This window comes from Planococcus sp. ISL-110 (assembly GCF_018613575.1).
Classification (GTDB): Bacteria; Bacillota; Bacilli; order Bacillales_A; family Planococcaceae; genus Planococcus.
This window is the reverse complement of record NZ_JAGGPX010000015.1, coordinates 172173-229595: the sequence shown is the minus strand read 5'-3', so window position 1 is coordinate 229595 and position 57423 is coordinate 172173. Positions and strand designations below refer to the sequence as shown.

Annotated in this window: 60 protein-coding genes, 5 pseudogenes and 1 riboswitch (1 of these 66 cut by a window edge); of the genes and pseudogenes, 23 read left to right on the top strand and 42 right to left on the bottom strand. The window is 41.3% G+C overall.

The window, feature by feature from the left end; translation table 11 throughout:
• A protein-coding gene (locus J7I83_RS11235) for an EAL domain-containing protein (RefSeq protein ID WP_353048260.1) crosses the window boundary here: on the top strand, positions 1 to 1370 show its end. It extends 1786 nt beyond the left edge of the window; the window shows 1370 of its 3156 coding nt (coding positions 1787–3156); the start codon falls outside the window, past its left edge; the stop codon is at positions 1368 to 1370.
• A 115-nt stretch (positions 1371 to 1485) separates the two neighbouring features.
• Here the strand turns inward: J7I83_RS11235 and J7I83_RS11230 are convergent, their stop codons facing one another.
• The gene (locus J7I83_RS11230) at positions 1486 to 1782 is read right to left on the bottom strand and encodes a DUF6366 family protein (protein WP_215100778.1); all 297 of its coding nucleotides are present in this window, start codon (positions 1780 to 1782) and stop codon (positions 1486 to 1488) included.
• Positions 1783 to 2276: 494 nt separating this feature from the next.
• Here J7I83_RS11230 and amaP point away from each other — a divergent pair, with 494 nt between their 5' ends.
• From amaP to J7I83_RS11215, 3 genes are read left to right on the top strand one after another with little or no spacing between them, the layout of a single operon-like run.
• Positions 2277 to 2828 (top strand): alkaline shock response membrane anchor protein AmaP, encoded by a 552-nt coding sequence (gene amaP / locus J7I83_RS11225; protein ID WP_215100796.1) that lies wholly within the window; start codon positions 2277 to 2279, stop codon positions 2826 to 2828.
• 11 nt (positions 2829 to 2839) lie between these two features.
• Complete coding sequence (locus J7I83_RS11220; RefSeq protein ID WP_215100777.1) at positions 2840 to 3049, top strand: DUF2273 domain-containing protein; 210 nt, start codon at positions 2840 to 2842, stop codon at positions 3047 to 3049.
• 25 nt (positions 3050 to 3074) lie between these two features.
• Positions 3075 to 3524, top strand: a complete 450-nt coding sequence (locus J7I83_RS11215) for an Asp23/Gls24 family envelope stress response protein (RefSeq protein WP_215100776.1) — start codon at positions 3075 to 3077, stop codon at positions 3522 to 3524.
• Positions 3525 to 3720: 196 nt separating this feature from the next.
• Here the strand turns inward: J7I83_RS11215 and J7I83_RS11210 are convergent, their stop codons facing one another.
• From J7I83_RS11210 to J7I83_RS11185, 6 genes are read right to left on the bottom strand one after another with little or no spacing between them, the layout of a single operon-like run.
• A complete protein-coding gene (locus J7I83_RS11210; protein ID WP_215100775.1) occupies positions 3721 to 4236 on the bottom strand; it encodes a peroxiredoxin family protein in 516 nt (171 codons plus the stop codon).
• On the bottom strand, positions 4233 to 4919 hold the full coding sequence (locus J7I83_RS11205; protein ID WP_215100774.1) for an ABC transporter ATP-binding protein: 687 nt from the start codon (positions 4917 to 4919) through the stop codon (positions 4233 to 4235). The genes J7I83_RS11210 and J7I83_RS11205 overlap by 4 nt, the downstream gene beginning before the upstream one ends.
• Positions 4916 to 5728 carry an ABC transporter permease gene (locus J7I83_RS11200; protein WP_215100773.1) on the bottom strand — a complete coding sequence of 271 codons (813 nt, stop codon included), beginning with the start codon at positions 5726 to 5728 and terminating at the stop codon, positions 4916 to 4918. The genes J7I83_RS11205 and J7I83_RS11200 overlap by 4 nt, the downstream gene beginning before the upstream one ends.
• A complete protein-coding gene (locus J7I83_RS11195) occupies positions 5725 to 6183 on the bottom strand; it encodes a nitrous oxide reductase accessory protein NosL (RefSeq protein ID WP_215100772.1) in 459 nt (152 codons plus the stop codon). Before J7I83_RS11195 ends, J7I83_RS11200 begins: the two co-directional genes overlap by 4 nt.
• Positions 6180 to 7478, bottom strand: a complete 1299-nt coding sequence (locus J7I83_RS11190) for a right-handed parallel beta-helix repeat-containing protein (protein ID WP_215100771.1) — start codon at positions 7476 to 7478, stop codon at positions 6180 to 6182. Before J7I83_RS11190 ends, J7I83_RS11195 begins: the two co-directional genes overlap by 4 nt.
• Positions 7479 to 7508: 30 nt before the next feature.
• A complete protein-coding gene (locus tag J7I83_RS11185) occupies positions 7509 to 8177 on the bottom strand; it encodes a nitrous oxide reductase accessory protein NosL (protein ID WP_215100770.1) in 669 nt (222 codons plus the stop codon).
• Positions 8178 to 8371: 194 nt separating this feature from the next.
• Between J7I83_RS11185 and J7I83_RS11180 the strand changes: the two genes are divergently transcribed.
• The 5 genes and pseudogenes from J7I83_RS11180 (at position 8372) to J7I83_RS11165 (ending at position 10146) form a co-directional block, all read left to right on the top strand.
• Entirely contained in the window at positions 8372 to 8725 is a 354-nt protein-coding gene (locus tag J7I83_RS11180; RefSeq protein ID WP_215100769.1) for a transposase, read from the top strand.
• A 75-nt stretch (positions 8726 to 8800) separates the two neighbouring features.
• The gene (locus J7I83_RS11175) at positions 8801 to 8986 is read left to right on the top strand and encodes a DDE-type integrase/transposase/recombinase (protein WP_215100768.1); all 186 of its coding nucleotides are present in this window, start codon (positions 8801 to 8803) and stop codon (positions 8984 to 8986) included.
• Positions 8987 to 9006: 20 nt separating this feature from the next.
• Positions 9007 to 9135 (top strand): hypothetical protein, encoded by a 129-nt coding sequence (locus J7I83_RS18000; RefSeq protein WP_285228694.1) that lies wholly within the window; start codon positions 9007 to 9009, stop codon positions 9133 to 9135.
• Positions 9136 to 9143: 8 nt separating this feature from the next.
• A pseudogene (locus tag J7I83_RS18105) lies at positions 9144 to 9331 on the top strand (integrase core domain-containing protein); the annotation flags it as partial.
• 323 nt (positions 9332 to 9654) lie between these two features.
• Positions 9655 to 10146, top strand: coding sequence for a YetF domain-containing protein (locus tag J7I83_RS11165; RefSeq protein WP_215100767.1), 492 nt, complete (start codon positions 9655 to 9657; stop codon positions 10144 to 10146).
• Between the two features lie 182 nt (positions 10147 to 10328).
• Here J7I83_RS11165 and J7I83_RS11160 read toward each other — a convergent pair whose 3' ends face one another.
• Positions 10329 to 10571: a YetF domain-containing protein gene (locus J7I83_RS11160; protein ID WP_215100766.1), complete on the bottom strand. Its 243-nt coding sequence runs from the start codon at positions 10569 to 10571 to the stop codon at positions 10329 to 10331.
• Between J7I83_RS11160 and J7I83_RS11155 the strand changes: the two genes are divergently transcribed.
• Positions 10549 to 11544, top strand: a complete 996-nt coding sequence (locus J7I83_RS11155; RefSeq protein ID WP_215100765.1) for an ion channel — start codon at positions 10549 to 10551, stop codon at positions 11542 to 11544. The genes J7I83_RS11160 and J7I83_RS11155 overlap by 23 nt on opposite strands.
• Positions 11545 to 11575: 31 nt before the next feature.
• Positions 11576 to 11857, top strand: coding sequence for a hypothetical protein (locus tag J7I83_RS11150; RefSeq protein ID WP_215100764.1), 282 nt, complete (start codon positions 11576 to 11578; stop codon positions 11855 to 11857).
• Between the two features lie 336 nt (positions 11858 to 12193).
• On the opposite strand, the gene J7I83_RS11145 is transcribed toward J7I83_RS11150, so the two are convergent.
• The 4 genes from J7I83_RS11145 to J7I83_RS11130 all read right to left on the bottom strand — a co-directional run bounded on the left by J7I83_RS11145 (position 12194) and on the right by J7I83_RS11130 (position 13809).
• A complete protein-coding gene (locus J7I83_RS11145; RefSeq protein ID WP_215100763.1) occupies positions 12194 to 12610 on the bottom strand; it encodes a GNAT family N-acetyltransferase in 417 nt (138 codons plus the stop codon).
• 70 nt (positions 12611 to 12680) lie between these two features.
• Positions 12681 to 12833: a hypothetical protein gene (locus J7I83_RS11140; RefSeq protein ID WP_215100762.1), complete on the bottom strand. Its 153-nt coding sequence runs from the start codon at positions 12831 to 12833 to the stop codon at positions 12681 to 12683.
• Positions 12834 to 13097: 264 nt separating this feature from the next.
• A complete protein-coding gene (locus J7I83_RS11135) occupies positions 13098 to 13412 on the bottom strand; it encodes a type II toxin-antitoxin system RelE/ParE family toxin (RefSeq protein WP_215100761.1) in 315 nt (104 codons plus the stop codon).
• Entirely contained in the window at positions 13405 to 13809 is a 405-nt protein-coding gene (locus J7I83_RS11130) for an AbrB/MazE/SpoVT family DNA-binding domain-containing protein (RefSeq protein WP_215100760.1), read from the bottom strand. Before J7I83_RS11130 ends, J7I83_RS11135 begins: the two co-directional genes overlap by 8 nt.
• Before the next feature lie 274 nt (positions 13810 to 14083).
• Here J7I83_RS11130 and J7I83_RS11125 point away from each other — a divergent pair.
• Positions 14084 to 15088, top strand: a pseudogene (locus tag J7I83_RS11125) (IS3 family transposase).
• Positions 15089 to 15104: 16 nt separating this feature from the next.
• A riboswitch (cobalamin riboswitch) is annotated at positions 15105 to 15281 on the bottom strand.
• 153 nt (positions 15282 to 15434) lie between these two features.
• Here the strand turns inward: J7I83_RS11125 and J7I83_RS11120 are convergent.
• From J7I83_RS11120 to J7I83_RS11110, 3 genes are all read right to left on the bottom strand, one after another.
• A complete protein-coding gene (locus J7I83_RS11120) occupies positions 15435 to 16355 on the bottom strand; it encodes a glycine betaine ABC transporter substrate-binding protein (RefSeq protein ID WP_215100759.1) in 921 nt (306 codons plus the stop codon).
• 248 nt (positions 16356 to 16603) lie between these two features.
• The gene (locus J7I83_RS11115; RefSeq protein ID WP_285228688.1) at positions 16604 to 17464 is read right to left on the bottom strand and encodes an ABC transporter permease; all 861 of its coding nucleotides are present in this window, start codon (positions 17462 to 17464) and stop codon (positions 16604 to 16606) included.
• Positions 17457 to 18656, bottom strand: coding sequence for a quaternary amine ABC transporter ATP-binding protein (locus J7I83_RS11110; RefSeq protein WP_215100758.1), 1200 nt, complete (start codon positions 18654 to 18656; stop codon positions 17457 to 17459). Before J7I83_RS11110 ends, J7I83_RS11115 begins: the two co-directional genes overlap by 8 nt.
• 1734 nt (positions 18657 to 20390) lie before the next feature.
• Here J7I83_RS11110 and J7I83_RS11105 point away from each other — a divergent pair.
• A complete protein-coding gene (locus J7I83_RS11105) occupies positions 20391 to 21305 on the top strand; it encodes a sensor domain-containing diguanylate cyclase (protein ID WP_251047594.1) in 915 nt (304 codons plus the stop codon).
• Positions 21306 to 21613: 308 nt separating this feature from the next.
• Here J7I83_RS11105 and J7I83_RS11100 read toward each other — a convergent pair whose 3' ends face one another.
• Both J7I83_RS11100 and sdhB read right to left on the bottom strand, forming a co-directional pair.
• Positions 21614 to 21847, bottom strand: a complete 234-nt coding sequence (locus J7I83_RS11100; protein WP_215100757.1) for a hexameric tyrosine-coordinated heme protein — start codon at positions 21845 to 21847, stop codon at positions 21614 to 21616.
• A gap of 136 nt (positions 21848 to 21983) precedes the next feature.
• Complete coding sequence (sdhB, locus tag J7I83_RS11095) at positions 21984 to 22754, bottom strand: succinate dehydrogenase iron-sulfur subunit (protein ID WP_215100756.1); 771 nt, start codon at positions 22752 to 22754, stop codon at positions 21984 to 21986.
• 466 nt (positions 22755 to 23220) lie between these two features.
• On the opposite strand from sdhB, the gene J7I83_RS11090 reads away from it, so the two are divergent.
• On the top strand, positions 23221 to 24174 hold the full coding sequence (locus tag J7I83_RS11090) for an arsenic resistance protein (RefSeq protein WP_215100755.1): 954 nt from the start codon (positions 23221 to 23223) through the stop codon (positions 24172 to 24174).
• A gap of 232 nt (positions 24175 to 24406) precedes the next feature.
• Here the strand turns inward: J7I83_RS11090 and J7I83_RS11085 are convergent, their stop codons facing one another.
• The 5 genes from J7I83_RS11085 to J7I83_RS11065 all read right to left on the bottom strand — a co-directional run bounded on the left by J7I83_RS11085 (position 24407) and on the right by J7I83_RS11065 (position 28857).
• Complete coding sequence (locus J7I83_RS11085; RefSeq protein ID WP_215100754.1) at positions 24407 to 25357, bottom strand: ribose-phosphate diphosphokinase; 951 nt, start codon at positions 25355 to 25357, stop codon at positions 24407 to 24409.
• A 489-nt stretch (positions 25358 to 25846) separates the two neighbouring features.
• The gene (locus J7I83_RS11080; protein ID WP_353048263.1) at positions 25847 to 26755 is read right to left on the bottom strand and encodes a metallophosphoesterase; all 909 of its coding nucleotides are present in this window, start codon (positions 26753 to 26755) and stop codon (positions 25847 to 25849) included.
• Positions 26756 to 26804: 49 nt separating this feature from the next.
• The gene (locus J7I83_RS11075) at positions 26805 to 27545 is read right to left on the bottom strand and encodes a phosphatase PAP2 family protein (RefSeq protein ID WP_215100752.1); all 741 of its coding nucleotides are present in this window, start codon (positions 27543 to 27545) and stop codon (positions 26805 to 26807) included.
• A 254-nt stretch (positions 27546 to 27799) separates the two neighbouring features.
• A complete protein-coding gene (locus tag J7I83_RS11070; protein WP_215100751.1) occupies positions 27800 to 28345 on the bottom strand; it encodes a general stress protein in 546 nt (181 codons plus the stop codon).
• 272 nt (positions 28346 to 28617) lie between these two features.
• Positions 28618 to 28857, bottom strand: coding sequence for a DNA primase (locus J7I83_RS11065; protein ID WP_215100750.1), 240 nt, complete (start codon positions 28855 to 28857; stop codon positions 28618 to 28620).
• 409 nt (positions 28858 to 29266) lie between these two features.
• Here J7I83_RS11065 and J7I83_RS11060 point away from each other — a divergent pair, with 409 nt between their 5' ends.
• The 3 genes from J7I83_RS11060 (at position 29267) to J7I83_RS11050 (ending at position 31417) form a co-directional block, all read left to right on the top strand.
• The gene (locus tag J7I83_RS11060) at positions 29267 to 29770 is read left to right on the top strand and encodes a YusW family protein (RefSeq protein WP_251047592.1); all 504 of its coding nucleotides are present in this window, start codon (positions 29267 to 29269) and stop codon (positions 29768 to 29770) included.
• Between the two features lie 157 nt (positions 29771 to 29927).
• Positions 29928 to 30380: a hypothetical protein gene (locus J7I83_RS11055; protein ID WP_215100749.1), complete on the top strand. Its 453-nt coding sequence runs from the start codon at positions 29928 to 29930 to the stop codon at positions 30378 to 30380.
• 581 nt (positions 30381 to 30961) lie between these two features.
• Positions 30962 to 31417, top strand: a complete 456-nt coding sequence (locus J7I83_RS11050; protein ID WP_215100748.1) for a hypothetical protein — start codon at positions 30962 to 30964, stop codon at positions 31415 to 31417.
• A 276-nt stretch (positions 31418 to 31693) separates the two neighbouring features.
• On the opposite strand, the gene J7I83_RS11045 is transcribed toward J7I83_RS11050, so the two are convergent.
• The 5 genes and pseudogenes from J7I83_RS11045 to J7I83_RS11025 all read right to left on the bottom strand — a co-directional run bounded on the left by J7I83_RS11045 (position 31694) and on the right by J7I83_RS11025 (position 34835).
• A complete protein-coding gene (locus tag J7I83_RS11045; RefSeq protein WP_215100747.1) occupies positions 31694 to 31903 on the bottom strand; it encodes a nucleoside triphosphate pyrophosphohydrolase family protein in 210 nt (69 codons plus the stop codon).
• A 40-nt stretch (positions 31904 to 31943) separates the two neighbouring features.
• Complete coding sequence (locus tag J7I83_RS11040) at positions 31944 to 32210, bottom strand: hypothetical protein (RefSeq protein WP_215100746.1); 267 nt, start codon at positions 32208 to 32210, stop codon at positions 31944 to 31946.
• 215 nt (positions 32211 to 32425) lie between these two features.
• The gene (locus J7I83_RS11035; protein WP_215100745.1) at positions 32426 to 32788 is read right to left on the bottom strand and encodes a YolD-like family protein; all 363 of its coding nucleotides are present in this window, start codon (positions 32786 to 32788) and stop codon (positions 32426 to 32428) included.
• A gap of 146 nt (positions 32789 to 32934) precedes the next feature.
• Positions 32935 to 33432, bottom strand: a pseudogene (locus J7I83_RS11030) (IS3 family transposase); the annotation flags it as partial.
• Positions 33433 to 33788: 356 nt separating this feature from the next.
• Positions 33789 to 34835 carry a DUF3427 domain-containing protein gene (locus tag J7I83_RS11025; RefSeq protein WP_215100744.1) on the bottom strand — a complete coding sequence of 349 codons (1047 nt, stop codon included), beginning with the start codon at positions 34833 to 34835 and terminating at the stop codon, positions 33789 to 33791.
• A 130-nt stretch (positions 34836 to 34965) separates the two neighbouring features.
• On the opposite strand from J7I83_RS11025, the gene J7I83_RS11020 reads away from it, so the two are divergent.
• The 5 genes from J7I83_RS11020 (at position 34966) to J7I83_RS11000 (ending at position 39591) form a co-directional block, all read left to right on the top strand.
• Positions 34966 to 35559, top strand: coding sequence for a hypothetical protein (locus J7I83_RS11020; protein ID WP_215100743.1), 594 nt, complete (start codon positions 34966 to 34968; stop codon positions 35557 to 35559).
• A gap of 187 nt (positions 35560 to 35746) precedes the next feature.
• On the top strand, positions 35747 to 36178 hold the full coding sequence (locus J7I83_RS11015; RefSeq protein WP_215100742.1) for a very short patch repair endonuclease: 432 nt from the start codon (positions 35747 to 35749) through the stop codon (positions 36176 to 36178).
• Between the two features lie 106 nt (positions 36179 to 36284).
• The gene (dcm, locus tag J7I83_RS11010; protein ID WP_215100741.1) at positions 36285 to 37547 is read left to right on the top strand and encodes a DNA (cytosine-5-)-methyltransferase; all 1263 of its coding nucleotides are present in this window, start codon (positions 36285 to 36287) and stop codon (positions 37545 to 37547) included.
• Positions 37548 to 37748: 201 nt separating this feature from the next.
• Complete coding sequence (locus J7I83_RS11005) at positions 37749 to 38711, top strand: DNA/RNA non-specific endonuclease (protein ID WP_215100740.1); 963 nt, start codon at positions 37749 to 37751, stop codon at positions 38709 to 38711.
• A gap of 211 nt (positions 38712 to 38922) precedes the next feature.
• Positions 38923 to 39591: a BglII/BstYI family type II restriction endonuclease gene (locus tag J7I83_RS11000; RefSeq protein WP_215100739.1), complete on the top strand. Its 669-nt coding sequence runs from the start codon at positions 38923 to 38925 to the stop codon at positions 39589 to 39591.
• Positions 39592 to 39627: 36 nt separating this feature from the next.
• On the opposite strand, the gene J7I83_RS10995 is transcribed toward J7I83_RS11000, so the two are convergent.
• From J7I83_RS10995 to J7I83_RS10950, 10 genes and pseudogenes are all read right to left on the bottom strand, one after another.
• A complete protein-coding gene (locus J7I83_RS10995; RefSeq protein WP_215100738.1) occupies positions 39628 to 42177 on the bottom strand; it encodes an SNF2-related protein in 2550 nt (849 codons plus the stop codon).
• The gene (locus J7I83_RS10990; RefSeq protein WP_215100737.1) at positions 42170 to 43375 is read right to left on the bottom strand and encodes a hypothetical protein; all 1206 of its coding nucleotides are present in this window, start codon (positions 43373 to 43375) and stop codon (positions 42170 to 42172) included. The genes J7I83_RS10995 and J7I83_RS10990 overlap by 8 nt, the downstream gene beginning before the upstream one ends.
• A 38-nt stretch (positions 43376 to 43413) precedes the next feature.
• Complete coding sequence (locus J7I83_RS10985) at positions 43414 to 44952, bottom strand: MutH/Sau3AI family endonuclease (RefSeq protein WP_215100736.1); 1539 nt, start codon at positions 44950 to 44952, stop codon at positions 43414 to 43416.
• Positions 44953 to 45174: 222 nt separating this feature from the next.
• Positions 45175 to 46134, bottom strand: coding sequence for an IS30 family transposase (locus tag J7I83_RS10980; protein WP_215100735.1), 960 nt, complete (start codon positions 46132 to 46134; stop codon positions 45175 to 45177).
• Positions 46135 to 46909: 775 nt separating this feature from the next.
• Positions 46910 to 47175 (bottom strand): annotated as a pseudogene (locus tag J7I83_RS10975) (fatty acid desaturase); the annotation flags it as partial.
• Between the two features lie 10 nt (positions 47176 to 47185).
• Positions 47186 to 47314, bottom strand: a pseudogene (locus J7I83_RS10970) (inner membrane protein YiaA); the annotation flags it as partial.
• Positions 47315 to 47751: 437 nt separating this feature from the next.
• A complete protein-coding gene (gene iscB / locus J7I83_RS10965) occupies positions 47752 to 49029 on the bottom strand; it encodes an RNA-guided endonuclease IscB (RefSeq protein ID WP_215100734.1) in 1278 nt (425 codons plus the stop codon).
• Between the two features lie 293 nt (positions 49030 to 49322).
• Entirely contained in the window at positions 49323 to 49679 is a 357-nt protein-coding gene (locus tag J7I83_RS10960) for a hypothetical protein (protein ID WP_215100733.1), read from the bottom strand.
• Positions 49680 to 49708: 29 nt separating this feature from the next.
• Positions 49709 to 50422 carry an IS4 family transposase gene (locus J7I83_RS10955; protein WP_215100732.1) on the bottom strand — a complete coding sequence of 238 codons (714 nt, stop codon included), beginning with the start codon at positions 50420 to 50422 and terminating at the stop codon, positions 49709 to 49711.
• The gene (locus tag J7I83_RS10950; protein ID WP_215100731.1) at positions 50403 to 50768 is read right to left on the bottom strand and encodes a hypothetical protein; all 366 of its coding nucleotides are present in this window, start codon (positions 50766 to 50768) and stop codon (positions 50403 to 50405) included. Before J7I83_RS10950 ends, J7I83_RS10955 begins: the two co-directional genes overlap by 20 nt.
• A gap of 491 nt (positions 50769 to 51259) precedes the next feature.
• Between J7I83_RS10950 and J7I83_RS10945 the strand changes: the two genes are divergently transcribed.
• The gene (locus J7I83_RS10945) at positions 51260 to 52144 is read left to right on the top strand and encodes a YitT family protein (protein ID WP_215100730.1); all 885 of its coding nucleotides are present in this window, start codon (positions 51260 to 51262) and stop codon (positions 52142 to 52144) included.
• 176 nt (positions 52145 to 52320) lie between these two features.
• Here the strand turns inward: J7I83_RS10945 and J7I83_RS10940 are convergent, their stop codons facing one another.
• From J7I83_RS10940 to J7I83_RS10920, 5 genes are all read right to left on the bottom strand, one after another.
• The gene (locus tag J7I83_RS10940; RefSeq protein WP_215100729.1) at positions 52321 to 53229 is read right to left on the bottom strand and encodes a glycine betaine ABC transporter substrate-binding protein; all 909 of its coding nucleotides are present in this window, start codon (positions 53227 to 53229) and stop codon (positions 52321 to 52323) included.
• A 27-nt stretch (positions 53230 to 53256) separates the two neighbouring features.
• On the bottom strand, positions 53257 to 53994 hold the full coding sequence (locus J7I83_RS10935) for an ABC transporter permease (RefSeq protein WP_215100728.1): 738 nt from the start codon (positions 53992 to 53994) through the stop codon (positions 53257 to 53259).
• Between the two features lie 4 nt (positions 53995 to 53998).
• Positions 53999 to 54991, bottom strand: coding sequence for an ABC transporter ATP-binding protein (locus J7I83_RS10930; protein ID WP_215100727.1), 993 nt, complete (start codon positions 54989 to 54991; stop codon positions 53999 to 54001).
• Positions 54992 to 55009: 18 nt separating this feature from the next.
• Complete coding sequence (locus tag J7I83_RS10925) at positions 55010 to 55663, bottom strand: ABC transporter permease (RefSeq protein WP_215100726.1); 654 nt, start codon at positions 55661 to 55663, stop codon at positions 55010 to 55012.
• A 604-nt stretch (positions 55664 to 56267) separates the two neighbouring features.
• A complete protein-coding gene (locus tag J7I83_RS10920; RefSeq protein ID WP_215100725.1) occupies positions 56268 to 57338 on the bottom strand; it encodes an aldo/keto reductase in 1071 nt (356 codons plus the stop codon).
• Positions 57339 to 57423: the final 85 nt, after the last annotated feature.

Below are 57423 nucleotides of genomic sequence, written 5' to 3'. Positions count from 1 at the left end.
GAAAAAAAGGCGAAGTCAATGGGATATTTGCTATTGTCCGGGATGTCACCGAGAAAAAGCAAACGCAAAAGAAGATAAACGAGTTAGCCTTTACAGATCAGCTGACAGGTCTTCCCAATCGTCATTGGTTTTATCAGAATCTCCGGGAAGTTGTACGAAGAGCCAAGGAACAGCGACAGACGATTGCCATTCTTCTGGTTGACTTCGATAATTTCAAAGACATCAATGATATGCTCGGACATCAAGGAGGAGACCTCTTCCTCAAACAAGTCTCGACTCGAGTCCAGGATTCTCTCATGAAGCATGCAGCCATTTCCCGAATTGGCGGTGATGAATTTATCATCGTGGTTGTGGATGTAACGGAAGAAGATGTACGCCAGCTCGCTGAGCAAATTCTAGAAGATATGAAGCAACCGGTCTTTCTGTTGGGGCAGGAAATCGTTATCACGCTTAGTATCGGCATCAGTATACAACCGATTTGCATCAGTGATGAAGAGACGCTCATTCGACAAGCTGATTTGGCTATGTATTCTGCTAAGGCAAAAGGAAAAAATAACTATCAATTCTTCACAGAAGATTTAAATGAGCAAGTGACCAGAAAGCTGCAGTTAGAGAAAGCTTTGCATAACGCTCTAAAACAAGATGAATTTCAACTTTATTACCAACCCCAAGTAGATCTGCGAACAGGAAACCTTGTCGGATTTGAAGCACTCATTCGTTGGAATTCCCCGACCGGCCTAGTCTCTCCTGAAGAATTTATTCCCCTGGCGGAAGAGACAGGACTGATTTTGCCGATCGGCGAGTGGGTAATCAAAGAAGCTTGCCGCCAAATGAAGGAATGGGAAAAAGAAGGACGTTCAAAAGTAAAGGTATCGGTGAATGTTTCAGCCAGACAATTTCAAGATGGAGCTTTCGGCTGGAAAGTGAAACAAATCTTAGAAAAAGAGAACGTAGATCCTCGGTACTTGGAAATAGAAATTACCGAAAGCGTGATGATGGATATAGAAGAATCCTCGCTTCTCATACAAGAACTGAAGAAACTGGGTGTGAAAATAGCAATTGATGATTTTGGAGCTGGCTACTCCTCCTTGAATGTGATTAAGAACGTCGAGATTGATACGCTGAAAATCGATAAATCTCTCATTGATGAAGTCCTCAGTAATCGGCGAAATCTGTTTATTTTGACAGCTATCATTGATGTCGGAAAAAACCTCAATGCCCAAGTTGTTGTAGAGGGCATTGAACTGGAAGAGCAAGTAAATGCGTTAAAAGAATTTGATGTGGTTGGACAAGGGTACTTTTACAGCCGTCCCCTTCCAGCAAAGCAGCTGGAGCAAATATGGCACAAGCAAAGGAAGCTATCTAGATAAGTTAAACTAATGAATATTCATAATCGATATTCCGCAAAACAGCTGCGCTTGGCGCGGCGAGCGCAGCTGTTTTGCTCCAGATCGGGAGATATCTTAGCGATGGCGCGGCTAGGGGCTAGGCGAAGCAAGGAGACAGACGTCCTTTGCCTGGCTTCTTGCGGGAGCCCTGCCCAGAGCGGCCGAAGCGATGGGTAAAAGTGGGTTTCTTTAGTTCAACATATATATATCCAATTAAAATAATCACCAACAACAAAATAATGCCGCCGACTTCTTTCAAACTCATGCCACTCGTATTCGGCATGCCGCTCCCGGTTTGATTGATCGAGTCATTCACATTGCCCGCTGGATTCCGTTTCTTCTCTTCTATCGATAAGCGATTACGTTGTTCGTCTGGATTGTTATTCTTGGACATGTCCAGATGCCCCTTTTCTGAAATGTTTGTGTGGTAACTAACATTTTACAGGATGCATCTTTCTTTTACTTTGGCTGGAAGAAATTAGCTAATCAACACGAGTGATAATTGAAATCAAGTTACATTCACAAGCAATAGAAAAGTTCAAACACTTTACTCAATTCTTTTTCTTTCAAATGTGAGGTGATTCCTTTTTACCTTTCTGGAAAGAAATCTAAATTGCCTCTTTTTTGTCTAAAAAAGAGGATTTTTGTCATTGACTGTCTAATGTTATATCAAACGGGCTTTTTTGTTGCATAGTAGGCAGAAAGTTATCAGGCAGCCTTATTGTCTTCGCTGTAACTCTCCGTCCAAATTACTGGTGGGGGTGATTGTGCTTATTGATGTCTCCTAATTCGAGTATTGACGGCTCCAAGTTGCAAATTGCTTCAAGTAATAAAAAAAGCGAAACATGAAAAGGGTACACAGCCTGATTTTGAGAGGGGGCAAACACCATTAACCCGTTTAATCGCTTTTTACTAATTGTCTTCGGAGTAATAGGGTTACTAAGTATATTAGTATTGGCATCGGTCATTTTTGAGATCCCGTACAGCTCACCGTGGATTCAGTCTTTTGATGGCACAGAATGGTTCTTTTATACGTTACTTTCCGCGAGTATATTTATTGGGTTCATCTTTCTAATTTTACTTCTATCGGGCCTTTTTTCTCACACGCCAGAAAAACAGATTATCATTCGAACGGGCGAGGGCGATATTGAAATATCCAGAAAAGCAATAGAGTCTGTTGCGCTTCGCTCAGTTAAAGAACTGAGTGGTGTACGAGACCTTCTTGTCCGAGCAACCATCAATCGGAAACAGAACGCTGTGTCGATTATAGTAAATTGTCAGGTATTCAATCAAACCAAACTACCATCTCTAGGCAAACAAATGCAAGAACGCGTAAAAGAAGCCGTAGGAAGTCTGTTAGAGATTCCTGTTGAAAACGTTGAAATTATCATTGGGGAAACCAAGGAGCTCCATAAAAAACAAACGCAGCGTGTCGTGTAAGGGGGAGGCTGATGAAAACATCCGATTATTTGATGCCCTACCGTGGTCGCTTGGCTGGACTGTTAATTGGGGTTATTATTGCGAGTTTATTTCTGACAATCGACGTGGGCCCAACTCTTTTTATCTTGGCATGTGCCGCTATCGGGTACATGATCGGAAAATGGAAAGATGGAAAACTGGATACAACATCGTGGTTTCAGTTTTTGAAAAACAAACGATAAACTAAAACGACAGGAGAAGATAAAAATGAAAGAAACGTTAATAACAAACAACGACGAAGTAAGCGGCCACAAAAACAAACTAACATTTGAAGAACAGGTTATTAAAAAAATTGCAGGTATTTCTGCGAGTGATATTAACGGGATCTTATCAATGAGTGGTGGGTTTATGAGTGGCATTGCGGACCGGTTTCGTGCTTCTGGAGATATCACAAAGGGAATTGACGTCGAGATTGGCGAAAAACAAGTAGCACTTGACCTTAAAGTCATTGTGGAATATGGAAAAAGCATTCCGGCTATCTTCGAAGAAACGATTGCCCAAGTCAAAAAATCCATGTTTAACATGACAGGTCTTGAAGTAGTGGAATTAAATATGCATGTGGAAGATGTAATGACAAGAGCAGAATTTGAAGAAACATCTAAATTCCACGAAAAAAATGCCCCTGAAACCGGAGAAGTGGGTAGAACACTCGAATAACACCTATAATCAGTAAGAAAAAACAAGCGTGTGCCCAGAAAAAAGTTAAGACCATATAATTGTGTAAATAGAAAAAGGGCTAAAGAAATTTCTTTAGCCCTTTTTGTTTTGTAAATTTTCAATTCAAGTCGAAAAATTTATTATGAATACACATTAAAAAAAACTATCTCACATACAAATATGCAAGGTAATTCATTTAAAATAAGGGTTGTATATATTTTTTCAATAGCTCTTCTTCCATCGGTCCTATTATTTCTTGCTCGATTTCGCCATTTCGATTCAAGATAATTGTCGTAGGAATGGTAAAAGCTCCATACATCGCACTAACATCACCTGATGCATCCAATAAAACAGGGAATGTTAACCCATATCTCTCGATGAATTTTTTTACAGCTGCTTCACTATCCTTACTTGTGACATTAACAGCTAAAATCTCAACATCCGCTTGATGCTTTTCATAGAAAGACTGAAGATGAGGCATTTCAGTGTTACACGGTTCGCACCAAGACGCCCAGAAACTTAAAATGACGACTTTCCCTTTTTCTTCAGACAGCGATCTTTCTTCCCCTGTAATGGTTGGTAAAGAAAAGTCTGTCGCTTGCATTGTCCGAATAGGCTCTCGATTCTTCGATTCTTTTAATGTATCAACCAATTCAAACCCCACAAAAATGACAACAGCAATAACAAATATCCCAGTTAACCACTTTTTCATCGATCAAGCTCTTGTTTCGTCATTTGAAGCCAAAGCTGTTCAAGTGTTGCACAATTGCCTTCTTGTAATAATTGCTTAATTTCACCGGTGGCTAAAATACGCCCATGATGGATCAAAATGACTTGGTCCGCAATTTCTTGAGCCAAGCTCAACAGATGGGTAGAAAATAGAACGATTTGATTATTAGCACGCTCTTCTTCTAACATCGCCTTTAAATTGGCAATCCAGTATGGGTCAAGCCCGTTTGTTGGTTCATCTAAAATATAAAGTTGACTATTCCCCATCAAGCTTTGCGCTAAATTCAGACGTTGGCGCATCCCTTTAGAAAATTGACCAACCTTCAATTTTTTTGCTTCCAGTAACCCCACTTTATCCAATAGCGCTCTTTGCCTTATAATAGGCTCTTTTTTCAAGTCCCCTAAAAATCTGATGATTTCCTCTGCTGTTAACGTATCAGGAAACTCAATGTCATCTGGCATATAGCGTACAGCTTGAGACTCTCGTAGTATTTCACCACGATCTGGTTTTAATGAATTCGTCAAAATATTAATAATTGTACTTTTACCTGCACCATTTGATCCTACCAATGCCGTAATGTGTCCAGTTTTTAATTCAAAGCTCACATCAAAGATACCGCGACCAGCTTTAAAAGACTTTGTTACATTTTGAAGTTGTACTGTCATACTTGTTTACCTCTTATCTTTAAAATCACTGTTGCGCTAATTAATGAAACTACTGTCCATAACCCCGAAATAAGTATAAAGAACAACAAACCTAATGGTGATGAGTAAAATTTTGATATATCATAAAAAGCTGGCCCTAAGACTGCTGTTTGGCCTGAGAAAACAAAATAACCATAGCGAATCCATTCAAGTGGATTGATGTGAATAGATAAAATAACAATATTTTGTAAAAAGTTCTCGGACGTCATCGTACCAATAGCCATTATAATATAGGACCACAATAAGCTGACGACAGACCACACACCTAAACCGACTGCCAGTGCATGTAATCGGCTTTTGGCAATGCTGCCAACAAGCACACTAACCCCATTAAATATAACTAATATTAAAAGGGTGATCCCCACTGCAAATAGCGGTAATTTTAACCCGCCAAAAAAGCTGCCTACCAGGAAAGCTACCGCAAAAACAAAAATGATAATCCCTGCAAAGACAAGACATAATGCAATGTATTTCGTAAATACATAGTTCCACATTTTGAGTGGGTAAGTTCTTAACAAGCCGAGCCAGCCAGATTCTTTGTCACTGGCAATATTCATACTGCCGATCGTTAACATAAACAACGGCAATAAAAACAATAAAATATTTAACAAAGATGCCGTTTGACGCGTAAAACCGTCTGTATCCGGAAGCGCTAGTTGCTGAATCATTAAAATCGCTGTAAAAACAATGGCAAAAAGAGTTGCCACAATTTGGATCCAGCGACTGCGCAACAATTGCTTACATTCGAGTAAAATCATTTGGATGCTCATTCGTGATCATGTACTCCCCAATTAAAAGTCAATAATTCGTCATACCGTTTAATTTCGCCTGGCTGTTCCTTCATATATTGCGCTGCTTCTTCTGCCGATACGAATGCCAGCACTCCGTAATTCATCGGTGTCCAGTAATCTTTAGAATATACATAGCTTGCATCTTTAACATTCAACCATTTTATTGAATTGGCATCTCGAATATACGCAGCTCCGATTTCTTCATCGCCATTTTGTTGAATGTATGCCATTAAACAGCCTAAATCGTCAAAAACGAGGATATCACTATTTTTCAATACGGCTTGAGCCGCAAAATCAACGCTGGTCACACTCATATTACAGATAGAGCATACATCCGTTTCTTGATTGATTTCTCGTGGTTCATAAGCTCCATCGCTGCACGCTCCTAATGTCCACATACTTACTAAGAGGATAATCCATTTTAATGATTTCATATTAGTTTTCTCCTCACTATAAACATGGCAATCAATACAAATATACTACCGATGAACTGCCAGCCATTAATAGAAAAGTTGGTGTTAAATGTTTTTCCCATCACAATTGGCTGGTCGTCAATAATGGCCAGCGAATTATGATCTGTAACTTCTGTATCCATCTTATTTAACGTTGCAACGCTCGGCGATTCAATAAAATATTGATAAACAGGTTTTCGTACCATCCATTGTCCAAATGAATTTGTCGCAATATAATTTGTATCTCCAATGCCATCTCCATCATAATCTTTGCCTGTATAATCGTCATAGAAGTTATGTTGTAGCAGAACGCCTTCTTCATCTGTTCTTGCAGTTAAAATATTCCCGTGAAATTCGTTATCTTGAATGCTGACTGAACCGGAATATTTTGCTTGTATCACTGTTCCATTTGTTGAAAAGAAATTACTTTTAATCACCATATTACGTGTATCTTGAATATCCATAGCGACTGTATTTTCACTCAACTCATTGTCACTAAAGACCATTTTATTCACGTCATACGTATATATGCCTACGCTATTAAGCGTATTATTTTTTTTAACGCTATTATTCGTAATCGACACATCATTCGCAACCATAATCATCAATCCTGTCAGGTTGGCTCTTACATCATTAAAATCTAATCTTACTTTGTCGCTATACATCATATGAATGGCATAGCGGCTATCTTGAATGCGATTATCAGTAAGTGAAACATCATCTGTTCTCTCTATATAAAACCCGTCCAATACATTTGAAATATCGCTCTCTGACGCTTGGACATTAACTGATTTATAAATGGCAATAGCATGTCCTTTTGTTGCGAAATGGCCAGCCTGACCGGAAATATCTACATTGTCCAACGTTATATCCGTACTATTCGAGATTTCAATACCCGCAGTTCCCTGTTCAACCTTAATGTTTTTTAATGTGAGTTTATGAATACCAGTGGCAACAATGCCTGCTTCCTCTGCTTTTAGTTCAATATCTTCAATGACAACATTTTTGGTATTCGAGATTTCCAATGCCGTTTCTAATGAAACTATGCTCGTTCCTTCGACCCCTTTAATGGTGATGGGCTTTGAAATAGAAAAAGAACCTTGGTAGGCACGTTTATCTAAAACAAGCGTGCCCCCAGATTCTGTTGCATCAATTAGTTTCTGTAAAGTACTTTCCTCACCCGTGTGAATGTAGGGTTTTGGTGTTCCCTCCTGAGGCTTATGTGCAAAAGCTTGAAAAGTCAATGCGAATAATGCTATGCACAAAAATAACAGCATTACATACCCTATTTGTTTAACCCTCATAGCTTATTCATGACTACCCTCTGATGACTTGTCTTTTCCCATGTCCATATCAGATCCTGTATCACTTTCTTCGCTTGAGTGGCTATGGCTTGATTCGCTTTTTTCTTGCTTTTTCTTATGGCGTTCGATTCCTTCTGCTCGAACTTGATCTAGTGGGGTAACAGCGGCGGCTGTATGTTCAGCAATGTATGCATCCGCATCATCTTGGTATTTAAAGAAAATATAGCCCCAGTTCATCGGCGATTTTAAATCCGTTTTCACAATAATTGCTTCTTCTACTTTGAACCAATTTAATGTCGTATAATCGCGAACAAATTTCTCGTTTTCACTTTTATTTACATATTCATCATTTAGTAGACAGCCGATGTCATCATAAAATACAACTGCCCCATCCGCTTTAACCGCTTGTGCAGAAAATATACCAAGCTCGTCGTCTTTCATATACACTTTCATATTGCACATTTCGCATACGGTGTCTTCAGTCGGCTCTTGCAGACGCTCATCTACTGCCCATACTTTTTCTGAGTCTGTTGAAACTTTCTCTTGCTGATCGACTTCTTGTTGCTCGACTTCTTGTTGTTCGACTTCTTGCTTGTCCGTTTCAGTAACGCTTTCATCGCCACACGCATATAAAGATAAAACTAGCGGTACTGCAAATAATAATTTTTTCATGATTGATCCTCCAAATTGGGTTAGGTTATTTTGAATACTTTACTTCTTAAATACTACTTCTTAAATGTGAAATAAATACGAAATAAGTGTGAGGGAGCGAAAAATACCTTGTGTAAATGGATAGTCTAGACTTAGTTAGACAGAAAAAATAAGGGGGGCGTAGAATAGTCCACAATACGTGAGGAGAATCTATCATGCCCCCAAAAAGACGAACGTTTTCTGCAGAATTAAAAAAACAAGTCGTGGCACTGCATGCAGGCGGGAAAAGCCGACCGGATATTGTCCGGGAATACGACCTGACGGCTTCCGCCCTCGATCGGTGGATTGCCCAATCCAATCAAACCGGCTCGTTCGAGGAGAAAGATAACCGAAGCCCTTTGGAAACGGAATTGCTTGCCTACAAGAAACGCAATAAGCAGTTGGAGATGGAAGTGGATATTTTAAAGCAAGCCGCGCTGATCATGGATTATCCAACAGAATCAACATCTCTATTCGGTATCAGCCATGTGTACGGTCCTCCAAATTGCCCGCAGCACCTTTTACTATAAGACTTCCGTTTCGGTAGAAAAAGAACGCCAAAAAACCCAAGCGGAACAGGAGTTGAAAGAAGAAACCTGACGTAGGTGAAGGTTGGTGGCCGCTGGAACTATATTTGTTTCCTCCTCGATTTATACAACCGTGAAATCGTCGGATACAGCCTGGGCGAGCGTAAAGACGCTGCCCTGGTTCAGCGCGCCTTCGCATCGGTCAAAGGCGACTTGGGAGCCGTGAAGCTGTTCCATACGGACCGCGAATCTGAATTTAGCTAACTTGGACGTGAGAAGATTACATGAATAAAATCATTTTCAACGAACACCAACAACGAATCTTGGAGGCGAATCCAAATGTCGCTTCTGTATCGGATCGAGCGATTCAATACACGCCAGAATTCAAACTTCAGGCTGTGAAGGAATATTAGCAGCCCGTGAGAAACTGGGATTAACCCAGTCGATGTCCCGCAGAGGCAACTGTATCGATAATGCCCCGATAGAATCTTTTTTGGTCATTTCAAAGATGATGTAGAGTTTAAGCAGGCAAGTAGCCTCGCCAAATTAAAAGCAATAGCAGACGATTACATAGAGCAATATAACGGAGCGCGTAAACAATGGAATTAAAAAAAGATGACTCCGGCACAATACCGAAGTCCTCTAATGGCAGCTTAGCTGCAGGGTACTTTTTTATAAACCGTCCACTAAACGGGGCTCAGTTCATTTTTGGGCTTCCTCTCTTCCGATAATATCGCGATATATAAACTGAGTCTTGTATATATTTTTCGATTGACTTAGTCGACAAGCTCTCCGTGTTACTTCAATAGAATATGAATAATAATATTAAATATTGCCTTGTTTTTCCTAACTTAGATAGGGTAAAGGGGTAATGATTCAAGTTTTCAGAATGTATAAGGAGCTGTTTCAACGGAGACCTTATTTTTGATTACTTGCCTGAATGGGCGCGGGTCATCATTCAGGCCTTGATAGCCTTTCCTTTTCTATGCCTATTAAAAAAGCTCGGTAAGAACAGTCTTTCGCAGATCAATGTGGTGGATATTATACTTTCTATCGTCTATGGGATTGTCTTATCCAGCATCTTCCTTATTCCAAGCATTTCTTTTGGCTTAAGCCTATTAATGCTAGGATTGCTTACACTTTTGCTCCTTATAAGCGCAAAATTCGATAGAAAATCCAGCTCTTTTCGAGACATGATCAAAGCTGACTCTTCTTTTGTATACGTTCAAGGTGAATTTAATGAAATACTCATGAAGTGGAACCAGCTAAAAGTTGAAGATTTAAGAAAGGCTGTCCATGCCCGCGGCTTAGATTCACTCGAGCAAGCAGAAGCCATTTTGTTAGAAGCCGATGGTTCACTTTTTGTACTCAAAAAAAGAGACAGCAACAAAGAAGCAACTCAAAAATCGGACGCAAAAGGATAACATTAGAAGGCATGAAATTTGAATGTTAACAAAGAAAAGAACGAGGATACATGAAGCATAGCTACAATTATTTTACCTCTTTATTTATCCTGAAGGATTAACCTAAAATACAGAAAAGGTTACAAGTTATTTGGTATTAAAGATTAACTGTTCAAATCTTGCAAAGAATTTATGTTTCTTTCTTACTCAATGATTGTAACGTCTTCTAATACTTTCACTTCTTGATTTTCAGACTTTTTTAAAATCGAGATTTTCCCGTTATTTTCGATGACTACAGCTTCGACCATATCCAAAGAAACTAACCCTTGTTCTCGTGTTTTTTGTAAAATCTCTGTTTTAGGCACCCGTGTTTTCAACATTGCTTTCTCATAAAATTTCCCCTGATAATAAAGGAGGCCAATAATGATGAATGCATTTTTTTTCATTTTAGGAATCTTACTTCTATTAATCGCTATAATTGATCTTCTGTGGACTATCTTATGGGTGGACGGAGGCGCCGGTCCTGTCTCGAGCCGACTGACTACCTTGCTATGGAATGGACTTCGTAAAATCAGCAACGATAAATCCAGGCTTCTAAGTTTGGCGGGACCTCTTATTCTTACGGCCACGTTATTTATGTGGGTGGGGTTAATGTGGGCTGGTTGGACGTTCTTGTTTGCAGGAGCCGAAAATTCACTTATCGACACTCGAGATCAAGAACCGATCACTTGGGCGGCACGGATCTATTTTGTAGCTTACAGCATGTTTACCATGGGGAATGGGGACTTTAGTCCAAAAGATGGTTTCTGGCAGATTGCGACTTCCTTCACCACCGCAAGCGGCATGCTTTTTGTAACGCTTGGCGTTTCTTATGTACTTTCGGTATTAGGTGGAGTAACCCAAAAACGTTCTTTTGCGGAAGGGATAACGGGTCAAGGGAAAAGTGGCGTTATGATCGTAAAACAAAGTTGGAATGGCGAAGATTGCAGCAGTATCGATCTATTATTGAAAGACGCGGCCGCACAACTCAGCACCCTCACCCAGCAGCACAAGGCCTACCCAATTCTTCATTACTACCATAGCCAAAACACAGAGCAATCGTCTGCCGTTGCGGTGGCTATACTTGATGAAGCTTTGTCGCTTTTTAAATATGGCATTCCAGAAACGAAGCGACCCAACAAAGTGTGGACGACAGAAGCAAGTTCAAGTGTCCAAAGCCACTTAAGTACGCTTAATTCCGCTTTCATCAAGCCGGCCGACAGTACACCGCCATTACCTGAATTAAGCAAATTGCAGACATTTGGCCTCCCGACCAAAGACCAAGATGATTTCGAACAGGGGCTAAGCAGCATCGAAGAAAGAAGAAAGAAGTTATTGGGGATGATCCAAGCCGATGCTTGGGACTGGCCAATGGAATAGTAAGTTATCGTTGCTGGAAAGGATGAAAGTCATGGCAAGCAGAATTTATTTATTCTCTTATGAGTGTGGCTCTAACAAAGAATGGACAGATCAGTGCATCACTGAACGCATGGCTAGCCTTTATGATATCAAGCAGCTTCATCATTCTCTGTACCTAATCAAAACTACGGATGACGTTCGATTGCTAGAAACACACCTCATCGGTTGTTTCGACCGAAAGGATACTTATTTTCTGGTCGACATTACCGATCAACCACACCAATACCAAAACCTGTTGTCAAAAGGGCTTTTCAGCTGGATGGATAACCTATAATGCATGTGGAGTGCGTTGATCATCTGTAATTGAACGGAACCTATTGCATAGATTTTCTTCTCAATATACTAAGAGATAGAAATGATATCTAGTCGACTCGGGGAATGAAAACCGTTCGTAAAAGTACACTTACACGAACGAAAAAGAGAAGGTGCTCAGGGCCAGCACCTTCTTCAGTTTACTTTTATGGACTTCCGATAATCCTGACTATGTTAACTAATATTATGAAACAATTTTTAAATTTAGCTTTGTCAGGAGAAATCAATCAAATTCATTAAAACTTACCTCTAGCTAACCATTATAGAAAAGGATAATCAGAAGTAAAATCACTTTACTTTAGAGTTCTTTGTACATATAGTAATGCGTGAAACCTTTCGGAAAATCTTCTAGTTTCCCCATCACTTTAAATCCTAATTTTTTATAAAATTCCGGTGCCTGGAAACTAAAAGTTTCCAATCTCATTAATCGACATCCTTGTTCCCGTGCATATGCTTCTGCCGTTTTTAACAGTTCTTGGCCTTTCCCCATACCGCGTAAGGAATCATCCACCCATAGGAGATCAACGAAAAAACATTCCCAATCCGTATGTCCCACCAGTCCTCCTACAATGTTCTCCTCTTCATTCTTTAGCACAAAACTCATTTTTTCTTCTTCCGTATAGGGGACTTTTGCTTTGTTATGTCTTACCAAATTATATCGGATAAACCCTGCTTCTTCTTCATTGTATCCTGAATGCATGTGGATGTTGGCCATAATCATTTCTCCTTTTCTAAGTCATAATGAACAATACCAGAGGTGATTTCTAATGGGCTTTTATCTTACCTCAAAAGTAAATCGGTGCTGCACTGACTTCGTCACTTCCACTCAAGTCAGCCATTAACTCCTTTACTTTGGCTTGGGTTAGCGGCGATTCATCCGTGCATCCCGCTAGAAAGCCTAGTAAAACTGCCATGATTAGAAAGAATGGAACTCTCATGTTATCTTTCCTCTCTTCTCTACTATATCAAATCCGGCGATATGTAAACCAAAATCCTTATTGAATTCCGGCTTTAAAACCTTTTGGAATGGCCGTTTGAATGTATCATTTTTTCTAGCATCTTCAGTTTTGCTTGATTCTATATGAAGCCAATGAAATAGAGGGATTGAATGTAACTTAATTAGACATACGTTACATTCAAAAGGTGATTTTTAAGCTGCATTTAATCCAGAAAAAGCCACCCTAAGCGAAGGATGGCTTTTATCAGTTGCCTAAATAACGTTTTAATTCCAAATAAAAATTTTCGCGGGGTCCCAGCAAAACCACCAGAACCAATTCGCCCTCTTCATTTTCTCTTATGGCATAACACAACTCATAATTGGTCCCTCTGTGATGAATATCCAAGCAGGAGTAACCTTTTAAATCCCCTTTTTTTGCTTCGCCAATGGTCGGATCTTTTCGAATGCTTGTGATGGCCTCATCCATTTTCAGATAGAGGACTTGGTCCGACTTCTTGATTTTTTTCAGCTCTTTCCCAGCCCGTTTGCTGAGCTGATAAGGCAGCAACCCCTCATTCATCTTCTTCATCATCCTCCAGAGTGTCTAAATAGTCGTCTAAACTGCCCTGAACGACAGGTTGTGCCATCGTTTCCTGTTCCAATGCTTGGAGGGCTGCTGGAATGTTCGCTTTGACCTTCTTGAATTCCTGCAACAATTCTTGACCAGAAAGACCTTGAGCGATTAAATCCTGCAGAATATCTTCGGAAAAATCGACTTCTTCGAATGTTGCGGGCCGGATGATGATCTCTTTTCCCGTAAATTCCATAACGACTTCATCGTCGAGCCCAAGAGCCAGGTAAAAATCTTTTGGGATGCTCAGTTGTCGCTGCTGCGAAACGCGTACCCGTCTTTTGGATTTCTTTCCTGGCTCCAGTCCGTGTTCGGAACCTCTTTTTTTCGGCATGATTGCCCCCATTGGTTTCACTCCTAACTTTAAAATAAAATTATTTATTTCTTTATTTTAAAGTATATCATTTTTTAGAAGGAATGAACGTTTGAAGTGCTGTAAAATCTAGGCTTTCAACGACTTTTTGAAGACTATAAAAAAAGAAAACTGAATGTAACTTAATTGCTATTAAGTTACATTCAAAATCAATAAAAGCAATACCGGTAGTCGATAGTCTACACTTAGTTGGACAGAAAAAATAAGGGGGCGTAGAATAGTCCACCATACGTGAGGAGAATCTATCATGCCCCCAAAAAGACGAACGTTTTCTGCAGAATTAAAAAAACAAGTCGTGGCACTGCATGCAGGCGGGAAAAGCCGACCGGATATTGTCCGGGAATACGACCTGACGGCTTCCGCCCTCGATCGGTGGATTGCCCAATCCAATCAAACCGGCTCGTTCGAGGAGAAAGATAACCGAAGCCCTTTGGAAACGGAATTGCTTGCCTACAAGAAACGAAATAAGCAGTTGGAGATGGAAGTGGATATTTTAAAGCAAGCGGCGCTGATCATGGGACGAAAATAGAGATTATCCAACAGAATCAACACCTCTATTCAGTATCAGCAATGTGCACTGTCCTCCAAGTTGCCCGCAGCACCTTTTACTATGAAACTTCCGTTTCGGTAGAAAAAGCACGCCAAAAAGCTCTAGCGGAAGAGGAGTTGAAAGACGAAATCTGGGCGATCTTCCACGAGAATCGCCGCGTCTATGGCACACGCAAGCTGAAAAAAGAGCTGGCGAATAGGAAGAAATGGATTGTCTCAAGACGCCGTGTTGGTCAGCGACCTGACCTATGTGAAGGTTGGTGGCCGTTGGAACTATATTTGTTTCCTTCTTGATTTATACAACCGTGAAATTGTGGGATACAGCCTGGGTGAGCGTAAAGACGCTGCCTTGGTTCAGCGTGCCTTCGCATCGGTCAAAGGCGATTTGGGAGCCGTGAAGCTGTTCCATACGGACCGCGGATCTGAATTCAAGAACACCGGTATTGATGCTCTTTTAGAGACACACCAAATTGAACGGTCGCTGAGCCAAAAAGGAAACCCTTACGACAATGTGGTGGCGGAAGCCACGTTTAAGATTTTGAAGACGGAACTGATCAACGACATGCACTTTGATACGCTTAGCCAGCTGGCGCTTGAACTGTTTGATTACGTGAATTGGTACAACCATGTCCGTCTGCACAGCAGTCTGGGCTATGCCCGCCCTGTCACTTATCGAAACGCAGCCCTTAAAAAAGTTGTTTGATTTAGTGTTGACGTACCAAGCAGAAAGTAAGCAGGCAGGTCTCCTGGCTCTGGATCATTGTTTCACAAGGCCTTCTTAGACAAAAGTCCAGTGGCTTTTTCCATAAAACTCCCCATTACAGTGGCGGGACCGCTGAAGATTTTCACTTTATTCCCTATTCTCCCCGAAGGGCACCTCTTACTTTTATTCAATTTATCTTTCACTAAGCTTCCACTGGATAATTTCAGCCAGCCAACCTCCATAAAGGAATTTCAGTGGTGAAATCCAACCAAACAAAAGAACCCCAAATGGGACATCGTTTAAAATGCCTGCCATTCGGGATTCAGTCTTTTCTATAATGAACTACTTATTCAGCTGGTGTTAAATCTTCGATCGAATCGATGTCCATATAAGCTGGAACAACAAATCCGATTTTAGCGCCTTCCAAGTTCACTCCAAGATCGACTACACTGTCGCCATAAGTTTCAAGCTGAGTAGCGTGAGTTCCAGGCAACCATGCGGCTACCATTCCGTCTGCTTGGCCTTCAGAAACTGCTTGCCACATCACTGCATTATCAAGCGGCGTCAATGTCACGTCAAAACCTTGGTCTTCCAAGACTTTTCCGACAATATTCGTTGAAACGACTTCTGTATCCCATTCCACATAAGCCAACTCAATTTCTGTGCCGTCTACTGCTTCTGTACCGGCTGTCCATTCAGCAACTTTTTCACTGTTTTCTTCTACCCATGCTGTTGTAACTTCTTCAACATCTGCGCCGTCTGAAATTTCCAGCATGATGCTTTCGATATCAGCAGACTCCCATTGGAACTGATCAAGAATTGTATAAGCTTCAGGATTTTCTTCTTCTAATCCTTCACGCACCATTGTCTTGATCGTTTCAGCATCCCCGAATAGACCTTTTGGATCTTCCAGGTATTTCAAATCATACTTCTGGAATTTCCAGTGCGGACTCCAGCCTGTGACGATGATCGGTTCTTCGTTATCAATCGCTTCGCCTAAAGCTGTTGCCATCGCGCCGCTTGAAGAAGTGACAACTTCCCAGCCTTCAAGGCTTTCATATTCTTCGGTTGCTGCTTCAGATGCGGCAACTACACCTGCACCTGCTTCAATCCCTGTAATTTTGTATCCTAGTTCTTCTCCATAATTCACATCTTCAGATCCAGAACCTTCAGCAGTTCCTTCTTCTTCATTTCCACACGCTGCTACAGCCAGTGTTGGCACAAGCACAAACATAAGCCCTAAATTTCTCCATTTTAAGTTAAACATAAAACAATCAATCTCCTTTTTCTTTAAAATTATATAAGTTGAACTAATGATCTTCGCCTGCTGGTTTGCTCCATATCTTTTATGAATACAGTAACAACGCATAAGCTCGCTTTGAAGTCACTCCATCCCTTAGCGCGGGAGCAATCGTCTTTGCTCCACTCCAAAGCGGCCGAAGCGTTGGGTAAAAGCTAGTTTCTTTAGTTCAACTTATATATTTGGTACTTTTCTTTCAGGAATTCCAACTATAATTAGCTTCTCGCTCTTTTTTGCCCAGTGAAACTTTGCGTAAACCGGTCGATGATGATTGCTAAAATAACAATCCCCAAGCCTGCTACAAATCCAGTTCCTACATCAGCCCGCTGCAAGGAAGAAAGAACTTCCCTGCCAAGCCCCGGTGCACCGATCATCGATGCAATAACGACCATCGACAGCGACAGCATAACCGTTTGGTTGATTCCGGCCATGATTGTTGGTTTAGCCATTGGCAATTCCACTTTAAAGAGCTTTTGCGAGCCCGTGCTGCCGAAAGCTTCAGAAGCTTCCACCAGTTCTTTTGATACTTGCCGTATTCCGAGGTTCGTAAAACGGACAGTCGGAGGAGTGGCAAAAATCAATGATGCGAAAATGCCGGGAACCATTCCGATGCTGAAAAATGCCACAGCCGGAATTAAGTAAACAAAAGCCGGCATAGTCTGCATAAAGTCAAGAATGGGTGTAATGATGCCTTCCGCTGTCTTGCTTTTCGACATCAAGATACCTATTGGAACCCCGATAATTATCGACAATATACTTGCGACAAGAACCAATGTAAATGACAGCATCAATTCTTCCCATAGCCCTTGATTCCAGACAAGCAATAAACCGATAAGAGAAAATGCAGCCAATCCAAATCGTTTACCACTTATAAAGAATGCCAGAACGGCAACGATCAAAATCACAATCGGTGGCGGGACTGCTGCAAGCACGTCCGCAAAGCTTTCCAAGCCGTCCGCGAATTCGTTTTTAAGAGGATCGAATAGGAACACGAATGTATCTGATATCCAATCCGTGAAATCCGATACTAAAGAAGCTAACGGAAGTTCCGGTATGTTTTCCATAAAATTAAGCATAGTTACGATTCACCTCACTTTGGCCAGCAAGTGCGGAAATGACGGCACCGCGAACGATGATGCCAAGCAATTTTCCGTCTTCCACAACCGGAATCGGCACGGGAGAATTATGGCTGATTTCAAAGATGGCATTCATTAGCGTATCTTTTGTGACTGTCGGTGCATCGGTCTTCAGGATATTCACAAGACTTTTCACTTCAGCTTTGAAAGCAACAGAAGCGTCATCCGCCGTTACATAGCCTTTCAGGTTCCGTTTGCCATCTGTCACATAAATACTTGATATGCCTTCTTCTTTCATTCTTTCCAAAGCGACACGCGGACCATGTTTATCGATATTGATCGTTTCAGGGCGTTTCATAATATTGAATGCGGTCAATACTTTTGAGCGGTCAACATCCTGAACGAATTTTTTAACATAATCATTTGCCGGATTTACCAATATTTCTTCTGGTGTACCGACCTGCACGATAGAGCCGTCTTTCATCAACGCAATTTTATCGCCGATGCGCAATGCTTCGTCCAAATCATGCGTGATGAAAATGATCGTCTTCTTCATGGTTTCCTGCAAATCCAATAATTCATCCTGCATTTCTTTTCGGATCAATGGATCAAGTGCGGAGAAAGCTTCGTCCATCAGCATGACTTCCGGGTCGTTCGCCAGTGCTCTGGCTAATCCGACACGCTGCTGCATGCCGCCGGAAAGCTGGGATGGCACTTGCTCTATGTAGCCGCCCAAACCGACCATTTCCAAAGATTCCTTTGCTTTTTTGTGTCTTTCCGCTTTATCGACCCCTTGAATTTCAAGGCCGTACGCAGCGTTGTCCAATACTGTCAGGTATGGGAAAAGAGCAAAGTTTTGAAACACCATACTCATTTTTGTGCGGCGTACTCTGCGCAGGTCTTTTTTGTTCATTGCTGCCAGGTTTTCACCGTCTATATAAACTTTTCCTTCTGTCGGATCAATCAACCGGTTCAATAAACGGACCAAGGTCGATTTCCCGCTGCCGGAAAGCCCCATGATGACGAAAATTTCGCCTTCCTCCACTGAAAATGAAGCACGATTGACGCCTACTGTGCTGCCCGTCAACTTTAGAATTTCTTCTTTCGTTTTTCCTTCACCGAGCAATTTCAACGCTTGTTTGGTATTTTTACCGAATACTTTCGATAATCCTTCTACTTCAATAATTGACATATCTTGCTCACCTCTCTGCTATTCAATTTATTGCATGGATAGAAGAGCATTTCATCGCATCTATTCATCTTTCTTCCATAACAACTTTATTCATTCATTTCGTAGGTCTTTTGGAAACTCTTACCTAGTAAAAAGAATGAGTAATTACCTATTTTTTCCACCGACCCATTTAGCACTTGTCCTACTATACGCACAATTTCCTATCATTACAAATGTTGCAGGATGGTTTTCCTCTCCAAAATGAAAATTTCATCGACTTCAAATTTTCTTAGAGCAGTCTATGATTTCTTTCATCCATTTGTTTATTTTTTTTGAAAATGCGCTCTTAGCAGTATTTAGAGAGGCTTTAAAATGATATTTTTTTGATTTGAATCTTTCGAAAAAGAGGATGGAGTTGCGTCATGAAAGTTTTTTAATAAATATTTTAAAAAGGCGGTTCTGACGCATAATTACAAATATTTCTCTGGATTTTAAATGTTAAAATCGTTAAATATAAATTAAATTGAGAATTGTAACCTAATTTTTCAAATGACCTCTTTTACCTTTTTATGATAGAAACGCCTTCCACTCCGACTTTGTACTTAATTCTTTAAAATTTTTGACGTTTTCTTGGTTTATCGACATTACTTTATACAAAGACAAAAAGAGGAAATGCTTTATTTCAGCATTTCCCTATCTTTAGATCTTCAGTAAACGCGCTTCTGATTTTCCGCTCATTTCTTCCGCTTGTCATCTTCATTCCGTCTTCTTTTTCTATGGATTCTCCCGGGCCTGTCGAATATTTTCCGGAAAATATCAGTTTACACTTTTGCATTTTCGATAATTTAAGATTTTAAGTTAGTTGAAGTTAATCGAAAGCTGCTTATTATTTTTTTTAAGATACTACCATAAATTTAAATAGGTTACATTTACCTATTAATAATTATACAAAGCAAGGATACAATACCTTTTTAATGGAAATTAATTACTAAAAATTTGTTTTTTAAGAATAATTATTTTAGTATCTTAAAGTCTGTTTTCAAATACGAAAGAGCGGTCAGACTGTTGATAATTTTTAAAAGGAAATCTTCTTTATCTGTTGCTTACTCGGGGAGGCGATTATATGGAAGGCTGTATTTTTCAGTGGCCAAATTTCCAGTTGCCTGAAAACAGGTTAAGCAAAGCCCCCATTATATACCGCAAAACATTATTTCAATAAAACACTGATTCCATTAAAAACATAAACGCTAAAGAAATCTAAGCCATGATCCCATTCCGAACTCTTATTTTTAAGGGATATGTCCACTGATACGAACATTTGAAGGCATAGTAAATTCCTCGAACAAATATCTTTGTATATGGCAATAACAACTTTCAACAACCCTTGAAGAAGGATTGGTCGGCGATTTGCAGGAAAACGGTTATACTATACCATGCAACACAGATTCAAAGGGATTTCAATTGCCTTGCACGATTTTGGCACTCGTTTTTCGATGTTAGCCTAATTGGAAAGGTTGCCAAATCCGAAGCGGTTCTCAAATCTCTTATTCAGTTTGTAAGAGGCTTTAACTGCGAATTGCTAGCCGAAAGAGCAGAAACAGCAGAGGAATCTTTGTTCCTGCAAGCGAACGGTTTCCCTATTCATCCAAGGCTCTCTTCACGCCAAGCCTTTATCCCCGAAAGTATTGGAAATGTTTGCGTCAGAAGTTAGTGAAAAAATTAACATAAACAGAACTCTTCTATAGAAAGATGGTGATGGCAATAAAAGCACATGTAAATACTTCCTTATCAATAGCTCCGGGGATACATGAGGCAGTTCTAAATTCGCTAAGAGATCAAATCTGTTTGATCGATACATCTGGAATTATCTATTTTACGAATAAAGAATGGAATCGATTTGTGATAACCAATGGCGGAACTTTATCCGGCACTGGGATTGGCACAAGTTATCTTAAGCAAAGCGAAAAAGAACCTGAAGTGTATCAAGGACTGCAGGCAATCTTGGCAGGAGAAACAGACTGTTTCAATTTCGAATATCCTTGTCACTCCCCGTTCCAAAAAAGATGGTTTTTGATGCAAGCTACTCCTCTACAACCAAATAATAAGGAAGCGATTGAAGGGGTGGTCATTCGCCATGTGGAGATTACTAAACAAAAGCTTTTGGAACTCCAACTAAAGGAATATGCAGATAAGGATTCATTGACTTCGCTGTTTAATCGCCGCTTTTTTGAAGAACAGCTATCAAAAGAAGTCAGCCTGGCCCTTCAGAAGGGAACATACTTATCTTTGTTATACATTGATACTGATGATTTCAAAGAAATTAATGATGCTTATGGACACCCTGCAGGCGACCACGTATTAAAACAACTGGCCCTTAAAATTGCGGCGGTTGCAAGATCGTCTGATACAGTAGCCCGTATAGGCGGGGACGAGTTCGCTATCCTCTTGCCCGACACTAATAAAGCAGAATTAGAAATTATAGCCAACAGGTTAAGCCGGGATATCCAGCAGCTGAAAATCCAAGAACAGAACAGCCAATTTGATGTCACCGTATCAATAGGCGGAAAAAGTTTTGTAAGCGACTTCCCTCCTAATTCCATGGTGGAATGGGCAGATAAGGCATTGTATTTAGCAAAAGATAGGGGCAAAAACCAAGTAGTCATCATTTGAATACTAATAGAACTTCCATGGATGGGAGAGGCTGAAATTTATATCTTCTCTGTCCCTCCGTTTTCCTTTCTGCTACTGGACAATTTCACGTGAAGTCTTTATGATTCTTTACTAATCACTTTATTCCTTCATTTTCGCAATAGATAAACCGTTACTAACCTAAATTTCTACTGAGCCATTTAATGTGTTTCCAGCTTTTAACACAGAAACAAAACCCCCAAAACCTTAGATTTTAGTCTAAGGTTTTGGGGGTTGGTTCCTCAACTTTAACTTTCAGGTTGGTTGTTTTTCAAGCTACCCACTGGCCACTAGTCATTCCAGTAATTGTTAGCTGCAGCTACTGTTTGAAAATTAATAGCCACCACTTGGGAAGCAAAAGTTAAACTGTTTGCGTCATTTGCATATACGGGACGTAATTTTTTACGTACATTTTCATCTGGCTGAGTCATTCCTACAGCTTTACGCGCTAACTTAACTGCTAATTCGTATCCTTCCTCGGGTGTATTAGTCTTTAATGTTGGTAACCATGATTCTTGGCTCATATGAATTCCTCCTCTAATTTGTAGGATTTCCTAGAAAACAATTTGTTTTATCATCTTTTTTTCATCGTATGTTTGCAGGTCCTGCCGTTTTTTCACCGTCATGGTCTATGCCCCAACTTCTTCTTTCTGTATCCCCCTACTCCACCATGCGGTCACTTCCAAAAAAGTTGCGGAACATTTGAACTGTCGTATCACGGTTCATAGATGAGATGGACGTTGTCAAAGGAATGCCTTTCGGACAGGCTTCCACGCAGTTTTGGGCCATACCGCATTGTTGAATTCCGCCAGGACCCATCAGCAAATTCAAGCGCTCATCTTTATTCATGGCACCCGTAGGATGCGCATTCATCAAGCGCACTTGTGAAATTGGGGCTGCCCCGATATAATCCGATTTGTCATTGACATTCGGACACACTTCTAAGCAGACTCCGCACGTCATGCATTTGGCCAATTCATACGCCCATTGCCGTTTGCGTTCTGGCATGCGCGGACCTTCGCCAAGATCATGCGTTCCATCAATCGGAATCCAGACCTTCAGCCTTTTCAATGTATCGAACATGGAGCTGCGGTCAATAATTAAATCACGGACAACCGGAAATTTTTTCATCGGCTGCAGCCGGATAGGCTGTTCCAGCTGATCGACTAGTGCTGTGCAAGATTGGCGCGCATAGCCATTGATGACCATTGAGCATGCCCCGCACACTTCCTCCAGGCAGTTCATATCCCATGCAACCGGCGTCGTTTTTTCTCCCGCCATATTGACAGGATTTCGACGGATTTCCATCAACCCGGAAATAACATTCATGTTCATTGCATGAGGCAATTCAAACTTTTCCCAATATGAATCCCCATCAGGAGTATTTCGACGTTCGATTTCAAAAATCACTGTTTTTCCTACTTCTCCCACAATACATCACCCCCTTGTTTCGCGAGTATTAAAATAATCGTGATTTACAAAGTGAAAAAACCCGCCTTTGTCACTGGCTTCTTAAAATTATCATTCAATAAAAGCAGGTTTAATGTAATAGTAGCATATATTTCTGAATATTTTGAAAATATATCATGATAAATTAATCAGGGGCAAATCTATTTTTATATGGAAAAAATTCTGGCATCTTTCTTACATCCACGAAATTCGGTAACTCTGCAGCAAAACTTATTTAAACCATTGCACCTCTCGTTACGGAAGGTTTTATAATGGAAATAACCACATCAAGAAAACAGAGGGAAATTATGTATTCCATCGGAAAACTTGCAAAGACCAAGAATGAGGTTGGCCATCGCTTTTATACAGATGAGATTTTTTTCTGAAACCTCCCACTATGATATTATTAAACCCACAATACATTCCGTTTGGGCCAGGTGAACTGCAGATGAAGCTATTTGAAAAACTATATACCGTCATTATTTTGTCGGCTGTGGCGATTGGAACTGTCGCTGGACAAATCGACGCAATCCAGGCAAACGCCGAATACGTTATCGTCCCTTTACTGATATCGATGCTTTACTTGACCTTTTTGCAGATCCCGCTCGAAAAAGCAAAACAGGCTTTTGGAAACATCCCGTTTTCTTCGGTCACGCTGTTGATGAATTTTGTTTGGACACCGCTTTTGGCGTGGCTTCTGGCTTCACTGTTTCTGGGAGACCAGCCGGCACTTTACATCGGATTTATCATGCTGATGGTGACGCCGTGCACAGACTGGTATTTGGTCTTCACGGGAATCGCCAAGGGAAACTTGGCTTTATCCACGGCCATCCTACCGGTCAACCTGGTCCTCCAGATTGTCCTGCTGCCATTTTATCTCTTGTTGTTCGTCGGCACAGCAGGCATGATCGAGCTTTCGTTTTTGGTGGAAAGTGTATTTCTGGTCCTGCTGCTGCCATTGCTGCTGGCATTTGCTACAAAAAGGCTCGTTCGAAAACGAACATGGCTAGATGGAAATTGGGCAGACAGATGGAGTGCATTGCCAGTCGTGTTTCTCAGCCTGGCCATCGCGGCGATGTTTGCTTCACAAGGCAAACTGCTGCTGAATAACTTGGACTTGCTGTGGCAGCTGCTTGTGCCCATCCTGCTGTTTTTTGTGGTGAACTTCCTTGTCGGGCAAAAAGCCGGAGGGCTGCTGAAGTTTTCCTACGAAGACAAAGCCAGTCTAAATCTTACGACATTGGCAAGAAACTCCCCTATCGCGCTCGCTATCGCGATGACCGCCTTTCCAGATCAGCCGCTGATTGCCTTAACTTTAGTGATCGGCCCTTTGCTCGAATTGCCGGTGCTCGCTATTCTCACACAAGTCTTGCTGATTCTTCGGAAGCGCAGCCTGTCATAAGCAAAAGCACAATCGACTCAGTATCAGTCGATTGTGCTTTTTTCGTTCTTATTAAGAGCTGACATCAATAAAGTTGTATTTTTCAAAAAAATCTTTTCCCTATGGTTCAAAAAAAGAATAGGATTCACAGTCACTGAATACAGCGGAATTGCAAAAGCACCGCAGAAAAATTCTTCTGCAGTGCTTTTCATGTGGGTTCTTATTGGAACATTCCTTGACGAACCAACCGTGTCTATTCAAATAAAGGCGTGACCGGTTTTTCGTTATGGACGTGTTCGATTGCTTCGGCCAACAAAGGCGCAACCGAAAGAATCGTGATTTTTGGCGTACGTTTTTCTTCAGGCACGTAGATGGTATTGGTGACAACCAGTTCCGTAAGGGCCGACTCTTCAATTCGTTGAACTGCTTGGCCTGAGAGGACCGCATGCGTGCAGCAAGCATAAACAGCTTTCGCACCATTTTCAACCAGGACATTGGCAGCTAAAGAAATCGTGGTTGCCGTATCGATGATATCCACAATGATGATGACGTTCTTGCCTTTGATATCTCCAACAATGTTCACCGTCTCGGGCTCACCCGGCTGCATCCGGCGCTTGTCGATAAAGCCGATTGGAACGTCTAAGTGGCTGGCCAGTTTACGGGCTCTTCCCAGTCCTCCATTGTCCGGAGCTACAACAATTGCATCTTCGAGTGCCTTATCCATAAAATGCTTCGATAGGATTTTCTCACCGAGCAACTGGTCTACCGGCATATTGAAGAATCCTTGGATTTGGGGAGCATGCAAGTCCATTGTGATGATGTGGGTAGCCCCTGCTTTTTCCAGCATGTTGGCCACCAGTTTTGCCGTAATCGGTTCACGTGAGCTAGCTTTGCGGTCCTGCCGTGCATAGCCGTAATAAGGCATGACGACATTGATGGTTTCCGCTGATGCCCGCTTCAATGCATCGATCATGATCAACAGTTCCATGACATGCTCATTCCCCGGTTGGGATGTCGATTGAATCAAGTAAATCTCCTTACCCCGGACACTTTCCTCAATGTTGATTTGAATTTCACCATCGCTAAAGTGTTTAATCGAGCTTTTCCCCAGTTCGCAACCGAGCTCATCCGCAATTTCCTGGGCCAGTTCTGGATTTGAATTCAATGTAAACAGCTTAAAGTTTTCCCCTAATTGGTATGGCAAATTATAGCCTCCTTTTTTAATTTTTTCGTAATATCTGATTGCTGCCTGGCTACTATAAAGATTAACCAGTTGGCATGTGAACTACAGTAGCTGATTTTATGATAACCCTTTGTTAGTGCAATAGCCAACAGTTTGAGAGGGTTTGTATTTTGCTGAATTGTTTGATCAGGAAAATTTAGATGGATGATTTAGCAGTTACCGTTCAGAAAAACCTCACATCCACAAACTATCAACTTACGTAATAGTTTATTCTAGATGTCGATTTTTTCCGAAGGAAGGATGCAGCCGATATTCTGCTATGTCATCGAGCTTGTCCGTTTCCTAAAAACGAACCGGCCTTTCGGCAGATACTTTGCCGCAATACTTTTTTCGGCTATTGCGTAAAGTCTTCACAGATGAAAAAAAGTAAGAAGGCTCTCGACCTGGAGAGCCTTCTTACTTTATCTATTGTTCTTTTCCTTGCGCATTTATTATTTTGATAATCTTGATTCAAGCAGATTTCAACGTGAACAGTGTAATTTCAGGTCGGCAATTGATGCGCATGGGCAGAATGCTGAACCCAATTCCCGGGTTTATATAGAGTTGGTTTCCGGCTGCTCCATAGTTATCAATCCAACCGTAGATATAGTCATTTTCACTTTCAGATACCAAAGCTGTATACGACCACTGGGGTGTGTATGGAACTTTCATTTGTCCACCATGGGTGTGGCCAGCTACGGACACAGGTGCAGCCTCAGCCGGTAATGTGCCGAACGTTTCTGGATTGTGCATCATCACAAAACGGGCAGCAGAATCCGGAACGCCAGCAAAAGCTTTGGACGGATCTGCATTTTCTGGCCACGCAGCCCCCAATCCTACTAGGTAAAGAGATTCGGAAGAAGCAGTTTCCTGTTCCAGGCCATCGTCTGTCAGTGTCAACGGCACAGCTTCGTTATGGAGAACCGTTATCCCCAATTCCTCCAATGCAGTTTCCATTTCTTGAGCCAGCTCTTCATTTGGATCTGAGGTTTTTGATCCCATGCCATAATCATGATTTCCAAGTACAGCAAAAACCGGGATATTTGAGTCTGTCAGTGGCCGGATCAATTCTTTGACCCGTTGCCGTTCTTTTGCAGGACCCTCTACCGAATGATAAACATAGTCACCTAAAAAGAGCACCGCACGTGGATTCAACTCCACCAGCTGTTCAGCTGACTGTTTGACAGTAGAATCATTATCCAGCCACATGCCAATTTGGAAATCACCAACCACAGCAATCTCCTCATTTTCCCAAGCTTCCGGCAAATTAGGAATAGCAGCCTCTTCTTCTTTTAAATTTAAAAAATATGGTTCTGCTAGTCCCCAAATTACTAAAACGATTAATACAGCTCCCAACAAAAGTATTAAGCTTTTGAGCACCTTCAAGTTTTTCATCCCCTTTCTTTTCCTTAACTTCGGTAACTATCTATCAACGTCCAAGTTTTTGCCTGCCTGATTTAAAACTAGAGACTAAAATCCTCCGCAAAGCATTGACAGGACGCACCTGGCTATTACTTTGCCATTGTATCCACTCGAGTGCCAGCAAGCAAAGAATCAGCCAGATTGTCCCTGCAATGTATCCTGCCAGGACATCACTTGGAAAATGGACTCCCAAATAGATGCGGCTCGTGCCGATTAAGATAATTAAAATACCCAATCCAATGAAAGACGTTAACTTTATCACTTTGTTCTGACTGCTTCGTAAAATGAAATAGACGATAAATCCATAAAAAATAAGCGAACCCATTGAGTGGCCGCTCGGGAAACTAAAACCAATCGCATCAACTTCTTCATTGATGGAAGGCCGACCTCTCTCATAAACTTGTTTAAGCAGCCAAGTCAGCAGGCCACTGCCTCCTACTGCAATTGCAAAGAAAAGAATTCCCCATTTATCTTTCGCTTTAAACCAAAGCAATAAAATTATCACGACTGACATAGTCGCCAGAAACCAAACAGAGCCGAATTCTGTGATAATAATATAAATGGTATCAAGCGTGGAAGTTTCTATTACCTTAAAAAAACTGATTATGACGTTATCAAAAAATCTCAATTCATTTTCCATAAGTTCTTCCGCGAGTTCAGCAAATAGCCAAATAAAAAGGCTGGAAATTCCCAAGCCGATGATTAAAAGCAAAGCGATAAATCCAATTTTCCTATTTTCTTCTTCCATAGTCCATTCACTCTTCCCTTACTGGCATGTTACCCTTTTTGCCTCAGGATGTTTTTAAACGCATATGATGCAACACTCTTTCTTTTGTTGAGAAAAAAATCCCGCATCATCACTTTTTCAAGTTTTGGTGCGGGATGGAATCACTTTATCAAAACACATAGCGTTTGGGCGCGTTCTCTACATACTTAAAAGGATAACAGGTAGTTACAGTCGAAGATTTCCGGAATTTTTATCAATAGTTCATTTTACTTCAATTAGGTCTGTACCGTATAAACATCCGTGGTCATCGAATGGGAGTCAGCAAAGATCCGTTGGATTTCCTCACGTTGCTTTTCATCAATACTTACTAATAACAGAATTTTTCCGTCTTTTAAATACTTCTCATATTCTTTTGCGTTTTCTTTTGGAATTCCAGCACCCGTCAATGCCCCAACAAGACCACCGCCTGTTGCGCCAATGGCTGCGCCACTCAAGGTTGTCGCTATTGGACCCGCGGCTGCGAGAACACCGATTCCTGGAATCGTCAATAATCCAACTTCCGCAATCAGACCAGCGATCCCACCCAAGACGCCTCCTGAACCTGCGCCGATTCCAAATCCTTTTCCTGCATTGCTGCCGCGTTTTGAACTTTCATCAATCACATCTGCATCTGTCTTTTCATCGATCTCATCTACTTTATCTTTGTCTTTCGCCATAACTGAAATATCATCGGATTCGAACCCGATATCTCTCAATCTTTCGATAGCTTTCAATGCTTCTTCTGTGCTTTGAAATACTCCTCCGACTACAGTCTTCTCCATGGTTCTCTCCTCCTTCAATTATTAATACTGCAAGTGTTAAATTTGTATTATGGTGTTTCTATAAATAAGCTACCCGGTGACTTGACTGTTAAACATCGCGTCAATACTAGAAGATGAAAAACCTCTAAGAAACCGTGTCGTTAAAAAACGCAGTCAGCTTCTCTAAAATCCCATAAAAAGGAGGCGAGATGCACATCATATGCATTCCCCCTCCTGTCATATATTCAACAGTTGTGCCTGCATATAAGGAATTATTTTTAGCCAGCTCTTTCTTATTCTTCGTCTCCGTCCACTTCAAGGTCTTCCCCTTCAACGGCATCCTCTAGGCCTTCCTCTTCTATTTCTTCTTCTAGTTCACCGACGGGTTCTACAAGGTCTTCTTCTATCGCATCTTCCAGTTCTTCTTCTTCTACTTCTTGTTCTAGTTCTTCTCCTGCACCGCACGCTCCAAGGACACTAAGAGATAGTATGGAAGTTAATCCCCATCTTGCCAGCAGCTGTGAGTTTTTCATTGTAATTCCTCCAATTTTTTAGAACTATTTTCACGTGTTTCTATACGCTTACCCGGATAAACTAAAGAAAAACACTATTTATCATTTTTTTGATATCTTTTGTATACACTGCAAATTCTACTGCTTTTACATAGTGATTATTCGAAGATGATCCAATCATGGCTGTTCTCCAAATCGTTCTCCTTTTAATTTATGTTTCGATTAGCTACTGCTTCGTGTATTTTTATCTAGTAATACGATCCCTAATCATAACCATGGAGTTTTAGAGGCTTCTCTTTGGTCATTGCTTTTTTCCTGCTGAACTTTCAGCATAAACTTTCCTGTCGTATATTTATCTCAAGTTGAAAAGCTTAGGTCTTGGAAAATCGGGAATGAAAATTATAAATGGCATAATGAAAGGATGATAGTAATGATCAGTAAAAAAAACACGATTACAACAGGATTCCTCTTCTCCTCTGCCCTCTTTTTAGGAGCCTGTGGCAATGAAGACGAAGTAACAAAACCCATTACAGAAGAAGCTATCGACTACGAAGGTGTGGTTGATGCCAACCCTGGTGGAGGTCTCGAAGATGAGAATATTGGGGGTGAAGTCTTCGGCTTTACAGATTTCGAGGTAGAGGTTGACTACACTGACCAGGACGATGCACTGCAGGCCTCATATGAAGAAGACCGTGATCTTGTAGAAGCAGAATATGAAGATAAAATTTCAAACGAAGTACTGGCAGGCAATGACGCCTTTGATAAAATCGGGCCGTTGCTGGCTCAGCTTGAGTTGACTCCAGATATGGCAGATGATGAAGTGATCAGCAAAGTTGTGGAGGTATTCAGCATCGAACCGGATTATGAATCCATCAATATTGAAGTGACTTACTCCGACGGAACCGATAAAGAATACGAAGCATCCGGAAGTTAACTTTTCGGTAAGCCATCCGACACCGAATATGCCGCCCGGATAAGAGACAATATATTAATTTATAGCCTAGTAAAATCTCCTTTATAAGTCAAATGTTTATCCAAATATCAAAAGGGTAGCAAATAAGTAGAGACATAAAATGAAAGGGTGAAGATTTATGATTAGAAACAAATGGGTTAAAATCGGCGCAGTGGGGATATTGTCTACAAGTATTCTGGCTGGCTGTGGTGAAGATGAAGCGTTAGATAACGCGGAACCGGCAGAAGTGCTTGAAGCAGAAGACGAAGCGGATCAATTAGAAGAAGAAACAGATATAGATGAAGAGCAAGCAGATGAACTAGAAGAAGAAACAGATACAGCAGAAGAACAGGCGGATGAACTGGAAGAAGAAACAGATGAAGCCGCAGAAGAAGTCCTCGACGAGATTGACATGGGGAATATTAACATGGAAGAACTAGAAACGACGTACCTCACTCCTCTTGGTTGGACAGTAATAGAATTCGATAATTATGTAGAGGAAGAGTATGGAGTAGTCATTGCCGATTTTGATGATTTCTCAGATTTGGAAACGACAGTAGGTCCAGTTGAAGACATCGAAGTAACTGAATAATTTACTGCATGTAGGCAAGTAAGATGCAGCTTAAGCTTCGCTAAGATGACTCTGATATTGATTCCGGAGTCATCTTTTTTAGGTTCCATTTTTGCGAGAGCTGTTTCAATGGTGCCCATACTCAACAACCAGTTGTTTCAGTTCAGACAGGGTGCGATGGCTGTCTGTTAATAGTTGAAGTCGTCTTTCTGTGGTAGAAAACTGTATCTTCAGGATGGTGGACAACACGTCAACAAATATCTTTCGCATCGCGACTTCCTTCACACAACAAAAGGAAACCATTTGTCCAAATTCCAGTTTAAGACAGGTGATCTCAATGACCAAGATTTTATCGGAACCGTCATGCATGAACTGGCGATTCCGCAGACTGTGCACCGCATAATGTTCTTGAGTCGCCTTCGCTAGTTGGGTCGGCACATTGAAATTCGGTTTCTATTTGGATGGAACGATTGGCCTGACGTTTACTAGTTTATTATATTTAGTAAAATCATAATATATTAAATTTTGTAAAAATATACTTTTTTCGTAGTATAATAAGAATTATAATAATTAAATTTCTATTTTTAAAAAAGGAGATTATCATGTCTGATTTCAAATTGAAGGCAATTAAAGATGTCCTTTATGGAAAACCTGAAACTACTGAGGAAGAATATAAAAAAGTATTTTCTAATGTGATTAATAATACGTTCTTCGATGAAGGTGGCAGAGAATGTTCTGTATCATTAGTTTTAGAAACTGATTCTGGTGAAGAATGGACAATCAAAGTTAAGTGGTTCTTCAATACCTACAAAATCATGACTACGGATGAAAGAGAAGTAACAATAAAGCCTCGTGGCGCATATATGCCTAAAAAAACTTTAGTGGGCAATATTGAGCAATACAACAGATTGATCGATAGAATAATGCCTTATTACGCATCTCCATTCTTCATTTTCGATGGTGAAGAAGTAAAAGAGATTATTGTTAGGCAAGAGCAAGCTGACAGCCGAGCTCATCCGCAATTTACTGAGCCAATTCTGGATTTGAATTCAATGTAAAAAGCTTAAAGTTTCCCCCTAATTGGTATGGCAATTTATAGTCCCCTCCGTAAAGATTATTTTGTAAAACCTGATAGCTGATTAGCTATTATGAAGGTCCATCAACTGACATTTGAACTTCAGTAGTTGCTTTTATGATACCTTTTTAATGGGGTAATAGCCACTGGTTGAAGAGAGTTTTCCACCTTTGCTGAATTGATACAAGTTCTTTTCTCTGGTTGAGTAGCTTCTTTATACAGAAATCCTGAACCTTAAAACTAACAACTACGTAATAGTTTAGTTAACTGTTGAGGATACTGATTTCCTTTCAAAATAAGCATGCAGAAGTTCAAGAATATCCGCTAATTCCACCTCATCTTCTTCTTTAGGAGCCGCATCTTTATATTCTTCTTGCTCCAGAATGCGAATGGGCAATTCTTTATCGGTCTTTTCAATTACTTCAGGTATCACATCGCGAGCAAATTTATTGTAGATAAATTTAGGCATGCTCCTTATTAAGAGTTTTTTTGGGGGTTAACAATCAACTTCAATTTTTATTTTCACGGTGCAAAGAAGACATAGTACCAGACATACCTGGAAATCCATACACAGATTTATAGTAATTTTTTGCATCAAACTTTCTAATGTACTTCTGGGCATTAATTGGATCCATATAAATGATACCATCTATCTCTTTAGGTTCTTTATGGTTCTCATAATCGATTACAATAATATATTCTGCTCCATTTGTTTTTAAATCATTTATCCACATTTTAGTATCAATGTTATTGCCCAAAATAATGTCTATAATCATTTAACTTCTCCTTTCATTATCTCTGATAAATCTATTGTTCTATATTCTTCATTTCTTTTCCTTTTAAGTTTCTGATTCTGCTTGATTGCACTCCCTATAATAAAGTAAATTTTCATTAACCATAAATAGTCACAGCTTTCGTTATTTCTCCTAGCTTTGCTTCTTCTTAACTAGCAGTTTTAAAAGCTATTTTTTCTTTTGTTCATAAAAGACTTTTAGTCAATTAACCAGATACCGACCAGTTCATTCATCGATAGCCAATGCAATCCTTCAGGATTTTCATAAACAATGGATCTACTGCGCTTATTTAATTCTTGGATAATCCCGACGTGATAATGAAAATTTTTCTCTTTCCATGTCTTTATTTTCACATGACATTTACGTTGTGAGGCCAATATCATTTCTTCTTGCAGTAGTTGCAAATCAATTTCTTCTAAAACAGGCTTCACACCGTGTTTGTCTTCTTCGTACCACGCACGTATCAAATCCACATGTTCGGTCAACATCATCCCTTGCCACTTAATCACTCCACGGTCTTTGATATCCCCTTGTACTTTTAAGTGTCTATTTACTTTCATTTTGACTACCTCCTAGTTTAAAAAGAACACACGTCCCTGTAATACCACGGAATAATGGCAGCCAATCCTTTTCATCGAAATAAAAACCCTCTTCCAATTGAACTGAGCCCCATTTAATGGACAATTTATAAAAAAGCACCCTGCAGCTAGGCTGCGATTAGATGACTTCGGTATTGTGCCGGCGTCATCTTTTTTAAATTCCATTGCTTGCGTGTTCCGTTGTAATACGCCATGTAATCATCCACCAGCCCTTTCAATTCGGCAAGGCGGGTTGCTTGTTTAAACTCGACATCATCCTTGAAGTTACCAAAAAACGACTCCATAGGGGCGTTGTCGATGCAGTTGCCCCGGCGGGACATTGACTGGGTCAATCCCAGTTCCTTCACACGCTGTTGGTATTCCGGATGGGTATAGTGGAAACCCTGATTGGAATGGATCATCGCTTCCGGGTGAATATTTCCATCCAATGCTTCTTTCAGTTTCTTTAACGTGCGATAAACAATTTCCATCGTGAGAGTGGTCGTGACTTCATAGGCAACGATTTCACGGGTGACGACACCTTTCAAGGTAGAAAGATACGCTATCTGTCCCGAACGGTTGGGCAAGTACGTGATATCGGTGACGAATACCTTACCGGGGTCTGAAAACAGAAAAAAACCCAAATTGGGGTCATTTTTTTAAAGTGTCTACCATTTGGGGTTCAGTTCAGTTGTATTGAGATAGTGCTTCTTTTTTTAAAATCATTGTGTCCCTCCTCTCCGATACATATTTCGCCAAAGAAGAAAATTCTCTCTCAGTAATTCTTATTTCCCAAAATTGAGAAACTAAAAAAATTTTCATCTCTAAGAACTTTTCTCCATTAAGATTTTTATCAACCTAATCTATCTTTTTCACAAAAACCTTTATACTCCGCCATTAACATCTTAATTTTAATCGCTTCCTCTTAATGTCTGAAATGAAGTTGCACATTAAAAATCTTCTTCACTAGTCCACTCCTACCTCACACAGTTCCCTCATATTTCCGTACATTTGCCTTATAACTATTAACTGTCAAGTCTAGGTAATCACTAATGTCACCTTTGATTCTATAACACTCCCCTTTGTTGTTTTGTTCATCATAATTATAGATTCTTACTAGCATATAAGATTCAGGACATTGTTTTGAATAATTCAACTCGCTAGTATAAAGATAGAAGGGAATATTTTTTCCGCCGGTGGTAGTCTTGACTTCTACATATAAAACATTTCCATGCGAATCAAAAGTTTCTATGTCATAACCTAGTCCGTCTCCTATTACCTTTGAAACATGACGTGTCTTCTTTGCTAAATCATCTCTTCCATTAGCAATCAGTTGCTCTTTATAATGTTTCAAAGCAAGCAATTCTCCTAATTCCCCAATCTTCTGTTTTTGCGCATAGTTCGTGGCAAAACCTCTATGAGGAGCTTGAAATTCTACGGTAATTTCTCCTTGGGTAAACTCTTCCTGAAGCGGTGGACTCGTTTCACGTAATAATCCAGATTCTCCTTCAGTCCACCGGATAGTAGGAGTTGTTTCCAACCTCATTCTTTCAAGTACTTCCGAGGAGATTTCCGGCCACTCTAATAGTTGCCATTTAAAATACACAGGCGCTTCTCTTTCTATATCATGGGTAATGTATGCAATTTTCCCCATATACGTAAAAGGTTCTGATTTCTTTGTATGCGGATTCATTCTTCTTGTTCTGAGAAAGAGAAAAATGTTGTCAACTGTGTAATCATGATTAATTAAAGTTTGAATTATATCATCATTCAACCTGCTTCGAGGTTGAGATTGCCATGTTAGTACTCCTTCATCTGTCACTTCCTCCTCAAAGGCATGCCCCGACTGCGATTGGCCATACGTGACAAAAAAAACGAAATCTTTGACGCGGTGAGGAACTTTAACTATGCCATGTATCCCCCACGTACCAGATCCACTGCGATAGTTGCCCAAGGGATCAAAGATATTTCGTACTTGTTCGCGATTGTATTGATTAAAGAGCTTCAAAGTTGCGTCATTAGTATCCAATAATAGCCCTCCTAGTTATATCATCTTCATTAAACTAGATATATTGTATTACTATTTTATAAAAAATGGTATATTATATGTATAAAAGTCACGAATTATAAGAATATTCATTTTCTAGAGGAGGATTTGCTTGCCGTACCAATCAAATATTACCCAAATCTTAAGTTTATCAAATCAAGCCGTTGACAAAAGAACACATTCGAACGAATGGATCCCTTCACCGGAGGTTTTACCTAATTTAGTGATTCACTATCCGGGACGTAAAACTGAAAAGCCCGGTGACTATTTGGCAAGGCTCAATGGTTGCGACATTACCCATGTAGATATTGTTGAATCTATTTTCAGCTCTAGCCAATTAGGTCATGCTTATAATCTTACGAATTTTTTAGTTAATTTATATCAAAATGGATTGAATGCTGATTCAAATTTGAATATAACTATGAGTGTTCGAAACATCGATTTAACCTTCGAAGAATTTAAATATTTAACTTATTGGGTTATATTACAAGAAGACATAAATTATCCTCGTCCTCGTTATAGAGGGATTAGACTTGCAATTACAAGGTATCTTGAAGGGATTGTAGCATGTTTAAATCCAAACCTTTTGAATCTAGAGCAGGTAAAAATTAGCACAAAGAAGAAAGCGGGGATTCCTGACCCTCCATTTATTCACGATGAAATGGATTCTTATCTGAGGGATTGTTTAATATGGATTAACAAATAGATAGTAAAAGAGCATCGATATCGATGCTCTTTTACTATCCCTAAATATAGGTATTCGATATTCAGAATGCCAATTTTTTTGGAAAAAGAGTGTCCAATTGGACATTCTAACGAATAAATAATTAGTTTTTATAGTAGTAGTTTATTATTTTACATTACACTCATACCTGCAATATGGAGGTCTTCCTATGACTGACCGCATGACTAAAGAACAAAGAAGCAAAACGATGAGGGCCATCCGTGCACAGTCGAAATTGGAGAATCTCTTCAGCAAAGCATTGTGGAATAGAGGACTCCGATTCCGTAAGAACGTCCGGAATCTGCGCGGAACCCCGGACATCTCCATCCAGAAGTATAAGGTGGTCATCTTCGTCGACTCCCGCTTCTGGCACGGCTGCCCAATCCATTTCAAACGCCCCAAGAGCAACCAGGAGTTCTGGGATGCCAAGATTTCCCGGAACAGGGAAAGGGACAAGGAAGTGGATGCCCACTACATCGAGAAGGGCTGGCATGTCCTGCGGATATGGGAACATGAAATCCGGCGGAATGTGGACGAAACAGTCGATTCGGCACTGGAATTCGTCCAGGCAGCCATGAGAGAATATAGGAAGCCTGATTGATGGAATAATCGATGGGTTGAGATAAAATTAATGTCTTTGAAAGTATTTGTTGATCTTTCCTCGACAATTCGTTATAATTAAGAAAAACCGAAAGGATGTTCGGTATATGGAACAGATAAAACCACTCCGAGTCATCGAACTCTTCGCAGGAGTCGGCGGATTCCGACTCGGATTGCAGAAAGCCAACCATGAAATATTCGATATCGTGTGGGGGAATCAGTGGGAGCCTTCGCGCAAAGCGCAGGATGCCTTTGACTGCTATGCACGCAATTTCGATACAGGAATCCATTCGAACGAAGACATCACTAAGGTCTCCGACGATACATTCCACGACCTCCGAGCCGACCTCCTCGTAGGCGGCTTCCCTTGCCAGGATTACTCGGTTGCCCGGACTAAGTCAGGTGAACAGGGAATCCAAGGCAAGAAGGGCGTCCTTTTTTGGGAAATCAAGCGAGTAATCGAGAACACCCACCCGAAATACGTCCTGTTGGAGAACGTCGATCGCCTTTTGAAATCTCCTTCTACTCAAAGAGGTCGTGACTTCGCAGTCATGCTGGCCACTTTCCGGGATATGAATTACTCCGTCGAGTGGCGCGTCATTAACGCTGCAGAATACGGCATGGCACAGCGCCGTCGCCGGGTCTTCATCTTCGCCTATAAGAATGGCATCTCTTTCGAGAGCCAGCAGAAAGCCTTCTCCCCTGAAGAGATTGTATTCAATGAAGGATTCTTCGCCAAGCCTTTCCCGGTTGAAGAGGAACCTTATAAGGATCGCATTTCCTCAGTAGAGCTCCCTTCGGATATCGTGGAGATTTCCGACGAATTCTCATACGGTTTCCATAGTTCAGGCTATATGAAGGACGGCAAAGTCTTCACAGCCCACCTTTCGCCTACATTCGAGGATTCGATTCCTCTAAAGGATATTTTAATTGATGAAGATGCGGTACCGGAAAAGTTCTACCTCACTGAAGCGAACATCGAGAAGTTCACTTACCTGCGCGGACCGAAGAAAATCGAGCGGAAAACCGCCGAAGGCCATATCTACCATTTCTCCGAAGGCGGGATGTCCCCTGTGGATGAATTGGACAAGCCCGGCCGGACCATGCTGACGAGCGAAGGGTCGATTAACCGGAGCACCCACATCGTAGAAGTCAATGGCAAGAAGCGTCTCCTTACCCCGGTCGAATGCGAGCGCCTGAATGGGTTCCCGGACAATTGGACTGCAGGGATGAACGATCGCATGCGCTACTTCTGTATGGGGAATGCCCTTGTGGTCGACCTGATTGAGCGGATGGGCATTCGGATTGAAGAGATAGAAAAAGCAAATGAAGTGAATGAACTCCAAATGGAATTCCCGGCTTTCGGCTGACATCATGGATGTCAGCTTTTTTTATGTTAAAATATAGGGAATAAATTAAAACTGAAGTATAACTGTTTTATTTGTATAGTATATTTCACCCAGCTATTTTTACATGAATAATTGCAAATGAATTGAGCTACGGTATGGAGTTTTGAGCGAGGCAATGCGGAAAAGAAAGCCACTAATTGAACCTATTAAAGGAGTACTGAAATGAAAATAAAATTGAACTATTTAATCTTACTTTTAATAACCCTCTTTGTAGTTGGCTGTACCGACGTAGAGGATGCATCCGTTACAGGTGCAGAAACAAATCAACAAGAAGCAGCCACGATTGAAACCGATGCTCAAGAAGTAACCACAGTTAAGGCAAACAGTGAAAAAGAAGAGGCTATCACTACGGTTGTTGATAAAGCAGAAGTAGAGGAAACACCAATGGAAACAAATAGTGAACTATTCTCAGGATATGAACTTATTGAAGTTGATGGTGGTGATTTGTCTGGACATCGCCAACCTAACATCGTGGTTGAAATTGGTTATGGGGACCGTGAATATTGGGCTTTTACGAATGAACATGGGCAACTGGTGCGTGTCGTTGCTGCCGAAATCATTGTACAGGATGATAGTAACGAACCTGTATTATCGACCGGCAGATATTACTCTGATGAAGCAAAGGTTCCTGGCGTCGAAAGTGACATTTTAGATGAAGGGCATGTCATTGCTGATTCTCTCGGAGGGGTGTCGAATGCCTATAATATTACCCCACAAGAAAGTACGCTCAACCGACATGGTGATCAAGCTTATATGGAAGACGTAATCCGCGACGCAGGTGGAGCTACTAATTTTGAAGCAATCATAACATATCCGAATACGAAAACGCAGACTCCTTCAAGTTATCAGTATACATATACGGTAATGGGTAACGAAGTCATTGATACATTTGACAACGTAAACCCTGATGAAGTAAACGCATCGCTCAGTTTAACAGACAGTGAGCCTGCCGAGTCAACCACTGCAAACACAGGCGGTGATGTATCCAGTGTTGATACAAACGCTAATGGACAGGTGACGATTGAAGAAGCAAAAACAGCTGGTTTCAGTATGCCAATCATGAGTGATCATTGGTTATACCCATATATGCGAGATAATGATAATGACGGTATGGTTGGTGAGTAAGCCACTGAAACTTCGAGACAAAATAAACGAACGAAAGAACAGTTTCCAGGTTGGAGGATTTATAACCAACGGATAAAGAAACTTATACTTGAGGAACTTCGTCGGGTCTCCTTACCGCAAGTATTGGCTTAATTTCCCCCATACAGTAGCACGAAAATCTGTAATGCTGAATCGACCTGTCCGCAATACTTATTACAAAAGGAGAGTTGTTATGGATTATGTTATACACTCACACAGGCATGGCCTAACCGTAATGCAAAATGATACAGGCTGCATTCCCCTTTGGGATGAAATTATAGATGTTGTTACTAATATTAGTGATGAAGATATTTATAAATTACATACTCGTTTGTATCAACATCGAAATAAAAGTCTTTCAACTGCACTGAATTCACTTATTAAAGACCGCTTTATCACTAAAGGTTGGAATTATGAAAGTAATATCTTCAACAACCCGAAATATACACACAAATCTTGGCGGTTGGATTTTGCAAAAGGGGATGTTTCTCTTGAAGTAGGATTTAACCATAGCGGCACAATTGCATGGAATTTAATGAAACCAGTAATAGCTAGCGAACTGAACCATGTGCAAAAAGCAATACAAACTAGAATTGGTGTAATCATATGCGCTACCCAAGAATTGAAATCCGCAGGTGGGTTTGATAATGCCATAGGTACATATGAACAGTATGTCAATTACCTAGATCCTTTGAGAGTGCAACTTACAACCCCACTAATAATCTTGGGATTAAAAAAGCCCGAATTATTATCGATTAAACTATATAAAAATGGCTATAAAACTCTGGGGGAAATCCTTATAAAACCCAGTAAACTTAAGCTGAAGGTCCATCTGAAAAATGGCTATAAATTAAAAAGATGAAGAAGGAGCTATAACACCCCTCTTCATCTTTTTTGTCTATAGCTTAAATAATGACAAGATATCTTCCATATCGTCTGTAGGATCAGGTGTCAAAATATCACTCTCTATCGCCTTAAGCATCCGCTCTTCTTTTTCCTTCAGACGGATATATACCTTTTCGTCAATTGTATTTCTTTTCTCTTCTTGACCTTCCAACATAAAATAATAATACTGTGTATATTGATCTGAAGGTAAACCCAGGCGATGAATACGATCTCGAGATTGCAGCATATGTGTAAGGTTAAAGGAATACTCTAAATATATAGCGTCATGACATGTTTTATGAAGAGAAACTGACTCTGCTAGGGTATGAGGATTTGTTATAAGCACTTCGATTTCATTTTTTTTAAACTTCCCTATTAGTGTGTCACGCTCTTCTTGGGGAGTGCTTCCATAAATTACTGCCGCCTTTATACCAAGTGCACTTAAATCTCTATAGACTTTATCTATTGTATTTACGAACATGCACCAAATAATAGTTTGTTTATTATCTTCGGTTAATTCTTCAGCTAAATCAATAGCAGCTTGGTATTTTGATGTAGTAGCATTTTGACGAATAACACTTACCTCTTCTTCTGAGAAAACTACTGGATCACTTATAAAGTTATTATGCCAGTCACTAACCTCCTCTTCTCCATAAATCTCAATTGCATCGATTGCTTTCAATAACAATTCCGGATTAGTAGATGCTTGAATTAATCGGATATATAAAACGAAATGCAAATGACCATATTTTCGATATAGTAAATCTATAATAGATTGCTCATCTTCAGTGGCAGTGACTTTAATGATTTCATCCGGGTTACTCTGAGGCACTTGTAGTTGTCTTTTATTTGTTCTCCAAAAAAATGGATATAGCTTCTCATTGATTTGAATAACTTCAGATTGATTCGGTTTCTTAAGGAAATTAATTTGGAAATTGAAGAACATTTTATACTCTTCTGCATATAATATATTCAGAAAATTATAAATATCTTGATAAGTATTAGGAATAGGTGTTCCAGTCAATACAAATTTATAGCTAGGCTTCTCAGAGATTCGTTTAGCAACTTGAGCGCGTTTACTTTGTATTCCTTTGACCTTATGGACCTCATCAAAGACTAAAATTGTGCGTTCATCCAAAATATCCTGTAAAGCGGACTCATACTTAGCTAGGGACTCATAGTTTATTAAAATAAGATTTTTATCCCCACTATTTATACGTAATTGTACTTCCGCACCTTCCTCTTGATGTATATCCAATACTTTCAAGTTTTTCTTGTCGCCAAAATTTTCATCAAACTCCAATTTCCAAGATAAAAATGCATTCTTTGGGCCAACCATTACAATTTTATCTACTTTATTGACTTCTGGAGAATTTAAGTAAGCAAAGACACCGTAAATCATAGAGGTTTTACCGGAGCCAGGAACTGAAAAATTTGCACTCTTTTCCATCTGATGCATATAAAATGCACTCCACATCTGTTGTTCTCTTAATGGTCTGTATAACTCTCTAGAAACTATGGTTTCGAATTTTTTAAAGTCATTCATGATTCTTGGATTTCTATTTTTAATCAGCAAACCATATTGAGAGCGTTCTTCAATCCAGTAAGCTTGCTGGTCGATGAATTTGGCTAACCGCTCGCTGACCAAGAACAAAAATCCCTTTTTATTAGCATACTTATCCAAAATGGAAATTATGTTTTGTATCTCTATATAAGTTAAATCTTCACGGAAATGTGGAAAATCCTTATCGTAATATTTAACGAGTTTTTTTGCTATGACAAAATCTTTCGGATTTATTTGATAGGAGGTTAGATTGTCATGCAATAGCAGTCGATTATTTTCCAATGTCAGAATTAAGCTATCTTCTTGTAACGTTTCAACATCCAAAATAAGTCTTCCTTTATCATATGACATGATTTTGCGTTTTATTATTTCATTTATATCTTTTATATATATATTCATTTCTTGAGCTTCATCATTCCACAGTTTCTCGAACTGGTTTTTCGCTTGAGAAATTTTTTGTTGATCAAAATCTGAAGACAACCAAGACGTGGTGACGTCAAATGATTCAAAGTTATGCTTGATAGCTGCTTGAGTTTCATTATTGGATCCAGTAAAATACAAGACACTCCCATCCGCATCTTCGCATATTCCAAATTTCGAATGAAATAAGCCTCCTCTTTTGAAACCAATCTTAATATCGACATAACCTCTTGATATCAAGTAAGCCAGATTATTCAATTTCATTTCTTCATCCGTCGAAAGTCCCGTATCCATTCTTGCAATCAATTCATGCGTCAGCTTTTCCCTTAAGTCATATCCATTTTTAATCATTATAAAATCTTCTTCACTTATATCCTCGGAGATTATAAGCCTGTAACGACCATTGTTTTTCACTAGCCCCTCTAGCCCCTTGCTGTAAACAGCAAGGGCTTTTGAGCTAAAATAACCACTAACTCTATCGTACTTTACAGTTTCAGTTAAAACCGGATTATAGAACTCCTTCAGCACATTCGAAGTCGTAGTGTAATAGCTGGGCTTTAAATTAAGGGTTTTAAACATTCAATTTTTCACTGTAAGCATTCAATGTCTCATGGATTTTTTTCAATACCTCTTCAAACTCTTCTTTATTTTCTTCATTCATTCTTGAAACAACAGTTTCATCGATGGCATTCAACGCATCTAATGCATCATTTAGTAAAACGACCGGCTTATTACGCACGGTTTCGTGACGATTCTGTTCAATTTTCCTTCTGATTATATTGTCACTTTTTTCTTTTAAAGAAACATTCGTGGAGATTTTTTCATTAATCGTAGACAAGTCCACTTCCTCTTCTTCTTGTAAGTCTTCATATACTTCTTCGACTATTTCCTCGTACTCTTCAATAAATTTGTCTGCGTTCTTAGTCTTAATAATTTCTTTGCCGATTTCACGAATGCGTCTAGTTAAATCTCCACTTCGGGATGTGAGTAAAGCAGTAAACAATGCACTCTTCACATCTTCCTTTTTTTCTTCGTCTATACTGTTCAGAATACCTACCATCTCCTGAAGTGGACCATCTAAGTTCAACTCTCGCGCAATGTAATATTTCCCTTTAGCATTTATAAACTCAAGAAACTCGACCATCAGTATAGCTTTTTTCAAAGTCTTCTCGACTTCAGTTTTAGTTTTATTCACATTACGTACATATTCAGGAATTGTAAATGTCTTATTTTGCTCTAAATCCCTGTATATATCCACGAGATTGTCAATCGGATCATAATCTACAGGTCGTTCTTCCGCATGCTGTAGGTTCAACTCTAATCTTTTAATATCTTTATCCGATATCCCCGCATCCGTATCCAATATAACTGCGTTAAAATAGAGGTCCTCACCTTCCGCTGCTATTTCACGCAAGCATGTGAACCGGCGATTCCCATCAATAATCCGACCGTTTTTCAACACTACTCCCGCTATTTTTTGACCGAACATTTCAATATTTTCCTTCGTTTTACCGAATGCATTTTCATTTGCTTTCTTGATGAATCCGTGTAAAACGCTATTATAATATTCTATATCGTCTAGAGTTAATGGGTCATTATCGCTATTATATTTACTAATCCAGGTTGCAATTCGACCGTTTTGATCGTTGTAGAATAAGTATTCCAATGGAATTCTATAAACCTTGTGGTTCTTAGCCTCACCCTTCACCGTTAAATTTCTTGTACCGTCAGTAAGTGTAATATCTTTCTCTATCAGTTCAATTAAATTGATTGTCATTTTATAGCCCCCATTTCTTAAAACAAAATTTCAAATACTCAGTTGAATATTTCCCTGTAGTAAAAATCCTTGTCCCTAAATACTTTCTCCAGCTCTTCGGAATAAAAATAATTCGAATTCTTTATTACTGATATCGCGTTCTTATAACTTAAGCGAACCCCACTTCGTTTCCTTGCACCTACAATGAATTCCTCCACACTCATGGATTGCTTCTCTTCTAATACAAAATTTACAAAGCTTCCAATTGTGAGACCTTCATATGATCGTATAAATACGGTTGCGTCCGCAATTTTTATGGACTTGAGATGACCTTGCCCCTTCAATATACTCTCATAAAATATAGGTTCGAATCCATATTCATCCATTTCATGAGAAAATCCATTCTCAGTTAAGTAATCTAAAGTAAAGAATCTTTGTAATCCAATAAATTCTATAACTGCCTGCTTATAACCTTCGAGAGTTCCTTTATCCAATCCGCCTTTACTAAGGTTTTTGTTAGTCAGGTAGATATCCTCACCCACGTCAATTAGTTGGTATGCGTTTTCGAGATTATTAATCTTTCTTTTTACTTGGTCCAATTGAAAAACAGGAAGGTCTGGAACTACAAAATAGTTCTCTTTAAAAATTTTTTCCATTAAATATTCATTTAAACTTTCAATGTTTTTCGAAACAATTACACCAGGCTCTATATTAAACCCAATTTCATGCAAATTTACGGTGGTAATATCCAACTCATTAATATAAATCTGATTTTTTCCAGCTATTTCAAGAAACTCCTTGATTGTATAGACTTCTTTCAATAACATTGCTTTAATTTTAATGAATTCCTTACTTTTTTCATGGTTCGTATAATAGAATTGAAAACTGCTGGTTTTTAATGGAGGTAAGTCTTTCACAATATGTGCAACATAGCTAGCATTTATCCAATATGCTTGCTTAGTAATGAACTTGCCCCCGGGCAACTGTACTTTATCATTGCCATCATTAGCTTTTGGTCGAAGATGGACAACGGGATTATCTTTGATGCCTGGTAAGTTGTTTTTAGTTACCATCTTTTTTCCGTGAAGCTTCTCTTCCAGTTGTACACCTTCATTAAGAATTCGGTGCGTAAGATTCCACATATGCCTGACTTCTCGCTCCAAAACATTTTCTGGCATCTCCCACAATTTCACTCCTCTAAAATAGAGGATCGATGTTTGATTGGGATGTTTCTTATATTGAAAAACAAAAAACAGGAAAAAGGTTTCTTCAAACTTCTTTCTCAAATAGCTCGTTTCCCAAGATTCTTCAGACACCTTTAAAAAGTCTACCTGTTCGAATGACATAGACTCTTTAGATTGTCCGCCTTCATTCAACTTTACAGTTTTTATGGATAGCTGCATTGGTTTGCATTTTTCAGCAGCCTGTTTCTTATCCAAACCCGCGTGCAATAGTAACTTATTAAGAACCGTGACAACTGAAGTTTTAGGAGATATCAAAGCTGGGTTAAGTCCAACCTCATTAGCTATCTGCAAAAAAGAAAGACCTTCAAACTTCTTGAATACTTTTAGATTTAAATCAATTTTATCTGAGTTCATAATAAGTATCCTTCCTATAAATATAATCCTTAATCTATTATAGATAAATATAAAGTGTCAAAACCTTATAAAATAGCTATTTATAATCAATCTGTTAAAATTTTCATTAACTTAATAGTATCAATATTACCTTATTTCGGTTATTAAATAAATTACTTACGCTAAATATTGACACTATTAAATAGAACTCAAAGTAACTCACAGATAATAAAATTCCGTTTGTCAATTTAAGCTAGACAGATCTACGCCATTCAGATGACTCATAAATGCCTCCAGTGGTGTACGGTAATCCAACGACTTCCGTGGGATGTTATTCCGCTTGTCTGCCACTGTGGAAATGAACGGTTGATCCACCTGGTTGAAGTCCATTTCCTTTGGCAAGCCGTCTTTTCGAAGAAGCCCGTTGGAGTTTTCATTCAACGCGCGCTGGGAAGGCGTGCCGGGATCCGCAAAATAAATCGAGACATCGTGCCGGTTGCACAACGGTTTCCAATTGGAGAATTCCTTCCCACAGTCAAACGTGATGGACTTAAACAGATTTCTGGGGATCCCTTGAAACCACTGGTTTAACGCGGTTTCGATATGGCATGCCTTGCGTCCTGCGGGCTTCAAGGCGATGATGACTTTCGTCAGCCGTTCGACCAACGTGATCACTGCACTTTTGTGGCGGGCGCCCACGATGGTGTCGCCTTCGATGTGCCCGAACTCTTGTTGGAAAGACGGATAATCGGTTTCCCTTTCGGAAATATGCCGTTTGAACGCCTGCTTTCCGCGGCGTTCCTGGTGGCCATTGGGTTTCCGTTTCCCTTTCATCGGCAGTGTTGCGGCATCAAGGACCTGATTTTCGAACATGCGATAGAGCGTGCGCGCGGAACAATCGATCACCGTTTCGGCACGGCCGACAATGACGTCCGGCGTCCAGCCCTGCGCCACCTTGTCTTGAACATAGGCGACTTGTTTCTTCGGCAAGACGATCTTCTGTCGGCCGCAGCGTTTCTTGTTTTTCTTGTATTTTGTGTAGAAATCGAGAGCTGTATGCCCTGATTTCAGGAAGTTGATGACATTGTAGATCGGCTGCCTGGAACGGTTCAGGCACTCAGCAATGATCGCCACAGGTATATGTTGGCGGTGGTAGGATTCTATCATCACCAATTCATCCGTGGTAAGATGGGTGTAGGTCATTCGTGATCACTCCTATGTTTTTCTTTGGTCGGAAAATACATTTAGAGTGTATCACGAATGGCTTTTTCAGTTGTCTAGCTTAATTTTACAATCGGCGAAATATAAAAGATATATTTTGCAAAACAACAGTACATAGTTTTACAAAGCATAATAAAGAGTCCGAGTTGATTTGACATGGATCATACACGAGCCCAGAAGCTAGTCCTCTAAAGGATTCAGCAATGCATAGGTAGGCTATCATGCCCGCCTCTCCATGTAAAATCTTTGCTAGATCAGTATGTACTTTTCGTTGCAATTCTCTGCAGAATTCATTGCATTTCTCTATACTATTGTTCTGCATTACACACCTCCACTCCTTTTTGACCAAAGGAATCTGAACAATAAAAATATTCAACTGTATGATTAACTAAATTTATCCTTTATATCTTATTTTCTAATTACATAGTACTCCCTCCTCTCTTTATAAGATTTTAAAAGGGATGATTACAGCCATTTAAAAAATTATACTGGACAAAGTAAAACGCCTGTCGTCCAACACTTTCACCGATCATAGAACCGGTTGATTCGAATAGAGACGGCAACTCCTGCGAGAGCAGCGGGGTGATATAAAGGAGACCCTAGCGGCTTGGCGTCCGTCGCAATAAAAATTAGCAAGTTCTTTTTAAGAACAACAAAAGGGATGTCCCGAAAGTCATTTTTCATGACCTTTTGGAACAGCCCCTTCAGAACTTTATGTTTGTTTTATTCCTTCTTTAATAACGTTGCCATTCATTGGTCACGGCTTAATCGCTTCGGAATTAAGACCATTCCCGAGTGACCCATAGACCAATTCTGCCTGAGGATCAATTAATTCTTTCCCATTGTAATAAACTCTATGCGTCTTCCATAACGCTTTCAAAGCACTCGACATCGGCATCTCATCATAAAGACCGGGCAGTTTTCCTTTATATTTTCCTTCACCAATGGATAATACTTAGAGCTCATACTTGGAAAGATATGATGCTCTGTATGATAAGAAAAATTAAAATGTAACATGTCAATCTATTTGGGAACCGTCACTGTACGCCGATACCCCAATCAGCAAAGCGCCCCAGGCTGCACCTTTGAACGCAGCGGTCGGTTCCCCTAATCTGCGTTCTTCTTTCGATTTTCTGCTGAACAAGTCTTCGCTTTCACCCATCAGATTCCATCCCCTTTTAGCTTGAATTTCCATCTTTACTTGCACGACGCCATTTACAGTGGACTGCCAGAGAGAAAATTTGTTCGGCGGCCGGCGGCTTGAGTTCCGGTTTTTATTCCGCGTGAAAATACCTCTCTTCATTCGAGTTTATCAAAGCAGTAACATTTAGAAGGAGGAACTTTATGATACCTTGTCCTCATCATGGAAAGTTCGTATGTACTTTAATCTTTCGCTCGAATAAGGTTTGCAGCAGGCCGAACATCGTGAAATTAGACCACATATAGGACTGTTATCCTCAGGGAATCCGCTATTCAACCGTCAGAGAAAAACATAGGTAACCATCCCCTGTTCTTAATATGCAGTAACTACATACACCTTTTTCCCACTGGAATGGTCAAGTACGATTTCATGAATAGGGTTGGTTTCCTCTCCCTTCTTTAGAGGGGAGAAGAAACCAACCGGTTCACCTCTTGTTGGATGTAGTTTCTTCGGCGTTGAAGCAACTGGCACTTTTTGTGATTGCCGCTCTTGTGAATCCAGTCGCCGTCAATCGTTTTGATGGCGAAGTATCCGGTCTTGCGTCTGCCGGTGATGAAACCGTTCTGTCCTTCAAAGCGCACCTTGTCGAACAGCTGGAATCCCTTGACTTCAAAGGACGCCTGGTTGCTCTTACGGTAACCGCCTTTCAGTATCGTTGCTTTGTGCAGACTGCGGTTGTGCTGGCGCACTTTCTTGTATGCCATTATCCGCTGGAGCGGCTTCGCCCGTAAGTTGCCCGTTATCATCAAGGCATCAATCGCATGCGTCTTGACAAGGTTCGCCCGGATACGATTGTTTTTCGTCACGTAGCCGAATGTCTCTTCGACAACCGGGTAGCTTTGGCGCAAACGCTTTAGCAGTGTTGGACGCATGACGCCCATAAATGTGGCAGATTTAAAGTTGCCCATGGTCTTCTTCGCCTGGCACCACGCCCATAAAGGCTTGCCTGGTTCGTGATTATCGGATGTGTGACAACTGTTACACAGGGTTATCAGGTTCGACGGGGCATCCGTTCCGCCCATCGAGCGGTAGACCAAGTGGTGGACGTTCAGAATCGGGTCGTTCTTTTTGCCTTTGCATAATTGGCACATATGGTCATCCCGAAATAGGATAAACTCCCTGGTGTTAAAAAAGCCTAGTTGCGCTCCTTGCTGGTACTGGGCGTCGCTGATTCCAGCGTTTTGCATCAACTGTGTATCGAACGATGCTGTCTCAACGACGATTTTGGAGATCGGCAGAAGGTGGTGCACTTTGTTTATCATGTGCTGATGGCAGGCAATCTTCTGTTCGATGGAAGGCGCCAGCCACCCCTTGTGCTTGCTTTTCACCCGGTTGAGAAACCGGGGTTGCCGGTAGCGGGTCTTGCGGTTCCGCCGGTTGCGGCGGTACATCGCCCGTTCGGTGAGGTTGTCCGACACATCCCGGCGCAACACCACTTCAGAGGAAAACAATTCCTTCTTCTCAGTGGACGCCGATAAGCCGATGGTGGCGCTTCCGCTGTCGACGCCCAAGGTGACGGGCTGTGTATAGGCAGGCGTCTCGTAGCGCAAGCGAATCGTAAACGGTTCGTAATGCAGGATTTTCGCCTTGTTCTGTTTGAGTAATTGCCGGGCTTTCCCCGGTGTGGTCGGCATCAACGGTTGCCCGTTCTGATGCAGGACATAAACCTGTGCCATGAAGACACCTCCTGTTGAAAGTTAACGTTCTTTAAAGACGAAACAAGTGATGAAACCTTGTTTCTGCGCTCTCCGAAGAGAGGTTCCGTGCCGAAGCACTGTCCTTCGCCAAGGTTGGGAAAGTTTGTCATGTGCCGGACACCGCCTCGTACCCGCAAGGCTTTTAATCCGGCACCATAGAGCCGCAGACTAGGACAAACATCCACGGGTATGCTGGCTTACCCAACGCAGTTCAAAATGGAACTGAGGCTAGTCAATCAAGGCTTTTGCAAGCCTGCCATTTCAATGGCGGGTTATTGACTATAGGGTCTCTTCGCAATAGCGTGAAAATTCCAGATATTTACTCTATAGGAATCAGGTTCCTTTTCGAACCTGAGACCGATTACTGTCTCTCCATTTACTCTGGGAGCTTTCTGCTTCTTAGCTACTTCCATCGGAGAAAGGGATTCCGTTTCAACAAGAGCCATCGCATTTTCCTGCTCGTCAAAATAGCTCCAGCTATACCCGCTTCTTATAGAAGGAATCTCCATCCCATCTATCACCACTTTGAGGGCAGGAGCCGTCTCACCCAAATCCTCCCTGTCTTCTATTACAGGCTGAACGGGTTTTTCAGTCGTCGCTGCCCTTCTTTCTTCTGAACAAGCTATCAAGATCCATTAGCGTTGTACATAAGCAAGAACTATCCAGTAAGCTGAATATTCCGTAGAAAGTGGGCGGTTGTGACGTTCGGATACGTAAGCAGACGATAAATCTCCATCAAGGCAAACGTGATCAAGGCAATGTACAGCTGGTTCCAAATACCGACTGGCGACTGGCTGTACAGGTGATCCACTTTTACATGTTGCTTCAGCCATTTGAAAAAAAGCTCGATCAACCACCGGTTCTTGTAGATTTCCATAATCTCTAGATCTGACAGATTTAGTCGGTTGGAAATCAAGCGGAAGTGACGCCCTTTAGGGTCGCTGAACTCGACAAGTTTGACGGGATCCGGGCGCGATCGGATGGTGATAAGGGCATGCCGGCTGACCTGCTCGGAACCGGCTGGCAACTCCTGGATTGCGCCCACCCTGAAATTGGATTTGACACGAACGACAAACTTTACTTTTCGTTCCAGCCAGCCGGCCATTTTCGGCTTTTCCCCATATCCCCGATCTGCGATATACGTCGCGTCATCATCTACGATGAGGTGGTTGGCCACTTCGATATCCGGAACATTGGCGGTGGAAGGGATCATCGCTTCTGGAAATGCGCTGTCCGCTTTCACAACGGCCAGCCGCACGTGAATTTTGACGCCGCAATAATATGGCGTCAAAGCCGTCCAATCGAGCGCGTGTTTGGACAATGGAATCGCAGAGGAACCGATGATCGCCAGCTTACCGACTTTGGGATTCAACCCCTAACCCCTTTTCGCCTGCCGTAATCCGGTGATAGTGCCCGGTTAACTGAAAAAGGATATGCGACAGTTCACCGGTATTTAGCACGGCAAGTCGTCGGCTCAATTGACCTGCACTAAACGATTCTACGCCCAGCTCCTGTTGAATTTCAGATTGGGAACGAATCCCGCTTTCGATCATCCGCAACGAATTCCATTTGAGCAGATTGGCTAAAATAAACGCTTTCACCAATCCATCATCGTGTAGCTTGTCATAGCCTAAATTTTTGGCAAGGCATGCCAAAGATGCGGTCGGCAACAGAGCTAAATATTGACGAAATATAGTCATCTGGTCTACACTGATCATGATAAATACTCCTTCTGTAGGATTAAGGGGATCGACTCGTCATCGTCCCCTCTACAGTAGGAGTATTTTTAGTTCTGCGCAAGTTTTAGGCGGGGTTATTTTTGCTTAAATTTTAAATGGGATTTAAGGGATTAAAATACAAATACATATTTTTACATTGGTGCAACGCTAGTGATCAAGATCACAAGAATGATAGCGCCCCAAAACAAGTGCTTGAACTTCATTTCTCTCCACCCCTTTTGTGTCCATTAAACCGATTCGTAACTAAAAAGTTCCAGAATCAAAAACGCACCAGCCTTCAATATTGTCCAAATATTTCAACTCTCTCATAATGCCGCTTTTTAGGTTCTGCGCCTACCATTCATAAGAAATCTATTTCTTGCATTTCCATCAAGCTATACTCTATAATTTGAAGCACTGTGCTGAATAATAATAGTGGACAGCAATTATTTTTGACGCAAATGAATTAATGATAGAACGGAGATGTACGTGTGAAAAATTTTTATAGCCTGCTGGCCATTTTTGCAGCATCATTATTGCTTGCAGTGGCATTTAATATGTTTTTATTGCCACATGAGATTTTAGCCGGAGGCGTCACAGGCGTGGCCATGATTTTAGGGCTATTAACCCCTATTAATGCAGGAATCTGGCTGGTTGTGCTTAACGTCCCGATTTTCGGGCTAGCCTGGATGAAGCTTGGCAAGATGTTTATCCTCAATAGTGTTTTTTCTGTGGCTGTGACATCGATTGCGATGCTCTACATTCCCATTATGAAAGTAACCGAAGATGCACTTTTGTCTTCAGTGTTTGGTGGAGTCATGATCGGTGCTGGCGCTGGTGTGGTCATCCGGTTTTATGGTTCAGGCGGCGGGTTCGATATCGTCGGGCTGCTGTTGACGCTGAAGCGCGACATCCCGCTCGGTTTTTTGGTATTCAGTCTTAACAGCGTCGTCGTTTTTATTTCAGGGTTCATCTTTTCTTGGGAACTGGCGATGTACACAATGGCTTCCATCTATATCACCGGGATTGTCATGGATCGCGTACACACACGCCATATCAAGCTGAGCCTCATGGTGGTGACAAGCCAAGGCGACGCGGTCAAAAAAGAATTGCTCGAAAGCTTGTACCGTGGCATTACTGTGACCGACGGCGAAGGGGCCTACTCAGGCAACAAAGTCAAAGTGCTTTATAGTGTCATTACGCGTTATGAACTTGCCCATGTCCGGTCGCTCATCAAGTCTATCGATCCGAATGCGTTCGTCAGCATTACGGAGACGATGGAAGTTATGGGGAATTTCCGGCGAAGCGGGACGCTCAAAAAAACGGCCGAACCCAAAAGTTCCGTCGTCGCTACTGTACCAAACGCTTCTAAATAATTTTAATAGAATACATTTTGAAAGCTCTCTGGATTCTGCTATTGGAGAGCTTTCTTTTTAAAACCTTCTAATAAAAAGTTATAAAACCAAAAACGCACCAATCCTAGAGCTCTTTCAAGCTCAGGATTGGTGCGTTTTCTTAATCGGTCATTGTTTTTATTGAATCCTTATTGATCCTACTCTTCTTCCAGAAAATCATTTTCAACAAGCCAATCATAAGCAACAATTGAAACGCTTTGTCCTTCAATATCAACCAAGTAATTCAACTCTCTCATGATCTCACTGTTCAGGCTTTCTGCCAAGCGGGCTGTGATTTCTTCGATTTCAGGATATTCCTCATACACTTCCTGATTGATCGCCACAGCTGCCCGGTATGGCGGGAAGAATTTTTTGTCGTCTTCCAATACGGTCAGGTCATAGTTTCTGATAGTAGCATCTGTTTCAAAGGCTACTGACACATCCACCTGTTCATTGTTCAATGACCGTTGCGTCAAACCGAGATCCATTTGGTTTACTTGGCCGGAACCAAATTCAAAGCCGTATGTTTCTTCTACGCCCGGCAAGCCGTCTGAACGGTTTGCAAACTCGGCATCGGCAGCCATGGTCAGTTCTCCGGGGTTTTCGTTGATATAAGCTGCGAGGTCACTGATGGACTTGATCCCGAGTTCTTCCGCTTGCTCGCTTCTCATGGCGAGTGCATAGGTGTTGTTGACTCCCGACATATTCATCCAGTGTATGCCGTTTTTACCGTCGATTTCTTTGACCTTTTGAAAAGCTTTATCGGGATCGGGGATGGATTCTTCGCCCATATAAGTGATGAGCGCCGTCCCAGTATATTCCCACATCAAGTCTACTTGGCCGTTTTCCAATGCCGAGCGGACCACACTGCTGCCAAGGTTGTTCATTTGGTTTACTTTGAATCCTTCTTCTACTAATAAGAAAGCCGTCATCTCTGACAATAAATATTGTTCAGTATAGTTTTTGCCCCCTACAGTCACTTCTTTTCCTGCCACTCCTAAGCCCGAACAGGCCGACAGGATGACCGTGACAATCAGCAGAGGGATAAGTTTGAGTAATTTACCCACAAATTCTGATACCTCCTATTCTCTTCGTTAAGCTTTCTCAATACGCCTTGATCCTTTTGGCACAACGGCATATTCCACTTTACGCAGGATATAATCAGCCAGAATCGCCAATAACGTTACAGGTATGGCCCCGGAAATCAGGAAGCCGTTATCAAACAAGTTGATCCCGGTGAATATCCAAACACCAAGCCCACCTGCCCCGACCACATAGGCAAGAGCTGCTGTCCCAATATTCAATACGACAGCCGTCCGGATGCCCGCAAGAATCGAGTAAGCGGAATTGGGAAGTTCGATGCGAAATAAAATCTGGTGTGGCTTCATGCCCATCCCTTTTGCTGCATCGATCATGTTCTTGTCGATGGATTCAATGCCGGCCACCGTGTTTCTGAAGATTGGCAGAATCGAATAAATGAATAAAGCAAAAACAGCGGTTTGAAAACCAATACCTAAAATACTGATCATTAATGCGAGAACTGCAAGACTCGGGATGGTTTGCCCCAAGTTCGCGATATTGGAAACAATCCATTCCGCTCTTTTAAATTTCGGCCGGGTAATGAGGATTCCGGCCGGCACCGCGATTAAAATAGCGAGCAGCGAAGAAACCAGCACAAGTACAACATGCTGTCTTAACAACACCAAAAATGTTTCTGATTGCGTGAACATGTAGTCAAAATAATTATTGGCGATCGCCCAGATAAAAAATGCGGCGACCAGTGCGTAAAGCGAGTATCTTACAACATTGCCTATCAACTTTTTACGATTCACAGGATCACCCTTCCTGGGAGGCGGATATCTTCCCTTTTATTTCGAAATGCAGGTACTTTTGGACAAGATCGATTGTAATCGTTCCGATGTTTTCACCGTGATCGTCTTTTACAATCACTTGATCAGCTTCCTGATTCATCAGCATGGACAATGTATTGCGCAAATCCTGATGAACATTGATGGTTTTCGTATCTTGGATGGTTTCATCAACCGGACCCAGCCCGATGATTTCCCGTAAGTTTTCAACGGTGTGCAAGCTCAAGCTTTTAATGGCTCGGTCTTTGCCGAAAAACTGAGAAACAAACTCGTTTTTCGGATGCGCCAGCATTTCTGAAGGCGTATCAAATTGCATGACTTTTCCATCACGCAAAAGTACGATTTTATCCGCCATTTTGATTGCTTCATCAATATCGTGGCTGACAAAGAGGATTGTTTTCTTCACTTCGCGCTGAATCTGCAAAAACTCATCCTGGATCTTTTCACGGATGATCGGGTCAAGCGCACCGAACGGTTCATCCATTAGCATAACCGGCGGATCGGCCGCAAGTGCACGCACTACGCCGATACGCTGCTGTTGGCCGCCCGACAATTCATGCGGAAAGCGCTTTCCGTAATCTTCTGCATCCAAACCGCTGAGCTTCATCAAATACTTGAAGCGTTCGCGCTTGTCTTTTTTGCTCCAACCCAAAAGGTCCGGTACCAGCATGACGTTTTCTTCGATCGTCATGTTCGGGAACAGCCCGTTGCTTTGAATGACATAGCCGATCTTTCTTCTCAACTCAATAGGATCCAAGTCTTTGGAGTTTTCACCGTTAATAATGATTTCGCCTTCTGAAATAGACTCCAGCCGGTTGACCATTCGCAACAGCGTTGTTTTTCCGCAGCCTGAAGGGCCAAGCAATACGACAATTTTCCCTTCTTCTACAGTGAAATCAACATCGTCGATCGCTGTTATTTCTTCTCCGTACTTTTTTGTTACATTTTTAAATGAAATCATAGACTCACCTCTCTGCAATTAATTCGCTAACACTTTTTTCGTAAAACGCTTTTGAATCAATAAAAGAATCGAATCCGCAATGATCGCCAATACTGCCACAGCGATGGAACCGCTGATGATCAAGTAATTGTCGTTTCTGCTGATGCCTTGTGTAATGAGGACTCCAAGGCCACCTGCACCAATATACGCAGCGATGACCGCTATTCCGATATTCATGACAACTGCGGTACGGACACCCGCCATAATGACCGGCAAGGCATTCGGGATTTCGACACGCAACAAACGTTGATGCGTTTTCATGCCCATGCCGATCGCTGCATCACGCATTTCCGGATTGACATTTTTTATGCCCGTATACGTATTGCGGATAATCGGCAGCTGCGAATACAGCACCAACGCAACAAACGCCGGCACAAATCCAATTCCCTGGTTGATAAGAGAAAAGATTGGAATCATCACTCCAAAAAGTGCAATGCTCGGAATCGTCAATGTAATGGAAGCGATTTGAAGAACTGTATCTGCAAGGTATTGGTTCGTGGTCAAGTAAATGCCGAGCGGAATGCCGATCAATAGTGCAACGATAATTGCCAATGAAACTAGCACGGCGTGGTCAATTGTCAATTCTAAAATGCGAGATGCGTTCACCTCAAGAAACCGGGCCCAATTTTCCATTGAAACACCTCCTTTCTATGGCCAGTGAATAATGACTGAAATCAAGCTCCATTCGAAAGCTTTAAGCTAAGAAAAGCACAAACGCCGAAAAAAAAAAGCGACCTAAGAACGCGGCCTCATGTCGCATTCTTAAGTTGCCTAATCCTCATTCCGCGAGCCTCAAGAATTTGAGTGCTGCAGTATGGGCATCAACTTTTCCGACTATAGGCCGTTTTTAAGTTTGCAAGCTTTGCTGTTTAAATCAGTAAAAAAGGGCTCTTCAGTTTTTGCCCTTGGCCAATTATTTTTCTTAAAGTTTTTTAAAGTATACCATACTCTTCGCTATCTATTTTTCTGCGATAGGTTGAGGCCAGCGATTCCAGCTTCTATCCCGGCAGGAAAGCAAGCTGCTTTTTGGGTGCAGAAGATACCCTTTCTGTTGCCCGTCTTCAAAACCATAAGAAGTTTTGTCCTACTAGAGAATATGCACCGCTCCAATGAGTTCACGTTTCTGTTGCAGACATTCGCGTCCTCGCAGATGTACGTGCCTCGCTTTATGTGATTGTTTTGTCCGAATCTTGTTTAAAACTTTTGTACCGGCACGTTTTCTTGTATGGTCCACTGTTTATTCATCGATCCCCATCGACTTTTTATACCCTTCCAAATACGTCTTCTCAGACGAACTGCTCATGTCAAACGAGTTCATGGCGCGGTGCCAGTTTGGATAGATCGGTACTGGGCGGGCGGCGGATTCGATCTGGTCATGCTCGTCCTGCGTCAGTTTGATTTCGAAAGAGGCGATGTTTTCTATCAGCTGCTCTTCGTTGCGGGCCGCGATGACGATCGGCCCGACGTTCGGACGGTCACGGACCCACGCATACGCAATCTGCGGCACAGAGGCGCCGTGGTTGCCGGCAACCCTTTCCAAGGCGTCAATGACCTGATACAGCCTCTCCTGGTCCTGCACCCACGGCTCTGGCCATCCGGCGCCTTGGCGTGTGTTCGGTGGTGCCTGTTTGTTGCGGCCGATTTTGCCGTTCAGCAGCCCTTCGCCGAGCGGACTCCAGATCATCGATCCGATGCCAAGCTCGCTGCCGGCGGGAAGCAATTCGTATTCTGCTTCTCGCGCTTCTGGGGTGTAGTAGATCTGCTGGGTGATTGGCGGGATCGAGCCGGATTGTTCCGCGACCGTAAACGTTCTGGCAAGTGACCAGCCGCTGTAGTTCGACACGCCCCAATGGCGTATCTTGCCGGATTTCACGAGGCTGGTCATCGTTTCCACCGTTTCCTCGACCGGCGTCTGCCCATCCCACAAGTGGACAAAGTAGACGTCGAGATAGTCGGTGCCGAGGCGCTGGAGCGACTGGTCGATGGATGTCAGGATATTGCTTCGTGAAGCTCCTCTAGCGTTAGGGTTATCTTCCATATGGAAGCCTGTTTTCGACGTCAGCAATAATTCGCCGCGCCGCCCTTTGATGGCCGCACCCAAAACCCGTTCCGCATCCCCTTTCGAATACAGATTGGCGGTATCGAACATATTGATGCCTGCCTCCAATGACAGATCCACCATCCGGCGTGCCAGATTTTCGTCGATATTGCCCGCTGCTTCAAAACCGTTTGTTCCGCTGAAAGGGACAGTCCCGAGTATGTACTTCGGAACACGTAAGCCAGAATTTCCCAGATGAATATATTCCATAATTGCCTCCTCGTTTAAATTAATTATTATTTAATTTAGATAATTATAACTTACCTTCGATTGGATAGGCAAAACGGACTTTTTC

Bases quoted from the DNA above. Each gene is read 5' to 3' on its own strand.
- J7I83_RS11230 (WP_215100778.1), bottom strand. From the start codon at position 1,782: ATGTCCAAGAATAACAATCCAGACGAACAACGTAATCGCTTATCGATA.
- J7I83_RS11220 (WP_215100777.1), top strand. From the start codon at position 2,840: ATGAAAACATCCGATTATTTGATGCCCTACCGTGGTCGCTTGGCTGGA.
- J7I83_RS11215 (WP_215100776.1), top strand. From the start codon at position 3,075: ATGAAAGAAACGTTAATAACAAACAACGACGAAGTAAGCGGCCACAAA.
- J7I83_RS11210 (WP_215100775.1), bottom strand. From the start codon at position 4,236: ATGAAAAAGTGGTTAACTGGGATATTTGTTATTGCTGTTGTCATTTTT.
- J7I83_RS11205 (WP_215100774.1), bottom strand. From the start codon at position 4,919: ATGACAGTACAACTTCAAAATGTAACAAAGTCTTTTAAAGCTGGTCGC.
- J7I83_RS11200 (WP_215100773.1), bottom strand. From the start codon at position 5,728: ATGAGCATCCAAATGATTTTACTCGAATGTAAGCAATTGTTGCGCAGT.
- J7I83_RS11195 (WP_215100772.1), bottom strand. From the start codon at position 6,183: ATGAAATCATTAAAATGGATTATCCTCTTAGTAAGTATGTGGACATTA.
- J7I83_RS11190 (WP_215100771.1), bottom strand. From the start codon at position 7,478: ATGCTGTTATTTTTGTGCATAGCATTATTCGCATTGACTTTTCAAGCT.
- J7I83_RS11185 (WP_215100770.1), bottom strand. From the start codon at position 8,177: ATGAAAAAATTATTATTTGCAGTACCGCTAGTTTTATCTTTATATGCG.
- J7I83_RS11180 (WP_215100769.1), top strand. From the start codon at position 8,372: ATGCCCCCAAAAAGACGAACGTTTTCTGCAGAATTAAAAAAACAAGTC.
- J7I83_RS18000 (WP_285228694.1), top strand. From the start codon at position 9,007: ATGAATAAAATCATTTTCAACGAACACCAACAACGAATCTTGGAGGCG.
- J7I83_RS11155 (WP_215100765.1), top strand. From the start codon at position 10,549: ATGATGAATGCATTTTTTTTCATTTTAGGAATCTTACTTCTATTAATC.
- J7I83_RS11160 (WP_215100766.1), bottom strand. From the start codon at position 10,571: ATGAAAAAAAATGCATTCATCATTATTGGCCTCCTTTATTATCAGGGG.
- J7I83_RS11150 (WP_215100764.1), top strand. From the start codon at position 11,576: ATGGCAAGCAGAATTTATTTATTCTCTTATGAGTGTGGCTCTAACAAA.
- J7I83_RS11145 (WP_215100763.1), bottom strand. From the start codon at position 12,610: ATGGCCAACATCCACATGCATTCAGGATACAATGAAGAAGAAGCAGGG.
- J7I83_RS11140 (WP_215100762.1), bottom strand. From the start codon at position 12,833: ATGAGAGTTCCATTCTTTCTAATCATGGCAGTTTTACTAGGCTTTCTA.
- J7I83_RS11135 (WP_215100761.1), bottom strand. From the start codon at position 13,412: ATGAATGAGGGGTTGCTGCCTTATCAGCTCAGCAAACGGGCTGGGAAA.
- J7I83_RS11130 (WP_215100760.1), bottom strand. From the start codon at position 13,809: ATGGGGGCAATCATGCCGAAAAAAAGAGGTTCCGAACACGGACTGGAG.
- J7I83_RS11120 (WP_215100759.1), bottom strand. From the start codon at position 16,355: ATGTTTAACTTAAAATGGAGAAATTTAGGGCTTATGTTTGTGCTTGTG.
- J7I83_RS11115 (WP_285228688.1), bottom strand. From the start codon at position 17,464: ATGCTTAATTTTATGGAAAACATACCGGAACTTCCGTTAGCTTCTTTA.
- J7I83_RS11110 (WP_215100758.1), bottom strand. From the start codon at position 18,656: ATGTCAATTATTGAAGTAGAAGGATTATCGAAAGTATTCGGTAAAAAT.
- J7I83_RS11105 (WP_251047594.1), top strand. From the start codon at position 20,391: ATGGCAATAAAAGCACATGTAAATACTTCCTTATCAATAGCTCCGGGG.
- J7I83_RS11100 (WP_215100757.1), bottom strand. From the start codon at position 21,847: ATGAGCCAAGAATCATGGTTACCAACATTAAAGACTAATACACCCGAG.
- J7I83_RS11090 (WP_215100755.1), top strand. From the start codon at position 23,221: ATGAAGCTATTTGAAAAACTATATACCGTCATTATTTTGTCGGCTGTG.
- J7I83_RS11075 (WP_215100752.1), bottom strand. From the start codon at position 27,545: ATGGAAGAAGAAAATAGGAAAATTGGATTTATCGCTTTGCTTTTAATC.
- J7I83_RS11070 (WP_215100751.1), bottom strand. From the start codon at position 28,345: ATGGAGAAGACTGTAGTCGGAGGAGTATTTCAAAGCACAGAAGAAGCA.
- J7I83_RS11065 (WP_215100750.1), bottom strand. From the start codon at position 28,857: ATGAAAAACTCACAGCTGCTGGCAAGATGGGGATTAACTTCCATACTA.
- J7I83_RS11060 (WP_251047592.1), top strand. From the start codon at position 29,267: ATGATCAGTAAAAAAAACACGATTACAACAGGATTCCTCTTCTCCTCT.
- J7I83_RS11055 (WP_215100749.1), top strand. From the start codon at position 29,928: ATGATTAGAAACAAATGGGTTAAAATCGGCGCAGTGGGGATATTGTCT.
- J7I83_RS11050 (WP_215100748.1), top strand. From the start codon at position 30,962: ATGTCTGATTTCAAATTGAAGGCAATTAAAGATGTCCTTTATGGAAAA.
- J7I83_RS11045 (WP_215100747.1), bottom strand. From the start codon at position 31,903: ATGCCTAAATTTATCTACAATAAATTTGCTCGCGATGTGATACCTGAA.
- J7I83_RS11040 (WP_215100746.1), bottom strand. From the start codon at position 32,210: ATGATTATAGACATTATTTTGGGCAATAACATTGATACTAAAATGTGG.
- J7I83_RS11035 (WP_215100745.1), bottom strand. From the start codon at position 32,788: ATGAAAGTAAATAGACACTTAAAAGTACAAGGGGATATCAAAGACCGT.
- J7I83_RS11015 (WP_215100742.1), top strand. From the start codon at position 35,747: ATGACTGACCGCATGACTAAAGAACAAAGAAGCAAAACGATGAGGGCC.
- dcm (WP_215100741.1), top strand. From the start codon at position 36,285: ATGGAACAGATAAAACCACTCCGAGTCATCGAACTCTTCGCAGGAGTC.
- J7I83_RS11005 (WP_215100740.1), top strand. From the start codon at position 37,749: ATGAAAATAAAATTGAACTATTTAATCTTACTTTTAATAACCCTCTTT.
- J7I83_RS11000 (WP_215100739.1), top strand. From the start codon at position 38,923: ATGGATTATGTTATACACTCACACAGGCATGGCCTAACCGTAATGCAA.
- J7I83_RS10995 (WP_215100738.1), bottom strand. From the start codon at position 42,177: ATGTTTAAAACCCTTAATTTAAAGCCCAGCTATTACACTACGACTTCG.
- J7I83_RS10990 (WP_215100737.1), bottom strand. From the start codon at position 43,375: ATGACAATCAATTTAATTGAACTGATAGAGAAAGATATTACACTTACT.
- J7I83_RS10985 (WP_215100736.1), bottom strand. From the start codon at position 44,952: ATGAACTCAGATAAAATTGATTTAAATCTAAAAGTATTCAAGAAGTTT.
- J7I83_RS10980 (WP_215100735.1), bottom strand. From the start codon at position 46,134: ATGACCTACACCCATCTTACCACGGATGAATTGGTGATGATAGAATCC.
- iscB (WP_215100734.1), bottom strand. From the start codon at position 49,029: ATGGCACAGGTTTATGTCCTGCATCAGAACGGGCAACCGTTGATGCCG.
- J7I83_RS10950 (WP_215100731.1), bottom strand. From the start codon at position 50,768: ATGATCAGTGTAGACCAGATGACTATATTTCGTCAATATTTAGCTCTG.
- J7I83_RS10930 (WP_215100727.1), bottom strand. From the start codon at position 54,991: ATGATTTCATTTAAAAATGTAACAAAAAAGTACGGAGAAGAAATAACA.
- J7I83_RS10925 (WP_215100726.1), bottom strand. From the start codon at position 55,663: ATGGAAAATTGGGCCCGGTTTCTTGAGGTGAACGCATCTCGCATTTTA.
- J7I83_RS10920 (WP_215100725.1), bottom strand. From the start codon at position 57,338: ATGGAATATATTCATCTGGGAAATTCTGGCTTACGTGTTCCGAAGTAC.